A 43553-nucleotide genomic window follows, 5' to 3' on the forward strand; every position below is an offset into this window, starting at 1 on the left:
TCACTTTTTATGAATATTCACATATTTATATTTCTATCCATTTCTATGCCTTGTCCCCTAATAATGGCTGTAGTATTTTAAAAAAGTATTCGCCATTATTATAAAAAACAATTAATAATCAAAAAATTAAAACACAATATCAATATATACCGCTTAAAATTCTTCTTAATAATTCTGTATTAAAATTAAAGTATAGAAATAAAAAAATCCCGCTTATAGCAGGATTTTACTTCATTATTATTTTACTTAGCTTTGATTTCATTCCAGCGATTTAAACGACGGAATGTTCCAATATCATTAAAGCGCACACCTACTTCTTTCATGACTTTATGTGCGGTCTTGGCAGTCATATGACGGATATAAAATGGCTCTTTTACGACAAAATGATGGATCGCATGTGTTGCACCAAAGTTAAAGCAGAATAGCTGAAATGGCATCATCCACCATGGGTTCAAGACTTGGGTTTGTTTGATTACATCACGCGGGTCAATATCGCCGTAATAATGCATATTTGAACTGACAAACTGTAAACTAAAAGAACGGATAAAGTTGGGAAGCACCCAAATGACTGCCATTAAATTAACCCATGGCATGGCCTCGATTATGCTTTGTGACCACAGCATTTCATAACCAAACATGGGTACGATCGCATTGGAAATATGAAATACTGCAAATACATAACACAAACCGTAGTAAACAATACTTAAAGGCAAAAAGCCAAGCAGCTGTGAAATTTGTGCAATTTTACGTTCTTTTTCAGGCTGCTTTTCCAGAAACAGGTGGATCATTTTGAACATCTGAAATGGCCGCAGATAGACTGACATCAACTGGTCACTGATCACTAAAATACGTCGAGTCCCCCACGGCATACCATTACTGATACCACGTTCTTCCAAGTCACTTTCAGTCCCTGAATATTTATGATGATGTAGATGCAGGCGACGACGTGCCCACGGACTGATCGTATTCGGACGTGCCAACCATACCAAAGCCAGCATTAAATGATGTGCCCATGGCATTTTTTTGAAATACATGTAATGGATCAAATCATGTTCCAATTCATGTGTTAAGGATGCAAATATGGCAATCAGTGGAATGGTGATCCATGCGGTCAGATATCCATAATAAAAGGCCAACGCAGATATAATCATGCCTGACCAGGCAAAAGTCAGAATACTCGCACCAATGAAATTTTGATGTTTCAGGATGGGATATCGTGCTCGCAGGTCCTCGCCAGCCTGCATGACCACAGTTCTGACTTTGGCAATCCGCTGCTGACTGGTCATATCCGAGGATGAAGACATATGTACAACCTTTAATTTATGGACAGGTGTACATTAAAGGAAAATACGGAAAATAAAAGTTAATATTTCTGGTTTTAAAAGCAAGATGTTTAGAAAAAAAGCAGTTGTTACAAAATAAATTTTAATTCAATAAAATTGTATTTTATTTAAGCATTCTATTTTTTAAAATTGAGTAAATATACTAATCTTTAAGGAGATATCTATTTTATAAACTATGATTTCAAAGATCAGATAGCCTGCCAAAAGAGTTAAAGCTTTATAATTTCTCACTACTATTGTAAGGCTTCGGTCAAAAAAATAAGCGTTTAACATATAGAACAAAAAGTTTTCTACTATAATCCTTTAAGCTATCAGAAAGAATTTAACAATATATTGATATTTAAAGAAAAATATAGAAAATTTCATATAGCATACATAATATTAATTTTAGAAGGACGGAGAGAACCTTTATAAATATGTTGTACAAAAAACATTATTTTCTTAACATACCTGTCGGTTGGTATGTTGAATATGAAGGTGTTGAAATGAATGCTCTTCTTTTAGCCTATGGCTTATTAGGATTGGCTATAATTACAGAAGTCATAGGTAGTACTTTTTTAGTTAAATCAGAAGGTTTCTCAAAACTATTTCCAAGTATTATGGTGGTAGTTTTATTTAGTATAGCTTTCTACCTGTTATCGCAAGTAATCAAGACGATTCCATTAGGCATTGCATATGCAATATGGGGAGGAGTAGGTATTGTTTTAACAGCAATAGTTGGCTACGTTCTATTCAAGCAGACTTTAGATGGTCCAGCATTACTTGGTATTGCTTTGATCGTATCTGGAGTCGCCATTATCAACCTATTCTCTCAATCCACAGGTCATTAAGTGAAAAAAATGCAACAACCTAAGAAACAACCTGAACTTATTCGAAAACGTATTATTGAACAAGCCATTATATTAGCTTCTGAAAATGGTACTCAGGCTGTTTCTATTCAGAATGTTGCAAATGGTGTGGGAGTTACAAAAGGCGGAGTTTTTCATCATTTCGCCAATAAAAATATTTTAGTTGACGCAATGATTTCTGAAATTATCCTGCACCTTGATCAAGCGGTAGAAAGCTTAATTGCAGAAGATGATACTGAATATGGAAAGTTTACCCGCGCATATATACAGAGTGCTTTCATGACATGTATAGATGGCTTGGTGTCTCCTTGGACAGCTTTAACTAAAACAATGATCAGTGATCCAACATTCAATAAAAAGTTTGGGATATGGTTTAAAGAAAAATTAAAGCAATATTCAGAGACTGATAATTATATAGAACTGGAGTTTATTCGCTTAGCAACTGATGGTTTATGGCTTCAAACCGTAACAGACATAATCGATGAACAAAACTCATTACATTACAAGGATGAACTAATAAAAAGAACCTATTTAATATAAGGGCGGCTATACAAAATTCAAAATAAATGCAGCAAAAACTACGGTTTTAATCTTATTTTTTTGATTTCTTATAAGAGTGTTAGATTGATTCTATATACAGACCTTTCATAACTTCCCAAGTTTGATCATTTGCAGGAATAAAATGATCAATTCTTAAAGAATCTTCTGTACTCCCATTTGGTATTCCAAATGTTGTGAAGGTTGAAAAAAACTTCAAATCATTTTGTTTAGCTTTAATGTGAATTAAGACCAAGGACGGCATTGATGGCATGAGGTATTTAAAATCTTTTGAATAATGATATTTTTTTAAACGTTCAGCTAATGCTAAATTGCTAATCGCCTCCTTCGAAGCTCTATGCCAGATAATACTTTTTACTTCATTTACATTTATAATTTGAGCAGTAAATTGATCAGTTTCAAAAACTAGATCCAATAAATTTATGGAGTTAGCCTGTAGTTGTGGAAGCTCCATAAAGTCTAATAGTGCATCCACACTTTCATTTATTTCTACAATATCCCAGTTCCTATTTAACACAAATGCTGGAGCTGGATTCTGATTGTGTAAAATATGATGAAGTGCCTTAGCAAGCATATTTTGATCTTGCATCTGAATCACTGGCTTATATCTTGGTGCATATCCTGAGGCTAAAAATATAAGATTGGATTGTTCAATTGGAGCATTCAGGGCACAAAGAATAATATGCAGTGTATTAGCACTGGGTATAACTTTATCCGTTTCTATACAGCTCAAATAGCGTTGAGATATACCTGTCATCATAGACAAATCTAATTGACTTAACTTTTCATTTTTTCGAAGCATACGTAATTGCTGTCCAGCACTTTGATCTAAGGGTAAGACGGTATGCATCATATTGTTCTCATTAAAAAATTGATTTTATGACCTTATTGGTTATTGAGTTCAAATTGTCCTTTTTATAAGTTCATTGCATGAATAGCTATTTTTAATGAAATGAACTTTTAAAATGAATCCAATAATTTCAAAAATTATCACCCAATTGATTACAAATCCGGTATTACAAAATATTCGTTTCAATCTACACGAAGTAAAACGTAATTTAACTTTTTCTAAAGCGACAATACATTACTTTCATCAACCTGATGATCCATATAGCCAGTTAAGTGCTTCATTAATTGCGCAATTACAACAGCGTTATAAAGTTCAAATTCAGACGTATTTACTTGACCAGCCTTCAAAACAAATTAACCCCGATCAAGAACGATTAAATGAATGGGCAAAACGGGATGCGGCTGAGCTGACGAAAAAATTTAATTTAGCACCTGTGCATCAAGTTTCGGCCCCCAATGGAACCACGCTATTGCATCAATTAGGTCACTATTCAGGTGCAATGTTCTATTTTGAGGGAGAATGGTATTGGGGAATTGATCGTTTACATTATCTAGAAAGAAGATTAATGAAAATAGGATTATCAAATGATTCTGATTTAGAACCTTTAACCTCGCCACCCCCACTCCTTTATAAGGAAATGCCAGAAAAAAGGATAAAGCCTATAATTCACTTTTTCTGTTCTTTACGTAGTCCTTATACTTGGCTTGCCTTGGACCGTATTTTTCAATTGGCTGAACATTATCAAGCAGAATTGAAACTTCGTTTTGTCCTGCCTATGGTAATGAGAGGATTGCCCGTTCCAATTGAGAAGCGTTTGTATATTTTATTAGACTCAAAACGAGAAGCTAACCGGTTAAATTTACCCTTTGGTTGTGTAGTTGATCCTGTAGGATTAGCAACGAAGCAAGGTTTAGCCGTGTTGCATCATGCGATTCAACAGGGAAAAGGTAATGCTTTTTTACATTCCTTTTTAAAAGGTGTTTTTGCAGATGGAGTTGATGCAGCATCAATGAAAGGACTTCATTTTTTAGCAGATAGAGCTGGTATTTCAGAATCGGAAGTTACTGCATTACTGAATGATGAAAGCTGGAAAATCATAGCTGAAGAAAATCGAAAAGAATTACTAGATAAAGGTTTATGGGGAGTTCCATCATTTTATGTGGAAGGATACTCCGCCTTATGGGGGCAAGATCGGATTTGGATGCTTGAAAGAGATTTAATTCAAAGCCTGTCTATCTGAATATTACTAAATGCTTAATTCATTTTTAATGAAAATATTTTGAATATCGATTTCCAAAATTAGGAAAAAATAAACTTATTCAAGAAATAAATCCCGAATTTAACATAATTTCGATTATACAAAGTCAAATTGTAACTCCAAAATAGAAATGTCCGGTTTCTCCAAAGTAAAAATGTCCGCTTTTAGAATATGCGCTTTTGCGATTATCGAAGCGGACGGTTTGATATGTTGGTGTCTATGTCGGATAAAGAACTTAAACGATTGTCGGTCTTGCAGGAAATCTGCGATCAACGCATAACTCAATCCCAGGCTGCTCAGCTACTTCATATCTCAGAACGTCAGATCAGACGCTTACTGCAGAAATACAAAGCTCAAGGTCCAGCTGCATTAGCCCATGCCGGTCGTGGCCAAACCAGCAATTCCAAACTTCCTGAAGAACTCAGACTCAAGTGCCTCAATATTGTTTCTGACCAACTCCATGGTTTCGGACCCACTTTAGCGCATGAAAAGCTCACCACCGTACATGGATTCGATCTTTCAGTAGAAACCCTGCGTTCTTGGATGATTGCAGCCGACTTGTGGATTCCTCGCGCCAAGCGCCTGAAACGCCCATATCAGCCTCGATATAACCGGGATTGCTATGGTGAACTGATCCAGATTGATGGCTCTCACCATGACTGGTTCGAAGGGCGTGCTGCTAAATGCTGTCTGCTGGTGTTTATTGATGATGCCACAGGCAAATTACAGCATTTACGCTTCTGTGAGTCAGAATCAACCTTTGACTATATGATTTCGACACGTTTGTATGTTGAACAGCACGGTAAGCCCTTAGCGTTTTACAGCGACAAACATTCAGTCTTTAGGGTAAATCAAAGCAGCAAGAAAGACACCAAGATTACCCAATTTGGGCGAGTACTCAGTACGCTCAATATCGATATCATCTTCGCCAATTCACCACAGGCCAAAGGACGTGTAGAACGAGCCAATAGAACGCTTCAGGATCGTCTGATTAAGGAGATGCGCTTAGAAGCTATCAGTTCGATTGCAGATGCCAATGCCTGGCTGCCCTGCTTTATTGAGCAATTTAATCGTAAATTTGCCAAGATGGCCTTTAATCCTAAGGATCTCCACCGGACTGTCACTGAAACAGCTGAAGAATTAGATGATATTTTTACTTGGCGTGAACCCCGCAGAGTCACCAATAGCCTGACCATTACTTATGATAAATGTGTATATATTCTGGATAATATCCAAGAAAATCAGAAGCTGATCGGTAAATATCTTGAGTTTCTAGAATATCCGGATGGTACTGTAGCGATCATGCATGAAGGACGGAAGATCAATTACAGCATCTTCGATAAATTAAGTCAGCTTAACCAGCGAGAGATTGTTGAGAATAAACGTTTAAGTTCTGTATTGCTGCATATTCAACAACAGCATGAAGAACTGGAACAGCAAAACAAACGTAATCGTTCTCAAAAGATGCCAAGCAGACGTGCACAGAAAACAGCAATTCAACAACGAAATCTGAATCCTGTGCTTGACTTGGAAATGTCCATATAGGACATTTCTATTTGGTTATTAGGTAGGACATTTCTAATTGGGAATAACACAAATAAGAAATAGTTAAATATATTTTTAACGATGATTTCTTTTAAAGACCAGGTCACATTTACCCGGTATCTGTTCACCATTTACATTCATGACAAGAGTCGAACCACGTGCTTTGCTCTTACATGCATTTTGCACAGCGGGAGCGCGTATTGCTTCATAGTCCAAGGCATTTACTTGAGCAGGTTTAAAGCCGATCTGACATGAGCCTTTTATGGTATGACCCTCAATTTTAACCGTAAGCTTTACATGAGGTCCTTTTCCCTCACACAATCGGGTCGTATCCGGATTTTTTCCTTCATCAGATGCTGCTTGAGCATATGGCATTGCTGTCAATACCAGAATAATTATAAAAGCTAATTTTTTCATTTGGTTATAAGCCCATATACATATATTCACCAACCCTTAGCTATGCTAAACCATAATGTATAATCATATTTATAAAAAATAATTTCCAGACATTATTTTCTTAATTTTTAAAGTCAAAATGTTTCAATTCCAAAAATAAAAAAGCCCCGTTAGGAGCTTTTTGATCATCCAAACAAGAATTATCCTAGTTTATTCACCAGTTTTAGTGGTAATACTTTCATAGCCAAGCCCAACGGTAACCAAGGCCATTTCGGTACATACGCTTTAACCGGTGCTTTTTCAATTTCAGCAGCCAATAAACGCGAACCCGTTTTTTCGTCTACCTCAAATGGCAGTTTTTTCGCACCTTCATTAATTTCAGTACGAATATAACCCGGGAAAATCGTCGTCACTTTAATAGGTGTATCAATCAGCTCTGCACGAATTCCTTCTGCCAGATGCGCGACTCCTGCCTTACTAGCCCCGTAGGCGGTCAGGTGTTTTGGCATACCACGCATTGCGCTCATGGATGAAATCATGACCAAATGACCTGAGTTTTGCGCACGAAAAATCTCGACTGCAGCTTCACACTGGGCTAAGGCAGAAATAAAATTGGTTTCCACCGTAGCTTTGTTAATAGCAAAGTTGCCTTTTCCAATACGACGACCTTCACCAACGCCAGCATTCACGATAATTCGGTCAATGCTACTAAACTCTTCCTTAAAGGCACGGAATACTTCAAAGACCTGATCATAGTTGGTCACATCCAGGGTTTTGGCAATCACTTTGATCCCGTACTGGTTTTCCAGTTCCTGCTTTAAATCTTCCAGACGTTCCATACGACGCGCACAGATTGCCAGGTTATAACCTTTTTGTGCAAATTCACGTGCCATACCTGCACCAATTCCGGAACTTGCCCCGGTAATTAGAATTGTTTTAGCCATTTTTTATTCCTTTAAAATCATTTTGTTCCAGATCTTTTAGATCCAGGTGAGTAATTCTGGTTGATTTGCCTTAATAAAATGATGTTCATTCAGACTAAGTAACTGCGGTTCATTACCCACCAAACGCAAAGTCGTCATGCTGGTATTGGCAATGGCCCAGTTTAAGGCAAAAGTTTTGCTCGGACTCAAGCCTAGAATTTTCCCTGCTGCCACAGAGATAACGCCACCCGAAGTAAACACTACAGCATAGCGCGGTCTTTTCTCAGCCAGTTCATTGCATAGATCTTGCAATGCAGATTCAACACGGTTTTTAAAGTCTGGCCAAGATTCTTCATATTCATGGTGATAATCTCCCCCCGTCCAGCGTTCAATTGCCCCTTCAAAGATTTTGCTTAAATACGCTCGAGGATTGGCATGTTGTGCCACATCTTCTTTTAATAATTCCGGCTGATTAAATCGCGGCTCATACCTGGCAAAGACTTGGGTATGATTAAACTCATTCCAGGCAGGATTGGTAATCAATTCACTTTCAGGAAAACATTCATCCAGGCAAAGTTGCGCCGTTTGCTGATGACGTTGCATTGATCCCGCAATCACCACAGGTGCTTCTTTAAGAATAGAGTCGAAATAACGTCCAAGTAACTTGGCTTGCAGTTCACCGTTGGGAGAAAGCTGATCATAGCTTTCTGCTCCAAATGATGCCTGGCCATGTCGAATCAGGTAAATGGTGGTCATTTTGGCATTAACTCTTTAAATTTATTCATATACTTCTGGGCAAGATCATTGGCTTCGATCTTTTGTTTGCCAATCAGCTTTAAGGCACGGATATGCAATGCATGAATCACCACCCAAAAATCTTTAAACGCCGGGTTATTGGTTTGTTTATGGTAGTAACGATAATAAATCTGCTGGGCAATTACCGCTAAACGGAAAATGCCAAATACTTCATAGAAGGTCCAATTCTCTGGCTGTAATCCAGTTTTTTCCAAGTAGTAATCCACAACCTCCTTACGGGTAAACATCCCTTTTAGATTGGTCGGCTGACGGCGGGTTGCCTTGAAAATTGCATTGTCAGTCTCTTCCACCCAATAGGCTAAGGCAGAACCCAGGTCCATCAGTGGATCGCCTAGAGTCGCCATTTCCCAGTCCAGTACCCCAATCACCTGTGTTGGATTGTCAGGATCCAGAATAACATTATCAAAACGCCAGTCATTGTGAATCACACAGGTTTTAGAATCGGCAGGAATATTATCTTTTAGCCAGTTACGTACATATTTAAATGAAGGTACGTTAATCGTTTTAGCTTTGTCATAACGGCTATCCCAACCTTCTACCTGACGTCGGCAGTAACCCTCACCTTTGCCTAACTTTTCCAGTTCAGTACCATGATAAGGAACCTGATGCAACTCGATCAGTTTATCAATGACATTGACACAGAGTTCGCGTACCTGAGCTTCATTGAAGTCCAGCTCTTTGGGCAAGTTCGCTCGTGGAATAATGCCTTCAATGCGTTTCATCACATAGAAATCACAGCCAATCACTGATTCATCCTGACATAGCAACAACATTTCCGGAACAACTGGATAGTGATCAGCCAGTGCCCGTTGTACATGATATTCACGCGCCATGTCATGTGCAGATTTGGCCTTGGTGCCTTTAGGTGGACGACGCAGAATTAAATCGGCATTGCTATATTTCAGGCGATAAGTCCAGTTCGACGCACCACCAGAATATTGGGTGACTTCAACTGGACCCTCAATATTTTCACCGTGTTCAATCAGCCAGTTTCCTATAGCGCGGACATCCAGTTCTTCACCCTCACGAACTTTTCCACCGACATCAATGACTGCCATAATATTTCCTTAAAATCTTTTTACTATCTAAATATCTTTAAACTTAAGACTTATTTTTTACGACGCGTACTATAACCACGTTTTGCCAACTCTAATTTTGCAATCATGCCCTTATGTACTTCATCCGGGCCATCTGCCAAACGTAGTGCACGTGCCTGGGCAAAGAATCCGGTCAATGGTGTATCACGTGAAACACCAGCGCCACCATGAATCTGGATTGCCATATCCACGACTTTTTCCAGCACACTTGGTGCCACGACTTTAATGGCCGAGATTTCTGTCAAAGCCGCCATGTTCCCTAAAGTATCCATTTTATAGGCAGCATACAAGGTTAATAAGCGCGCCTGATCAATTGCAACCCGTGCTTCTGCGACCCGTTCCAAATTGCCACCCAGTTTCAAAATCTCTTTACCAAACGCCGTGCGGCTCATGCCACGATCAATCATCAGTTCCAGAGATTTTTCTGCTGCACCAATACAACGCATGCAGTGATGAATACGACCTGGGCCTAAACGACCTTGGGCAATTTCAAAGCCCTGACCAGCGCCCCCAATAAAATTGCATACTGGTACCCGCACATTATCAAAACTAACTTCGCCGTGGCCATGTGGAGCATCATAATCACCAAAGACGGGCAACATACGCTCGATTTTCACGCCCGCAGTATCGACTGGAACTAAAACCATGGAATGCTGATGATGACGGTCTTTAGTTTCATCGGGAGTATGTGCCATAAAGATAATGATTTTGGCATTTGGATCACCCAGACCAGATGACCACCATTTACGGCCATTTAATACAATTTCATCACCTTCAATGACCGCCGTTGCCTGCATATTGGTGGCATCACTGGAGGCCACTGCGGGTTCAGTCATACAGAATACCGAGCGGATTTTTCCCTCTAATAACGGCATGAGCCATTGCTGTTTTTGTTGTTCAGATCCATAACGCCATAATACTTCCATATTGCCGCTATCTGGAGCATTACAGTTAAATACCGTTGGTGCAATCAGACTACGTCCAGACAGTTCAGCAATATGCGCATATTCATTGACCGACAATGCTTGACCCAATTCAGCACATGGCAGGAACATATTCCATAACCCTGCTGCTTTGGCTTTGGCTTTTAAATTTTCCAGTTCAGCCGGCCATTGCCATTTGGTCCAGTCACCGCCCTGATTCAGCTCATGCACCTGATGCCAGAAATCTGCCTCAATTGGCTCGATCTCATCTCTAATAAATTTTCTGGTGCGTTCAACGTAGTCCTGTGCACGTGCTGATAGCTCAAACATGGCAACTTTCCTCTGGATATGATTATTCTGCTTTACAAGACCTTAACCTAAAACCTATTATGAATAAAATGATTTTATTCCATAGTTTAATATGCAACAGATTCATAATGAAAACAGTATCGATCTTCGCAGTTTCCATCGGATCGATATCAATTTATATCCACTTTTTGTTGCTGTCTTTGAACAGAAAAGTATTTCCCGGGCTGCACAAATCCTGTCAATTACCCAGTCTGCTGCCAGTCATGCCTTACAACGTTTAAGGCAGCATCTGCAGGATGATTTGTTTGTACGGACTGGCAGTAAAATGCAGCCAACGCCGTTTGCGGAACAGATTTATTCAGAAATTAAACATGCTCTCATCACCATCCAGAATATTTCCATCCAGAACCAACAATTTGAGCCCACCTTGGTACAAAATCTAAAGATTGCTGTACATGATGAAATTGAACCGATGATCTTGCCAAAACTGGTCGCACATTTTCAGCGTTTTAATCTGGATATTCAGTTTGTCAGTATTAAACTGGACCGAAAGAATATTGTTTCTGATTTAGCAACCCAGCAAGTTGATTTTGTGATCGATCTGGAACAGCCTTTGGGCGACAAAATCCAGTTTGAATTACTGGATCAGGATGAGTTTGTCGTCTGTACTCAACAGCAACAAGTCACGGAAAAAAGTTATCTCGCCTCCCCACATATTGGTGTGTCTTCGCGCCGGACCGGTGTATTGGTTGAAGATCTGTATTTAAGCCGTAATCACCTATCTCGGCAAATTTTCCTGCGTTGTCAGCATTACTCGACGGCGTTACAGATTTTGCAGCAGCATCCCTCAGCGATGCTCACCATTCCCCGAAATGTTTTAAATCATTTGCATATTGATAAAAGCCTGAAAATTTTTGAAGTCCCTGTAAAACTGCAAAAAATTAATATGGGGATGTATTGGTATAAGGATTTACAAAAGAATAAGAGACATCAATTTTTACGGAGTGAGATTAATAAAATTTTTGCTTAGGCTATTTTTATAAGTGAATTTTAAAAATGCTTAGGCTATTTTTATAAGTGAATTTTAAAAATGCTTAGGCTATTTATGGAGCTTTAAAAGTTTATTCCTAAGAATCGCAGCTTGGTTTTTTGTTATTTGCTTAGGCTATTTTGTTTGCTTAAAAAATCCTCGTATAAACGGTTACAAAGCCTTAAGACGTGAGGCTTTGATCTAGAATGAACACTTTATAAGTCAGCTATTTCTTCACCTGACTGCGCTTGTTCTGGATTTTAATTTTGTTGCATCTCTCAACTTCTTGGCAAATTGTACTTGGCCTTGTGGCTCTATGTTTCTCCTATTATTTGCTGCACAAACTTGTGGTGTTTTTACAAGAACTGTTCCGCCCCTTCAAAAAAGGCAAAAAATACTGGTGTCGAGTTAAGGCCGTCAGTGATGGCGACACCCTCACCTGCTATCGTTTCAATATCCGTCGTTCAGAAACCCGCTTACGCTTTGCCTATGTGGATGCACCTGAATCCAGTCAGGCCTATGGCAAGGAATCCCAGCAGCTGGTCGCAAAAATGATCAAGAATAGACTGGTCCGTGTGCAAATTACCGATATTGACCGTTATGGACGCTGTGTTGGAGTCATTTTCCGACGTCGTAAAAATGTCAATGAAGAACTCATCAAGCGTGGTGCAGCTTGGGTTTATGAAGAATATATCCGTGACAAGAAACACCTCTCCTATCTGATGAGCCTGCAAAGCAATGCCAAGAAAAATAAGAAAGGTCTCTGGCGCGGCACACACCCGGTACGACCAAGTATTTACCGTAAACAGAAAAAATCCTGAGCAGAATAAAGAGCCTTTTGGCTCACTACCGTCCCACAATTTTAATCAGGATATATATTAGGTCATCATAGCAACTCAATAATGTTTTAAATTTATGATATTCATAAATATTTATAATTATGTATTGCACAGCTTTATCTTCTCTTTAAAAGTCTAAGTGGCTGTGTGCAGGCAGAACCTTACTTTGGAAAAACTCAAAGTAGGCAAAAGTCTTTTATTCCCCCATTACGACGTCGTGTCGTGATCGGGAATGTGTTGCATTCCTGCCACCCGCGCGTATCTAAAATCTAATCACTGCAACTCTGGGACATGCCTTTCCGCTATCTTTTATTTTAGCTGATGCTTATAAATAGTTTCGGTAAATTCGCCAAAGACTGAGACTTTTTCGAACAGATGCTCGCCATACATCAAGTCATCAATTAGACGCTCGGCATCGGCATGCTGTATTCCGCTAAGTTGAGTAACTAATTCAATATTAGCTGACGTGATCTCTTCACAAGTGACGGCAACTGAATCTGTCTTCCTTTTCCATAACAGTTTTTTAAATTCGATTTCAGTTAAATCAAAATTCTGTTGTATCAATTTGTGCTGGATAACCTGTATACCGGATGATTCGAGTAATATTTTCAACCCAGCATCCAGTTCATTTCCAATGACAATCAGGCTCTTACAATTGGGGTCAAGTAAGGCCTTGAATACGGCATAGCGCTGTAAATCTGGCATGGAACAACCATCGGTTACCAAATCAAAGCAAATATCCATTTCCTGTAAGGCTTGGGTATGGTTTAGTTTCAGCGCTTCTACCCGGAAATATTCTCCCAGTATCTGTTGCAGTTCAGTATTGGCTGGAGCGATAAAGATGGTTTTATGTTTTAGCACGGACAGAATAAGCGGACTAAAGACATAACTCAGTCGAGAAGCATCAAATTGATCCAGCAACATTACATGATGAATTGTTTCAGTATATGCGCGTGTCTGTGCTGCCTCTTTAACTGCGTGGATCAGCTGTTCAGGTAAGGTAATTGCTGGTTGATGTAAATCCATCATTAAATTAGAACTGCTTTTAAAACATTCACTGATAATTGTTGTTAGGTCTAAATCCTGCATAAATCCACCTTAGCCACTGCTCGCATCTAGGTTTGCATGTTAAAGAAAACTAAAGATTTTTCCCACCAGATTAGCTCATTTACTCCTTGAAATATCTGTTAAGCCATATCGAAGCAACTGATACATCACTTGAATTTTCATATTTATAAGCGTAAATTAAGCATATTTAGTTAACCAGGTTAACATTATTCCTTATGGATACTACCTCCCGCTTTAGATTTGCATTATTACGCTGTGCAAGATTGCTCGGGGATGAAATGAATGCGGTGTTAATTGAACACGGCTTAAATTATTCCTTATGGCAAAGTCTGGTCATTATCAAAATGAATGGTCAATGTACGGCGCTGGATATCGCTCAGGAACTCAGGATTTCAAAACCTGCTGTAACCAAGCGTTTAAATACTTTGATGGAAATGAACTTTATTGAATCACAACCCATGACAGATAAACGCCAGAAATTACTGCAGCTATCTGAAATGGGTGAACAACAGTTCCAGCAATGTTGCGGCAAGATTGATGTTCTGGAAGCAGAATTACTGCAAGACTTCAATAAAGATGAGCTGAAACGTGCTCATGCTTTTGTTTTAGAGTTTATGCATTCCCTTCAGGCGAGAAAGGAGCTTCAACATGACTGAGGCTCAATCCAAGCTTTGGACGAAAAATTTTATTTTTCTTAGTACAATGAACTTCCAGCTGGTTCTGGTGTTCTATCTCCTGGTCATTGTCAGTGTTGGTTATGCCTTAGCTGAACTGGATGCCACTACTGCACAAGCAGGGTTAATCTCCGGTGTATTCGTGGTTGGGACTTTAGTCGGTCGATTGCTGATAGGAAAATTCCTGCCCAATTTGGGTGCCAAAGCCAGTCTGGTTGCCGGAGCCTTGGGCTTTTTCCTGTTCTCTGGTCTGTATTTTATTCCAGTGGATGTACCTTATCTGATTGCGATCCGCTTTGCTCACGGCTTTATGATGGGTGTCGCAGGGACTGTTATTGGAACTGTCATTGCCCAGACCATTCCAGCAACCCGACGTGCTGAAGGCATTGGCTACTTCAGTACCAGTAGTACGCTAGCCACTGCAGTTGGTCCATTCCTGGCGATCTGGCTAATGTCACAATATGACTATAAGGTGATTTTCACTTTTACTTCTATTGTGGCTTTCACCTGTCTGCTCTTCAGTTTTGGTGTTGATACTTCAAAAGTAAAACTGGCTGCAAAAGCTGGTACGCAGCAGTCTGCTCAGCCTACTTCACGTCTGGCGCAGTTTGTTGAGCCTAAAGCTTTTCCTATTGCGGTTATTATCCTGATTGCTGGTGCATGTTATTCCGGCGTACTGTCTTTCCTTAACCTGTATGCTAAGGAAATTGACCTGTTGCAGGCGGCTTCATTCTTCTTCCTGATGTATGCAGCCGCAATTTTGATTTCTCGCCCATTTACCGGCCCATTGATGGATCGCAAAGGCGAAAATATCATCATGTATCCAGCGATTGTGCTTATGGCAATCGGTATTGGTTTGCTCAGTCAGGCACATAATTCATGGATGCTCCTTACCAGTGCAGCGTTATTAGGTTTTGGTTATGGCAATATTCAATCCATTTGCCAGACCATTGCGGTAAAAAGTACCACAATAGAGCGTATGGGACTGGCAACATCAACTTTCTTTATTGCTCTTGATGCTGCACTTGGTTTTGGACCGTATTTTATTGGCCAGTTTCTGGATCAGATCGGTTATCAGCATTTGTATTTGTATAGTGCGGTCATTACACTCAGCTGTCTGCTTTGGTATTACCTGCTGCATGGACGTAAAGTTAAAGCTGCTGCAACTTGATGACATGCTAAAAGCGCCGGCTAAATCGACGGCGATATTCTAACGGGGTTAACCCCGTTTTTTTATGGAATAATCGCCTGAAAGAGCTTGGATCATGATAACCGACATGTTGCATGACTAGATCCACAGCCTGTTCGGTTTCTTCCAGCCGTTTACGGGCTGCTTCAATCCGGATGGCTTGCAGATACTGATTCGGTGGCACATCCAGTGCCTGTTTAAAACGCCTAATCAAAGTACGTGTGGTGAGGTTAAAACGTGTTGCCAGTTGTTCCAGATTAAGCGCTTCATGAAAATGCTGTTCCAGCCAATCCTGTACTTTTTGTACCAGCTCGTCATGATGCGGCTTGCCAATTTTTAGTAAGGAATAAGACAGCTGGCTGTCACGCCGATAATCAATCACAAAGGATTTGGCTGACTGCATCGCCAGCTCAAAACCATAGTAGCGTTCAATCAGGTGCAGTCCTAAGTCAAACCAGGCCAGACCACCACCTGCACAGTAGATATGCTGATCCCGGCTAATCAGCTGATCGGCATGAAGTTTTACTTTAGGGTAAAGAGTCTGAAACATATCCTGAAAGCCCCAATGCGTGGTCGCCTGGCGATCATTCAAAATACCGGCTTCAGCCAAGAAGAAATTCCCCGTACAGTTTCCTGCAATCACTTTCTGCTGCCGGTCTGCTTCTTTTAAATAACGGATCAGTTCCGGATTCTGTTGCAAGGTTTCGATAATCGGCCCGGCAATTGTAGGGACAATGGCAATATCTACATCCTTGATATCTGCATAAGCTAAATGTGCCTGGATCAATATCCCATTAATACAACGGATCGCCTGCCCTTGGGCACTGGCAATTTCTACCTGAAACAGACGATGAATTTCCTGCTGCTGAATCCGGTTCCAGCTCACGCCCGCCATGGCAAATAAATCCACGACTCCAGTAATAGCCGATGCTAAAGCCCCATCAAAACCTAAAACCACCACCTTTTTCATCTGAATATCATTGTCACTTTTCACATCTTAAGTGTCATTATTGACAATTCTAAAAAATAAAAGCAACTACTAGTCTTAAACACATCATATGAATACTCGATTTAAAACTAAATATGACTCAACTTATCAATGACAAAGACCTGAATTTCCTGCTGTATGACGTTTTTAAACTGGAACAGCTGACCGAGCTTGAACGTTATCAGGAACATGATAAAACCACCTTTGACAGTATTTTAGATACGGCCAAAGGCATCGCTACCGATTATTTTGCATCGCACAATGCCAAAGCAGATCAGCACGAACCAACTTTTGACGGCAAAAAAGTCGAAACCATTGCTGAAGTCAAAACCGCATGGAAACAGTTTGCCGATGCCGGGTTACTCTGCGCTCAACATGATTATGATGCCGGCGGTATGCAGTTACCAATTCTGGTCAATATGGCGTGTAATGCCTTTTTTATGTCTGCCAATCCATCAACGGTGGCTTATTCTTTCTTGACCGCTGCCGCAGCCAATGTGATTCAGGCTTTCGGCACCGAGGAACTGAAACACACGTTTGTACCCCATATGTTCAGCGGCCGTTTTTCTGGCACCATGGCACTGACAGAACCGGATGTCGGTTCATCCCTTGGTGATCTGACCACGAAGGCCATTCCTCAGGCAGATGGATCCTATCGGATTAAAGGTCATAAGATGTTTATCTCTGGGGGTGACCAGGACATTACTGAAAATATTGTGCATCTTGTGCTTGCCCGGATTCAGGATGCACCTCAAGGCGTGAAGGGTATTTCCCTGTTTATTGTGCCAAAATTCAAGACCCGTGCCGATGGTTCACTTGATGAGTCTAATGATGTTCAATTGGCCGGCCTACTGCATAAAATGGGCTATCGCGGGACTACCTCGACGGTGCTGAGCTTTGGGGAAAATGACAATTGCTTAGGCTATTTACTTGGTGAAGCAGGTCATGGTTTAAAATATATGTTCAAGATGATGAATGAAGCACGTGTCGGTGTGGGACTTGGTGCGGCAATGATTGGCTATCGTGGTTATCTGGAGTCTCTGAATTATGCCAAAAACCGTCCACAAGGACGTCCGGTAGCCGATAAAGATCCAAATAGTAAACCAGTGAATATCATTGAGCATAGCGATGTTAAACGTATGCTGTTGACCCAGAAGTCCTATGTTGAAGCATCACTGGCACTGTGTCTGTTTGCAGCCCGCCTGATTGATGAACATCAGGCAGCTCAGGATGAAGAGAGTGCTATTTTGCTGGATCTGATTACGCCAGTGGTCAAATCCTTCCCTTCTGCCTATGGCCCCAAAGCCAATGACCTGGCAATTCAGGTCTTGGGTGGTGCAGGCTATACCCGTGAATATCCGATTGAACAGTGCTACCGGGACAACCGTCTGAATCCAATCCATGAAGGCACTTATGGCATTCAGTCTCTAGACCTACTCGGTCGTAAACTGTGGCAACACAACGGTAAAGGTTTAAGCCTGCTCATGCAGCGTATCCAGAAAACTTTATCCGAGATTCAGGATCCCAAGTTAGCTGAACTGGCAGAAACTTTTAAAAAGCATCTTGCGACTGTGCAAAAAACCACGCAGGTTTTAGGTCAGGCTTTGCATCAAGGTCGAGTTGATGCAGCATTGGCGAATTCAGGTTTATATCTGGATATGATGGGTAAAACCATTATTGCCTGGTTATGGCTGGAAATGGCGAATCAGGCACAGTTAAAATTTGCCTCGTCTGACTATGCAGAAGATCAACAATTCCTGACAGGAAAAATGCAGGCAGCTCAATACTTTATCCGCTGGGAACTGCCTGAAGTTGAACATCAGGCACAATTACTGATGAACTTTGATGATACCTGCCTGAATATGCAGCCAGAATGGTTTTAAGATTTAACGAAAATGAATAAAAAATGCGCCCTGAAAGGCACATTTTTTATTCAAAACTGGAAAATATTAAAAACTGAAAATAGTTAAGCTGCATTATCTTGTATACCAAATTTTCTGAAAATCTGCTTGCGTTTAGCTGGCAAGATATTGGCTTTGTTCAGGTCGCCTTGATAATGTTGATACACACGCTTATCCATCATTTTATACCACAATGGTGGTATCAAAGCTGGAATCAGCATGGTCGCATAACCGCTTGGCAAGACAGGTGCTTCCTCAAAATTTCGCAATGCCTGAAACGGCCGGCTTGGGAACGCATGATGATCAGAATGGCGTTGTAACTGATACAGAAACAGGTTGGTAACAATATTATTATTGTTCCAGCTGTGTTCAGGCAAAGTACGCTCGTATTTACCTTTCTCGGTTTCAGCACGCTTCAAACCATAATGTTCAATATAATTGACAATTTCAAACAGGCTGATGCCATAAAATGCCTGTGTTAACGTATATGGAATAATCTTCTTGCCAAAGGTTTTCAGCATCACACCATGATAAGCAGCACTCATCCCCCAGCCATGAAACAATTCATTTTCCTTGCTAAAGAAACTTAAGCCTTTACGCTGTAAACGGCGTTTTTCAATTTCAATTGCAGATTTAAGTCCACCAAATACCGTACGTGGCCAGAATTTATAAAATGACTCTCCCATTTTTGATGAGGCAGGATCTTCAGGCGTCGCGACCCGTTTATGATGTCCATAAGGATGTTCAATCCGGAAATGGTTATAAGCCAATGGCATCAGGCTGGCATGTGACCAGTAGTGATCAGATTTATTCGGGCGGTGACTCAATTCATGGGCGGTGTTTACGCCAACCCCATTAATTGCACCCATCGAGATCCCGAGTAGAACCTGATCGGTCAATGAGACATTGGGGCGTGATACCACATAGCCTGCAAAAGTATTAGCAGCCATTTGCAAAGGAATAAACAATTTTACGATACGGTCATAATAAGGATCTTTGATCAAAGCTTTGATCTGATCATCGCTGGGATTATTTTCATCTTCGCCAATCAGAGCATCTAGTGTCGGAATGATGACATGCAGTAATAATGGCCCACCCAAGGCAAAAACTTTCTTGGTGGCTTTCGGTCCAAAATGGTAGCCGGCCAAAATACCCATACCGATGACTGGTAGGCCCGGACTCAACAGCCATCCGAAACGTTTTTTATCTAGCTGACGGCCCTTCAGCAACTGAGCGTCCTGCTCCAGGTGAATATTTGTGATTTTTGCAGGGGCATTCATTGCGACCCTCCTGTTTTATGTTACCCTGCCCTTATAGTTGAATAATTCAGCGCATGTGCACAGTTGTCAGCGTCCAGAAAAGCTATGTCAGCGTCTTTGTCCTGATCAGCCGATTTCTGACCTCAATTCACATGCAGACTTAAATAAAAATATCTTTTTAATTCAGAATAGAACACGCATGGATGCGCTTAGTAAAATTTTTGATGACATACATTTAGCCAAATCAGAATATATCTATCTGAATGTTCATCATCCTTATCGGCTGTTATACAGACATGAACCGTCCATGCTGGCCTATGTGATTTTGCATGGACAGGCACAGCTTAGCTTTGAAGATTCAGACCATGTCATTGTCTTACAGCAGGGTGATCTGATTCTGCTTCCATCTGCCAAAGCGCACCAGCTGCATTGTCCAAATGATCAAGAACTAACACAAAGTAGTCCCATTAACAGCTTCTTTGCTTCGCATTCACAGCAAAGTATTGATTTCGGTCAGGTCCAGCCACAACGCAGCTTTATTCTGGCGATTCGTTCAAAAATGGATATCCAGATGGCGCGACCGCTAATTACCTCTTTGCCGGATTATCTGCATATCCAGCATATTTTGAGTGATTCAGCCCCGGAATGGTTACAGATCGGATTACAGTTCCTGGCTTTAGAAACCCAGAATACACGTCCGGGCCGTGACCGTATTCTCGATCATCTGGTCAGTATTTTACTTATTGAATGTGTGCGGGATTATATTTTGAATGCCCGGCATGCCTCCAGCTGGTTAAATGCCTTAAGCCATCCTGAACTTTCCAGTGCCTTAGCTGCCATTCATGGCCAGCCAGAACAGAGCTGGACCGTTGAAAGTCTGGCTGAACAATGCCATATGTCACGTTCCAAATTTGCACAATTGTTTACGCAAGTGGTCGGTGAAACGCCTTTGGCTTATCTGCAACAGCACAGGATGCGTCTGGCAGCACGTTATTTAAGAGATGGCTTAATGACCGTGCAACAGATTGCGCATCGCGTAGGTTATTCTTCAGAAACTGCATTTAGTCAGAGTTTTAAAAAGCAGTTTGAACTGACCCCGAGCCAGTATCGTCAGCAGCATCAGGGTCAATAATAGCTGAGAAGATTATTTTACCAGTTCTAAAATGGCAGTCACAGGATCTTCACTATTCCCTGAAAGTAGTTGCTTATGCATGGTCAGATGCTGCATCGCCTGAATCTGTGCTGCTTCAACATTCATTAATGCTTCAATTTCGGCAGCAAGATTCTCAGGGGTTGCTTCAGATTGAATCAGCTCTTGAATCATTTTCTTGCCAGCAATAATATTTGGCAATGAATAGTACTGAATTTTCACCAGAAGTTTAACAATACGATAAGTCAACCAATGCAGCTTATAGAAAGTCACCATTGGACGATGTAACAACATTGCTTCCAGAGTTGCTGTTCCCGATGCCAAAGCAACAATATCTGCTGCATTCATGACCTGACGACCGATTTTAGAATCGCTACCGGTATTTTCCATCAGACGAATTCGGGTCTGTAAGCTTTCTGGATAAGTTTGCAGCAAGGCTTGAATTTGCTGCTTACGTGCATCATTGATGGCAGGAATCAGGAAGATATATTCAGGATGTTTTTGTTGCAGAATTTGCGCAGTATCCAGCACCAATGGCCCAAGACGTTCAATTTCTCCACGGCGGCTACCTGGCAGCAAGGCAATATATTTCTGCGTAGGATCAAGTCCCAGTTCCTGCTTTGCTTCAGCCAGTGGATTCTGTATCGGCAATTGACTCGCTAATGGATGACCGACAAATGCAGCGGGTACCTGCCATTTTTGATAAAAGACTTTTTCAAATGGAAATAAACACAGTACCAGATCGATACTGGCTTTAATGCCATGTACACGTCCCTGACGCCACGCCCAGACGGATGGGCTGACATATTGAACGGTTTTGATCGGCAACTGTCGTTGCTTGATGCTCTTGGACAAACGCAGGTTAAAATCTGGTGCATCAATGCCGATAAATACATCGACTGGATCTTTCGTCCAGGCCTCCACCAGTCCATCACGTACAGCAAACAGCTTACGGATATCTTTTAAGACTTCAACAATACCCATCACTGACAGAATATCCATTGGATAATAGCTTTTAAAACCTTCTGCCATCATCTGTGGACCACCAATGCCCTCAAATTCAGCATCAATCCCCTGCTCACGAAAACGACGAATCAGACTGGCACCTAAGGTATCTCCCGATACTTCACCCACGACGATTCCAATTTTAAGCTTCCGTTTTTGCAAGATGTGATCCTCAAAGAATTGCTGTCAGCATATTAGCATAAGACGAAAAATTTAAGGCTGAACTTGATTCTGATCTGTATGAAATGATTTAAAAATGATGAATCTAAGAATTTAAAGCGCTATATCTACAAATATAATGATGACTACAGGGATTTTCTGAATTCACTTTAGATAAGAATGACCAGGATCACCATGACTACAAATATGCTCAATTGAAAAATGATATAAAGAATGATCTACCAAACTTCTAATTTCCCTTATCACGACCAGCCTATTTTTAAATCAAATAAATTTGCTTATTTTAATAAAGAAGAAATTTTATACTATTAATTATATTTCATGAATTCAATTCCATTTATCTTCCTCGTATTTCCTAACTATAAGAAAATTCTTTAGAAAGCTTACCGGACTTATCCTTTAGACCAGTTTTTTCGATAATAAAACACCTCATTAATCACTTGCTTTATCTTATTTTGGAATAAGCAAATCATTAATCAAGACAACTACTTATCTTTAATAGTCATAAGATATGCTCGTTTTTTGATATTGGCATATATAGATGTTTGGTCCGATTGAGTTTATTTTAGCAGGTGTGTTAGTTGGTTTCTGTGTAGGGATTACTGGTGTCGGCGGTGGTTCACTGATGACCCCTATTTTGATCAGCCTATTCCGGATTGAACCGCACATTGCAATCGGTACTGACCTTCTATATGCCGCAATCTCTAAATTCTGCGGTTCTTTTGTCCATGCAAAAAAAATGAATATTATCTGGCCCATTGTGATCTGGCTGGCGATCGGCAGTATTCCAGCATCTTTGGCCACGCATTGGGTACTTGAGAACTATCTCAGTCAATCTACCCACTATAAAGCAGTACTCACCATGGTACTCGGTTTTATGCTAACGCTGACCGGTATTTCTATTGTATTCCGCGCTTCAATTGAGAAGTTCTTTAATAAATACCGTAAACAAGAACTGCCAGATATGACCCAGGATCTGGAAAAAGTCGATTTTAAATCTGGCAAAAAACGCGCTCTGATTATCATCATGGGAATCGTGCTTGGTGTTTTTGTGACCTTGTCTTCAGTGGGCGCAGGGGCATTCGGTATTATGGCATTGATTCTGATGTTCCCGAATTTGCCGATGATTCGTATTATCGGTTCTGACGTGGTGCATGCCGTACTTCTAACTTTAGTCGCAGGCTTGGGCCATATGAGCGCAGGTAATGTAGACTTTGCTTTGTTAGGCTGGTTACTGGTGGGTTCTATTCCTGCAATCGTGATCGGCACATTGATCAGTTCACGTATGCCTGAGAAAATTATCCGTAAAATTCTGGGTGTTACCCTGTTCTGTCTGGGTGTGAACTTTATGCTCAATCCAGTCAAATCCAAACCTGCTCAACCAGCTCAACCCGAGTTGGTAACCGAAGCAGAAAAATCTCAGGCCGTTTAAACTAAACCTCAGATTCATCACTTTTTTTTCAAAGATTTATTCATCTTTTTTATAACAAAGTGACGCATCATTCATGTTATATTCGGGCTATTAAACAACCTTTTGTATGATCGAACCAGTGACGGCAATGAATACACTACAGTCAAATCCTATTTCACAATCAGATATTGATGATGTGAATATCCAAAGCATGATTCCTCTTGTAACTCCAGCACAATTAAAGACTGAGTTGCCTTTGACTGAGAATGCTTATCAAACCGTACTGAAAGGTCGTGAAACGATTCGCAATATTCTTGATGGTAACGATAAACGTCTTTTTGTCGTGATTGGTCCATGTTCAATTCATGACCCTGAAGCTGCCAAAGAATATGCCGAGCGCCTGAAGGTGCTGAGCGAAAAAGTAAAAGACAGCCTGTATCTGGTAATGCGTGTGTATTTTGAAAAACCACGTACTACCATTGGCTGGAAAGGTCTGATCAATGACCCGGACATGAATGACTCGTTCAATATTGAAAAAGGTCTACGCATTGGCCGTAAGCTTTTACTGGAGCTGAATGAAAAAGGTCTGCCATGTGCAACCGAAGCACTTGATCCAAACTCGCCACAGTATTATCAGGATTTAATTTCATGGTCAGCGATTGGTGCACGTACTACCGAAAGCCAGACTCACCGTGAAATGTCATCTGGCCTGTCTTCACCAGTAGGTTTCAAAAACGGTACTGATGGCGGCCTGACTGTTGCAACCAATGCTATGCAATCTGTAAAGCACGGTCATAGCTTCCTTGGTCTGAATGATCAAGGTCAGGTGGCGGTGATTCGTACTTCTGGCAATCCATATGCTCACGTAGTACTTCGTGGTGGTAATGGCAAACCTAACTATGATGCAGGTTCTGTTGCAGAAGCTGAGACTGCTTTGGCAAAAGCGAAAGTTAGTACCAAGATCATGATTGACACCAGTCATGCAAACTCAAACAAAGACCCGTACTTACAACCATTAGTGCTAAAAAACATCACTGAACAAATTATTGATGGAAATAAATCAATTGTTGGTATTATGGTAGAAAGTCATCTTAAAGGTGGTCGTCAGGATATCCCGGCTAACCTTTGTGATCTGGAATACGGTAAATCAGTGACTGATGGCTGTATTGACTGGGAAACGACTGAAAAGGCATTACTTGATATGCATGAGGCGTTAAAGGACGTTTTACCGAATCGCTAAGCGATTGATCAAAGCGCCATCGTAAGATGGCGTTTGCATTTCTACATAAGGAAAATGATCTGATGAATGAAATTGAAACTGCACTCTGTCAAATCAATAATTTTCAATTCATCCATGAGCACCTGTTTACTTCAGGCCAGCCAACAGCAGAACAGCTCAAGCTGATAAAGGAATACGGGATCTCGACCGTTATCAATGTAGCTTTGAGCGATGCAGAGCCTCACCTGGACCATGAAGATAAAATCTGTCTGGAGCTTGGACTCAACTATATCCAGCTGCCAATTTCCTGGGAAATGCCATCCGATGATCAATGCCTGCTAGTGCTGGACATGATTGATCATCTAGTCAAGCAACAAGCCGTTTGGGTACATTGCAACCAGAACTTCCATGTCAGCAGCCTGATGTATTTATATCGCCAATACTATATGGATATGGATCTACCGACGGCGCAAGCAAGTCTGCATCAGGTCTGGGAACCGAATGACACCTGGACGGGTCTATTGCATGCTGTTGCCTTACAGCTACAAGGCCGTAAAGCAACTGAAGAACTTAAACTGGCAATGATTAATCCTGATCACTTTGCATGAGCGATCAGGACCGTCGCCATAGACAGAATGCCTTCCTGACGCCCGGTAAAGCCCAGCTTTTCTGTTGTCGTTGCCTTAACGCTAATCTGGGTTACATCTACTTCTAGTACATCTGCAATGCTTTGACGCATTTCCAGATTATGCTTTGCCAGTTTTGGACGTTCACAGGCCACAGTAATATCTGCATTATTCAATACATAACCACGATCCAAGATTAGCTGATACACGTGCTTCAACAATACACGACTGTCAGCACCTTTAAAGTTAGGATCCGTATCTGGAAAATGCTGACCGATATCTCCCAGCGCCAATGCACCTAATAAAGCATCACATAATGCATGTAATACAACGTCACCATCCGAGTGTGCTTTGAGGCCATGGGTATGTGGAATTTTCACGCCTGCCAGTGTGACAAAATCACCTTCTTCGAATGCATGCACATCCAGCCCCTGACCAATTCGAATTTGTGCAACCACTGTTTTCATCCTTAGAAATAACCAATTGAAATCTTGTACACTTCGTTTCTATTTCGCTATAGTTAGACCAAGCGTAACACAGTGAAAGTATAAGCGATCATGCTGCTGAAAACTGATATAAAAATGATGAAACTTCTGGGTCTCATGCTGGGTTTGAGCACTTTGGCAACAAGTTCTACAGCATCCGCACATCCGCTAGAATGTTCAGATAGCTCACAAGCCAGTAAAGCAACTTCGACGCTGTGTTCCGTGCCTCTGGCTGAATTTAGAAAAAATCTGGCGAGCCAGTATCTCACGGCCTACCTGATTACTGATGCACCTTTAAGTATTATTCAGGATACGCATCAACTATGGCTAAACCGCTTACAACAGTGCAAAACACTAGGCTGTTATAAACAGCAGTTTGATGTGCGTTTAGATGATCTGAATATCTTTATTTCTTTGAATCAAAGCCTGACCCAGCATTATTTAAAATTTGAACAGGGCCAGATTGCCAAACAGCCGGTACACCTAAAAATCCATCAGCTCAGTAAAGACCGCATCAAGATCGAAGGTATTGCCTATCGCAGTCCTAAAAACCGTATAGATACTCAAACTATCCCTTTTTTAGCTTATACCACTCCTGAAGCTAAAACTGAAATCACTGATAACGAAAACGACTGTAAGTATGAATTCCACTATACCAAGGCCATTCTTTCGGTAAAAACCCAGCAGAAAGGCTGTGAACGCTTTAGCGGTGTCTATCGCCTATATGACTAAAACTCATTCAATTAAGAAAAGATCATCCGAGGATGATCTTTTTTGTTTTAGGCTACAGGATAGTTTTGAGCCACCTGCTGGCTGATCATTGCTGCTGTCGCAGCAGAGAGCGTCCAGCCTAAATGCCCATGTCCGGTATTATAAAATACTCGCTTGTGTTTTCCCTGACGCACGACTGGCATCATATCCGGCATCATTGGCCTTAATCCGGTCCAGGGAATCACATATTCAGTGGAAATATCAAAATTACGATGCGTCCAGTCAATTAAAGGCTGAATTCGGTCAGCACGAATGTCACGGTTATAACCATTAAACTCTGCTGTACCCGCAATACGCAGTCGGTCTTTACCCAATCGGGAAAGGACAATTTTAGCGCTTTCATCCAGCAAGCTGACCCACGGCGCATTTTGCTGACTTTGTTCATCGTTAAGCTGTACGGTAATTGAATATCCTTTCACCGGATAGACATTGACCCTGTCACCCAACAGATAAGAGAGTTGATAACTACCCACACCGGCACAGACCACGATGGCATCAGCTTTCAGTTCCAGTCGTTCTTGCGGATTGGTATTGGAATTTTCACTGCTCGGCATACAGGTGATCCGGGTATAGTCATCCTTCTGCTCTACTACCTGTACATTCTGACCAAACAGGAACAGTACACCTTTGTCTGCACAAGCCTTGGCCAGACCTGTAGTAAATTTATGAATATCCCCGGTAGCATCACTACGGCTAAAGAAGCCGGCATAATAATCACCGGTTAAAGTGGGTTCAATCTGTTTAATTTCTTCATTGGAAATCGCATTGCGTTCCAGCCCGCCACTGCAAAGCAGATCATTGACCTTCATCGCGACCTTATAATCCTGCTCGGTATGATAAAAATGCAGGATTCCCCTCTTTTCCAGATCAAACTCAATCTGTTCTGTTTCAGCAATTTCAAATAAACGTTTACGGGCCAATAACGCCATTTTTACTGTTTCCCGGGTATTGGTTTCGTAATGACGAATATTCCCCATAAATTCCATTAGCCAGCTGTATTTATGCATACTAAAAGACGGGTTGAGCAGTAATGGGGCAGTTTTTTGCGACATCCATTTCAGGCCTTTCAGTACCGTCGCTTTTTGGTTCCAGACTTCTGCATTACAGGCGGAAAGTTGCCCGCCATTGGCATACGAGGTTTCCATGGCAGGGTAAAGATGCTGGTCGACAACAGTGACCTGATAACCTAATAAAGCCAGTTCATAAGCTGTGGTTACGCCGGTAATTCCGGCGCCAATGACAATTACATGACGCATAGACATCTCCTTTTTTATTATGATGTCTGCCCCATCTGTCATTTTTACCTGAGAGCTTTGATTTCAGTATTGGAGATCAATACCTTAACCTTCCCCTTCGGTGAGTGATTCAACACTTCTCTCCAGAGTTTTGCATTATTACAGTCCTTCTGCCTGAGAGTTTCCGGGGTCGTTGCTCCTTCGGCGAATGCGGGTGCATTTCTCTCCTGCAATAATGTGCATATGTATTGTTTTGCAATTTATATACCATGCTATAGAGCTTAATAAAAAATTACTGTGCAAAGTTGTAAAGACACAGTAATTAGTAAAGCTACGTTATCCTCGCTTAGCTATAAAATCAAATCTAAATGAAGGTGCAGATATTTGATTAGATTTTTGAAACAGGATTATAGGTTAATTAAAAATTTTAATTTGCTTAGGCTATTTTGAGTGAAAAATTTCTCTATTGGATTCTTTTAACTAGATGATAAAAGTTAAGAATAATGGCAAGGTTAATCCTGCAACCAGGGTTTGCACACTAATAACTTTCGCCATAAGTTCACTGTCTCCACCCAGAACTTTGGTCAATACATACGAAGCAGAAGCTGTGGGTAATGCGAAAAACAGTACCAGCACTTGAGTGGTCAGCGTGGAAATTCCCATTATCTTGCATACCCCCAAGCCAAGCAATGGCATGCAAATCATACGCCCAGTTGTGTTCCAGACGATGCGCCATAAATCCAGATTAATTTGCCCAAACTTTAATGCTGCCCCGACACACATCAAACCTAAAGGCAAACTGCATGCTGCCATCTGTTTCAATAACTGGTTCATACCCTGCCATATTCCCAATCCGGACAGATTATAAAGCCCACCTACCAGACAGCCTAAAATCAGTGGATTTTTCGCGAGGGATATGAAAATTTTTCCAAACTGCATATCGGCCGGTTTAGTAAATGCCAGCACAGAAACGGTATTTACCACTGGAATAAAGAATACCATAATGACGGCAAATACTGTCATCCCTGCCTGCCCAAATAAGGTGCTGACCGCAGCAATGCCAATATAGGTATTAAAGCGCAGTATGCTTTGTATATAGACCCCAAATCGGGCAAAGTTAATCCGGTATATCGCTTTTAGACTGTACAGCACTGCACAAACCAGTACAGTAATGATTGAAATAACCAGCACCACATCCTGGATAATATCTATATGAATCTGAGCAGTAGCCAGATTCAGGAATAGCATGATTGGAAATAGTACATAATAGTTTAGCTTTTCTGCCCCCCGCCAAAATCCGTCTTCTAACCATTTCCTTTGTTTTAATGTATAACCCAGGGTAATTAGGGCAATCAGTGGAAACAGGACGCTGAAGATAGTATGAAGCATTGAGCCACTCGTAACATGCAATTTTGTGGCAATCGAACCCAACTGCCTGTCAATGATTAAGGATACAACAACCGAAGAGTTTTAGGAGAAAAAGTAGTGGAAAAATCAACGGATAATAAGTAAGAGAAAGTCTCTTATGCATTTTAATGAATAATAAACCAATTAAGTCCAGCTTTCTTCTTTTGCAATATTTAATACCTCAACTTTTAAACCTTCTAACTCATTAAAAATTTTTGAATCATTTTTTGGATGAGTTTTCAAATTTCGTTTTTAATCAACCTAAACTTCTTAAAAGCATAGGAAAAATAAGTTTCTCTCCACCTAAATCATCTATTGCCTTTGCAAATATAAAAAAAGCCAGACCGAAGTCTGACTTTTTGGATTCACTTCAGATCAGAAGCGAATTATTTTGGTTCAATTGGTGCAAACGGCGCAACCACATCGGCATTTTGTGCACGATGGCGCATAAAGTGATCCATCAATACAATCGCCAGCATTGCTTCAGCAATTGGCGTCGCACGCACACCCACACAAGGATCATGACGGCCTTTGGTCAACACGTCAGTATCTTCACGATTGATGGTGATGGTTTTACCCGGCGTGGTGATTGAAGCGGTTGGTTTTAGTGCAATCGATACGCGAATGTCCTGACCGCTAGAAATCCCACCCAAAATACCGCCGGCATGATTTGCCAGGAAACCATCCGTTGTTAATTCATCACGCGTTTCGTGACCAAACTGTTCAGCTACGCCAAAACCATCACCAATCTCAACACCTTTAACGGCATTAATCGACATCATCGCATGCGCGATGTCAGCATCCAGACGATCGAATACTGGCTCACCCCAACCCACTGGAACTTTGGAAGCAATAATTTCCAGTTTTGCACCACAACTTGTACCTTGTTCACGCAACGACGTGACCAGTGCCTCAAAACGTGGAACGGCATCAATATCACCACAGAAGAACGGATTATTTGGAACTTCATTCCAGTCCAGTTTCTCGGCTTTTTCAGTGCCAATCTGGGTGACATGACCGCGAATTTCAATACCGAACTTCTCAAACAGGAATTTCTTGGCAATCGCACCCGCTGCCACACGCATTGCAGTTTCACGTGCACTTGAACGGCCACCGCCACGATAATCACGGAAACCATACTTCTGGGTATAGGTATAGTCTGCATGACCCGGGCGGAAAGTCTGCGCGATATTGCCATAGTCTTTTGATTTCTGGTCGGTATTGCGGATTAAAAGACCGATTGAAGTGCCGGTGGTTTTACCCTCAAACACACCGGAAATAATTTCCACTTCATCCGGCTCTTTACGCTGCGTTGCAAATTTCGATGTACCCGGCTTGCGGCGGTCCAGATCCTTTTGCAAGTCTGCTTCAGACAGCTCAATTCCTGGTGGAACCCCATCAACGATCGCCATCAGGCCAACACCATGAGATTCACCACAAGTCGTTACACGGAAGAGTTGCCCTATACTATTACCTGCCATGTGAACGACTCCTTATGCATTAACAGATTGAATAAATAAATCGCGGTATTGACGGCATTGGGCTGCAGTCAATGCGAAGATACCTGAACCACCACGCTGGAACTGCAACCAGTGGAAATCAACTTTATTGAAGTTTTGCTTCATTGCCCATTCAGAGTTGCCGACTTCAATTACAATCAGACCATCTTCAGTCAGGTAATCAGCCGCTTGAGCCAGCATTTTACGTACTAGATCCAGACCATCCTGACCTGCAGCCAAAGCCATTTCAGGTTCGTGGTGGAATTCGTCTGGTAGATCTGCCATGTCTTCTGCATCCACATACGGTGGATTCGACACGATTAGATCATACTGATTTTCAGCAGGAATTTTTGCGAACAGGTCCGATTCAAGCAATGCCACTTGATACTGCTTGTTATGGTGTTCACAGTTGATCTGCGCTACTTCTAAAGCCTCTTTAGACAGATCGGTTGCATCCACTTCAGAATCTGGAAAAGCGTATGCCAATGCAATCGCAATACAGCCTGAACCGGTGCACATGTCCAGAATACGTTGTGGTGTTTTTGGATTCGGATTTTCTGGCAGGTTATTTACCGCTGCACCCATTTCACCATTTTCGCCCAGGCAATATGGTGCAAAACGGTTTTCAATCAGCTCAACGATTGGTGAACGTGGAATCAGTACACGCTCATCTACATAGAATGGCTTACCAAAGAAATAAGCCAGATTTAATAGATAAGATGTCGGCATTCTTTCATTGATACGACGTCCTAACAGATTCAAAAACTCTTCTTTTTCGCTTGGAAGCAGTTTTGAATCCAGAATTTCTGGATCAGCATTCCAGTCCAGAGAAAGGGTTTGTAAAACCAGTGCTGAACTTTCAGCAAAATAATCTTCTGTGCCTTGGCCCAAGTGCGCATCGTATTGACGTAATGCTGTAACACCAAAACGGATAAAATCACGAATGGTGGTTAGATTTTCAGCGGCTTCCTGCAAATGTTCAGGGCTAATAGTCGGTCGATCCACTTAAGGCGTCTCCAGAGGTCATATTTTAAAACGCCTTATGATACCTTGTTTCGCCTGCTTTTATAATGCTAAAACCATGAAAAATACGAAAACAGCACGACTCCACTCTGGCTGAATCCGGTTTTAGAAGCCTGTTATTTGATGATGAGAATGGTCAACAATAGATCGCTTTAATCCGGATTTGAATGCTTTAAAGTATGAGAGATAAATCGAACGTTTTATGAAGTAGGTGATAAATAATACTGACTCACCTATTCAGCGCTTCTGTCCAGTTTTAATAAATCTCAAATTCTCGCCATAATTTAAAAAGTATAACAAACTTACATGTCCGTTATGCTTTTGAGTACCGATCAGATCCTCAGCGTTTTCCGACAAAAGAACGTGATTGATAATAATTGGACTGCTCAATTACCATGGCCAGGGCACATTGTCCTTGCTGGATTTTGGTGTAGTTTCCAGCACGGATACGACCACATTGCTTGTCCAGTCTGGATTCAAACAAAGCATAATGGTTTTTTACTACAGCAGCATTATTTGCGTTTAATTTAAGATAATTTTTATAGCTTTTTTTCAAGATTTTAGTCTGCCCTTTTAATTCCTTGGCAATACATTTTTCAGTCTTGGTACGGTCACCATAGGTGAACTTCATACACTGTGAATATTCCCTTGAATAATCCTGAGCTGCTTGTGTATATACAGCTGTACCTGCCAGAATAGCAGTTAATAACCATGCAAAACGCATACATTCCCCTTTGCCAAATTGGCATGATGCTTACAATCGCACTCATCAATTTTGTTTTAAGTTATATTCCGATACTACCTGAGTCCAGTGAAAATTCCTATTCCTTTATAAGCATCGATTTTATGCAAATGAGCAATTGAAACTCTCAGAATTGTCTCCATTATATAGCGAAGATATACAAGTAAACGAGTTGAATGTTATGAGCTACAAGCATAACAACCTGATGGCCATGCGCCTGAATTATTGGGATGATGTACAGTCTCATAACGTGCAGCAGGAAAAGGCATTTTTGCAAGACATGTTAATTCAGCAAGGTGTTTTTCAGCAGGCAACGCTAGAAGATGCACGCTACCTGTTTTTTAGTTTGCCCAGTATCGTGATTGTTAAAGGTTATGCTCTGGGCTTTCAGCATGAGTCCGTGATTACATTGATTCAACAGCACATTCAAACAAATATCCAACAGTTGCAACAAAGAACTGAATTAAAAATTCAATTTCAGATGCCATAATGCCTTGGCTAATATAAATACAGGTCATCGAGCCTGATCATGTTTAGCGTAAATTCAATCTGTTAAAACTTTTTTAATACGTGAAGACAGGTTAATATCCGCTACAATGATTTATTCTGCTATATGCTGGGAAAGGATTTATTCTACATGTCAGATCAGAACGATAAGCTCAAACAACTGAAAACCTCATCCATGGATCGACGCTTATCGATCGCCAAGGCATCCCTACTTGCAGGCACCCGCTGGGCAGCATCAAATGCCACTTCAATGTTCTCGAGTGAAGAAGAGAAAGAGAAAAAACGCAAAAAAGCCATGAAAGAACAGGCAGATTATCTGGTTGCAGAAATCGGCAAGCTAAAAGGTTCTATCGTCAAGATTGGCCAGATGATGGCGCTCTATGGTGAACATTTTCTACCTGAAGAAATCACTCAGGCATTAAATACATTAAATAATAAGACTGTAGCCTTGGCCTGGCCTGCGATTAAAGCGCAGTTACAAGCGCAGCTTGGTTCAAAACTTGATGATTTAACCATTGATCATGAACCTTTAGGAACAGCCTCACTGGCTCAGGTACATCGCGCCAAACGCAAATCTGACGGGCTGGAACTGGTACTGAAAATCCAGTATCCAGGCGTTGCAGAAGCGATTGACTCAGATATGAGCCTGTTTAAAAACATGCTCAAATTGACCCGTATGGTGCCGCAAACCCGTGAATTTGATCAGTGGTTTGATGAAGTTCGTGAAATGATGCATCGTGAAGTGGACTACAAAATTGAAGCTGCGACAACCCGCCGTTTCCGTCAACGTCTGCAAAATGATCCACGTTATATCGTACCGACCATTATTGAAGATTACTCGACCGATCGCGTGCTCTGTATGACCTATGAGCGTGGTGTACCAATCAATAGTCCGGTCATGCTGTCTCTGCCACAGGAACGTCGTAATAAACTCGGTGAAGCTTCCCTAGAAATCGCAGTACGCGAGATTTTCGAATGGGGCGAAATGCAGACTGACCCGAACTTCGGGAATTATCTGGTACGTTTGGGCAATGGTGACGATGCACAGGATAAAATTGTCCTGCTCGACTTCGGTGCAATCCGTCAGTTTGACCAGCATCTGCTCAATGTGGCACGTAATCTGATTCAAGCGGGTTATCATCATGATTCAGATATGATGGTCAAAGCCATGACTGGTTATGAATTCTTTGACTCGATTCCGCAAAGTATCAAACCGGATATGGCCAAGGTTTTCTTGCTGGCCACTGAAGCATTTAGCTCGCCAATGAACAATAAAGACCTGCCAGCTGGCGTAATGGATGCTCAGGATCGCTATGACTGGAAAAAGAGTCAGTTGCATAGTCGTGTCATGCAACAAGCCTCTAAATCAATGGCATCACGTTATTTCAGCGTCCCACCGAAAGAGTTTATGTTCATCAGCCGTAAATTTATCGGGGCTTATACCTTTATGACCGTGATTGATGCCAAAACTAATGTGCGTGCCATGATCAAGAAACATCTCTAAAGAGAATCAAATGATATTTTAAGTTGACCCGGTTGATTTCTGTCATCCGGGTCAATTTCTTGCATTCTAATATTTTTAAATAATATAATTTTATTAATAATTTCATAAACTTGTTAGTAAACTTAATAAAATAAATTTACTTCATTATTGTCAATCAATCATGTCATTCCTGACATGGTTTTTTATCAGGCAACCTGTCAGCATAATTCTGAAAATACCTAAAACATTTATAACAGGATAATGATAATGAGCAATATGGTAAATAAGGCCCAAGGAGTTGGCTTATCCATACTGACTAAAATTGCAGGCAGTGAGCTACTGGATCAGTTTAAGCTACGAAAATTCGTTGAAAAGTCCCTGTATCAAAGCTCTAAGGCAAGTTTTAAAACCCTAAGCCAGACACAAAAGCTGCTGAAATCAGGACAAAAAATTAAAAAACAGCGCCTGCCAAATCAGAATAAATCCCTGTTTGATCTTAGCCTGACTGAAGAGCAGCAGATGACCGTAGATGCAATGGAGCAGTTCTCAGCCGAAGTGCTTTATCCGCTTGCTCACGATGCAGATCATGCTGAAACCTTTCCAGAGGTTCTATGGCAACATGGTACCGACTTAGGACTTAACTTGTATGCCTTGCCTGAGTCCTTAGGTGGTGTAGCGACTGAAAAGAATATTGTGAGCAATGTGCTGATTGCCGAACATCTGGCTAAAGGAGACTTTAGCCTGACTGCTGGCCTGCTCTCAACCTTTAGTGTGATCAATGCTCTAACTCAATGGGGCTCAGAACAGATTCAATCCGACTATCTGGCTTCTTTCGCAAATGATACAGGTATTCGAGCCACATTTGCCACGCAGGAAAATATACCGGCTTTCAATCCTTTTAGGCTTACAACCCAAGCAACGCCACACCAAGATCATTATCTGATTCAGGGTGAAAAAACACTGGTCTTACTCGCAGCCACTGCAGACATCTATCTGGTCAGTGCCATGCTCAATGGTCAGCCGGATGTATTTGTGGTGCAACGTGATCCGAGCATCAGTATTCAAAAGTCAGCTGCGATGGGTCTAAAAGCAAATGAAACTACCACACTGCATTTCGACAATACACCAGCACAACGTCTCGGTGATGAAGATTTTGATTACACCGCCTTTATCGATCTGGGTAATCTGATGTGGTGTGCCATGGCTGTCGGTACCTGCGAGGCTGTCAGGAAATACTGTATTCAATATGCCAATGAACGTACAGCGTTTGGTGAACCCATTTCCCATCGTCAAGGGGTTGCTTTCATGATTGCCGATATGGCAATTGAAACAGATGCTATGCGTATGCTGGTGCTGAACGCTGCCAGTCTTGCAGAAGCAGGTAAGCCTTTCCATCGTGAGGCATATTTGACCCGTATTCTCTGCGCAGAAAAATCAATGAAGATTGGCACAGATGGCGTGCAAATCCTGGGTGGACATGGTTATACCCGTGAACATCCTGTGGAACGCTGGTATCGTGACTTACGCGCGACTGCTGTCATTCAAAGTGGGCTGCATGCCTGATCATTGACATGAATATGGAATAATTATAATGAATCTGCAAAATCCAAAAAAATTTAAATTACTGATTGATCAGGCCCATGAAGTTGCGCTGAATGTATTACGTCCAATTTCCCGTAAATATGACAAGGCTGAACATGCCTATCCTAAAGAGCTGGATATGCTGGCTTCTGTTGTAGATGGCATGAATGCTGGTAGCGAAGGTATGAATGCTGGTGCCGCAGTCAATAAACGTTGTGATACGGATACGTCTAATAAAAATGGCGTCAACATGTCAACTGCACTGAGTATTATTGAGATGTGTTATGGCGATACAGGTCTGCTCCTGTCCATGCCACGCCAAGGTCTGGGTAACTCGGCAATTGCAGCGGTGGCAAATGAGGAACAATTGACACGTTTTGAAGGCACTTGGGCAGCAATGGCGATTACCGAGCCAGGTTGTGGTTCAGACTCTGCTGCAATCCGTACTACGGCAACCAAAGATGGTGATGACTATATCCTGAATGGCGAAAAAATCTTTGTCACCTCAGGTGAACGTGCAGATTCTGTAGTGGTGTGGGCAACTTTGGATAAAAGCCTGGGGCGTGCTGCAATCAAATCCTTTGTGGTACTCAAAGGTACGCCTGGGATGAAAGTCGAGCGTCTGGAACATAAACTTGGTATCAAAGCTTCGGATACCGCCGCAATCAGCTTTGTAGACTGTCGTGTGCCTGCGGCAAATCTGTTGGGTAATGCCGATATTGATGTTGCCAAAGGTTTTGCTGGCGTAATGGAAACCTTTGATAATACCCGCCCACTGGTTGCTGCAATGGCAATTGGCTGTTCCAAAGCATCTCTAGAACGAATCAAAGAGATATTCAAAGACCAGCTAGATACGGATTACGGTACACCCTATTTACAGACCTCTCATATTGCAGCGCAGATTTACCGGATGGAAGCAGAATGGGAAGCAGCTAGACTGCTGATGCTCAAAGCAGCCTGGATGGCAGACAATCGCAAACCCAACTCTCGCGAAGCTTCAATTGCCAAAGCCAAGGCTGGTCGTATTTCTAATGAAATCACTTTAAAGTGCGTCGAGTTGGCATCTTCTGCAGGTTATAGCGAGACTGAGCTACTCGAAAAATGGGCTCGTGACTCAAAAATCCTCGATATCTTTGAAGGTACCCAGCAAATCCAACAGCTGATTATTGCTCGTCGTGAGCTGGGGAAATCATCTAGTGAGCTGAAGTAGGTTGCAGAATCTCGAACATGCTGACTCGTTGATGGATTTATAAGCTATAAAGATGGATTTTTTACAGTTTTAGGACTATAAAATTTCCATCTTTTTTTATGTTTCATGATTTATGTATTCTATTCGACCGATCCAGCCTAAGGATAATCCCCAAATTGCCAAAATTATTCGTGAAGTTTCTATTGAATTTGGTCTTGCTGCTGAATCCGGTTTTGCAGTAGGTGATTCTATTCTGGACAGCTTATATCAGGTTTATCAACAACCAAACGCTGCTTACTGGGTTATTGTCAATGAAGATGATCAAGTTTATGGTGGTGGTGGCATTGCTTCCTTACAAGATGATAATAGCATTCTAGAAATCCAGAAAATGTATTTCCTCCCAGCCATTCGTCAACATGGGTTTGCCAAGCAGATTTTAAATCTGGCTTTTGATTTCGCACAGCAACAGAAATTTCATAAGATTTATTTGGAAACGACAAAATCCCTTTGGCAAGCTGTCAAACTCTATGAAAAACTGGGCTTTGAACATCTGGCATATCCTGAAGGAAATACGGGGCATAGTGAAGCGTGTGAAATCTGGATGCTGAAAACTATATAAAATATGCCTCAAGTAAAGATCAAGCCAAAAAGCTGCAAAAATTATTGTAGCTCAGGTTTAAAAGGCTAATCAGCTTGACGCTGAACAGTTCATTTTTTAGTATCAAATTAATTTTATAATGCGGATATTTAATTTTGACCTACTTTAAGTCCTTTCCCTTAAAACGTCTTTTATCTCATTTTTTTACACCCTCGCATTTCAAACAACTCATCCTCCTAGGCAGTGCAATTACTTTAACTGCATGTTCTTCTTTAGGTGGAGGTTCCATAGAAAAACGCTCAGCTAAACTTTCCAAAGGGATACAAAATGCATATTCTATCTCTCCAGAAACAGCAAATCGCGTATCGCCACTGATTATTAAAAGTGCCGAACAGCACAATTTAGATCCACTCTTAGTCGCAGCAGTAATCCGACAAGAATCTACCTATCGTCCGTATGTCAGCTCATCCGCTGGTGCTGTAGGTTTAATGCAAATTATTCCACGTTCTTGGCAAAGTAGTTGTGGAGCTGATTTATTCCATGAAGCCACCAATGTCCAATGTGGCTCCTATATATTAGCGCGTTATCAACAATCTGCAGGCGACTTAAAAAAGGGACTAGGATATTATAATGTCGGTCCATCTGGTTTTGAAAATAATCGCAAGATGCGTAAGCAAGGTAAAAAATACGCTAAACAGGTACTTAATCATAAAAAAACGTTAAAAAATTCAATTTAGTTTTTCTAATAGATGTAATTAAGCATAATTATAGATTATGCTTAATTATTCATCTAAACCATGATTTTCCACTTTTATAATATTATTTGACCCACGTCACTATTAAATTTTTATATACCATTTAAATCACATTTTGATTCAAATATATCAAAACCTATATTGTTTATTAATACAACATTTAAAATTCTTGGTTATATTTTTTTTATATTATTTACAATTTACAATATTAATACATAATGAATCAGTTTATACATACAATTAGTTATTCAAATATGATGTTAATATTTAAAATTAATAAGAATTAAGTCACATAAAATCATTTTTAAATTAATTTTAAATAATACTATATTTCAATTAATAGTTTTCATATAAGCTAATTTCTAAATATTTTCAATTTATTCTAACTTGTATTCTTGGTTCTTTTATATAAACATTCTTGCGATAATTTTTTTATCTTCATTATTTAAAATTTTCCAGGGGATAGTATGGCCAAGCTTACTTTAGATGCACTTACAGATATTGATGGTTTCGTTGCAGCAGCACTCGTAGACAGCGAAAGTGGTCTTGCATTAGCAACTCTTGGCAATAATACAATTGATCTTGAGCTCGCAGCTGCAGGCAACACAGAAGTTGTACGTGCTAAACGTCGTGTAGCAGCGAGCCTGAATCTGAATGATTCTATCGAAGACATTCTAATCACTTTAGGCAAACAATATCACTTGCTACGCCCACTTGATTCAAATGAAAATTTATTCCTTTATCTGGTTCTTGACCGTAGTCGTTCAAACCTCGCTATGGCACGTCATGAATTGAAACACTTTGAAAAAGGTTTAGATTTTGCTTAATTAAGCTATTTGAGGGTTACTTTTTCCGGTAACCCTTAAATTGAGCACATCCTCATGAAAGATACTCTCTATATTTCCATTTTTGGACTCAGCCTATCTTTAATAAATGTATTTAAAAGTACAATGGTTGATGTTTTAAGTGAAAAATATAATCTGGTATGGACCAATCTTACTGACCAGAAACTACAGCTTTTATTAGTAAATGCTGATTTTGTCGATTTACCCCATATTCAAAAAATTAAAAATAATAATCTTACACTTCTACAAGTTGAGAAAAACCCTGCATTGTCATCTCAGGTGATTGAAAATACCTTGTTCTTACCCTTTGAGCACCCCCATGCTTTAATTGAATGGTTACAACGTGAGTTTTTATCAGGCACTCAATCGCCTCATTCAATTGAACAATCCATATTAATAGTACCCTCTTGTAGCGCCAAAATAGCATATCAGTCATTTAAATTAATACTAGATGAGCTATTTCAGCCATCAGGTCATAGCAAATACATAATCAAAAATAGTGATAAACATGTAGCTCTTATCGATCTGGAACAACATTGCTTCTATCCAGCAATCGACTGGTATCCGCAACCTGATTCAGAATTCAGCATTGAACCTGCCGATCTAAATAGTATTGTGCAATTTCGCACTCAAGTGCGCCCAGAAGATCTTAACCAAGGGATCTGGAATTTTGTATGGCATCATCTGCAATTTGCTGAACTTGAATATCCAGACTATTACCGCTTAGCTAAATGGCCACAAATTAAAGATTTCGACCAGCGCAAAGATCTATTCAAATTAGCTGCCCTTTTCAGTGAAGGTGCATCAGTTGCCTATGCACAACAACAGTTGAAATTAGGTGAAAAATATATTCATCAATTTCTATGTGCTTCACAACTAGCCAATATGCTTGAACCGATCTCATCAGATCAAGCCAAATTCACACAGCATGCAACCACCGCTGTTCAAAAGGAAGCTAATAAAATGATGGGTTTCTTTAGCAAATTACGTAAGAAGCTCGGTATCTAGGAGTAATTTAGTTTGATCTTGCACCAATTTAAATTGGTATTTGCCGGTAGCATGGGTGCTGGCAAGACTACAGCCATTCGCACCATTTCTAATATTGATGTATTAAGTACCGAAGCAATTAATACCGACCTTGAAGCACACCAAAAATCACTAACAACAGTCGGTATCGATTATGGTGAACTAGTCCTGGAAGATGGGGTCAAAGTCGGCTTATATGGCACACCAGGTCAGCAACGCTTTAATTTTATCTGGAACGTGATTACACAAGGTGCTATTGGAGTAATATTACTGATTGATGACAGTATTGACGAGCCACTAGAAGAGCTAGAATTTTATCTCAATTACTTCAAAGATAAAGTTAAAAACGTTGTGATTGGCATTACGCATATTGATAAGAAAGCTAAAAATAATGCTGCTCTCTATCATGGCTGGGCTGAAAAGCAAGACAGTACTTATCCAATGTTCTTTATTGATGCCCGTGAAAAAAATGATGTTTTAATGCTGGTTGATGCCTTGATCGCTACAGCTGAAGTCCAACTTACTGTCTGAAGAAAATTCCATGTCCTTAAATGATCTTGCAAAACGTACTGCTCCCCAAGAATTAACTGAATTTGCAGCCAAGCAGATTCAAGAACTCTTATTCAATGTACAAGGTATAGAACTTACCATGCTGTGCTCTTCAGATGGATTTGAATTAGCCTCATTTGAAAAAATTAAAACTAACGGTAAAGGAAAACTTGCTGCCGTAAGTAGTTCCATTGTAGCTATGGTCCAAGCATTTATGCAGGAATTACAACTGGAAGGCTGTCAAAGCATTACACTGGATGCTAATAATGGTAAAGCGATCCTAACTGCAATTCCGCATCCCAAGTTTCCTATGCTGATCCTAGCCATGACCACTAATGATGTACTTTTAGGTCAACTGTTATATTGCACGAAAAAAATTGCTCAGGATATTTCTAACTTTTAAATCTGATTCCATATGAATATTACAAGCTTGAGCCAGGCTTGTAATATTACATAATCAAGATTCATAATAACTACTCATAATTCCAGTCGAGATTCCTACGAGAAAAGCATATTTAAATATATGGTCGACTATAGCTGAACTAATTAAAAGTAAGACAAATAAAATGGCAGAGCCCAAACTAGCCATCACGGGAGCAGCTGTTACTTCTGCCTGATTTATAGGATGTTACTTAATCACAATTTTAATTTAAATAATCCTGAATAAAGAACCAGTAATTTAATGATCTAAGTTTCTATATAAACGTACAGCATATAACTAAAAATAATATTTATATGTAAATCTTTCATCCTTTATGAAATATACACCGTAGATATCAATACCCTTCATATAAGGCATTTGAGTCCATCTAGCTACAAGTCTATCTACCGATAGCTCGCAAAACGTTTTATTATCACCAGGGTGGTAGGTAAAACAAAGTTATTTGCCTTCTACCCGCCCCCTATGCACTGTTGAGCGAAATATTTAATAGCAATGCAGCACAACACTTAGTATCAGCTAAAAACTACTAAAATCGATTACAGGGAATCCATCCTAGAAGATAGCAATCACTATAAATGTATATAGTATGCAGATTTTCTGCTATGGGTTTAGATTAAAAATCAATATTTAGATACTTTCTTAAATCCTTCCCATAAAAAAACACCCCCTTTCTATTGAAGGGGGTGTTTAGAATAATGAGCTGGCGATGACTTACTCTCACATGGGAAACCCCACACTACCATCAGCGCTAAGAGGTTTCACTTCTGAGTTCGGGAAGGGATCAGGTGGTTCACTCTTGCTATGGTCGCCAGCACAACTGTTTATGGATACTTGCTTAGTCTTACGTTTATGCTAAGTGTTTTTCCAAATGAGTTATTAACAGATAATATCTGAGTTGCTGTAGTTTGTTCTTTAGCGTTCACTAAATCAAGTTTTTGTTTGATCATTAGATCAATATGAAATCAATTGAGCGTTATACAACAACTGTTTGGGTGTTGTATAGTCAAGCCTCACGAGCAATTAGTATTGGTCAGCTTCACATATCGCTATGCTTCCACATCCAACCTATCAACGTCGTAGTCTTCAACGGCTCTTTAGGAGACATAAAGTCACAGGGAAATCTTATCTTGAGGTAGGCTTCCCGCTTAGATGCTTTCAGCGGTTATCCCTTCCGAACATAGCTACCCGGCGATGCGACTGGCGTCACAACCGGTACACCAGAGGTTCGTCCACTCTGGTCCTCTCGTACTAGGAGCAGATCCTCTCAAATTTCCAGCGCCCACGGTAGATAGGGACCGAACTGTCTCACGACGTTCTAAACCCAGCTCGCGTACCTCTTTAAATGGCGAACAGCCATACCCTTGGGACCTGCTTCAGCCCCAGGATGAGATGAGCCGACATCGAGGTGCCAAACACCGCCGTCGATATGAACTCTTGGGCGGTATCAGCCTGTTATCCCCAGAGTACCTTTTATCCGTTGAGCGATGGCCCTTCCATACAGAACCACCGGATCACTAAGACCTACTTTCGTACCTGCTCGACTTGTGGGTCTCGCAGTTAAGCGCGCTTTTGCCTTTATACTCTACGCGTGATTTCCGACCACGCTGAGCGCACCTTCGTACTCCTCCGTTACTCTTTAGGAGGAGACCGCCCCAGTCAAACTACCCACCAGACATGGTCCTCGTCCCGGATAACGGGACAGAGTTAGAACCTCAATATTACCAGGGTGGTATTTCAAGGACGGCTCCATCGCAACTAGCGTCGCCACTTCAAAGCCTCCCACCTATCCTACACAAGTAAGATCAAAGTTCAATGTCAAGCTGCAGTAAAGGTTCACGGGGTCTTTCCGTCTAGCCGCGGGTACACCGCATCTTCACGGCGATTTCGATTTCACTGAGCCTCTGCTGGAGACAGCGCCCCCATCATTATGCCATTCGTGCAGGTCGGAACTTACCCGACAAGGAATTTCGCTACCTTAGGACCGTTATAGTTACGGCCGCCGTTTACTGGG

Annotated in this window: 41 protein-coding genes, 2 rRNA genes and 1 riboswitch; of the genes, 24 read left to right on the forward strand and 19 right to left on the reverse strand. The window is 40.9% G+C overall.

What is annotated here, in order from left to right; translation table 11 throughout:
* Positions 1 to 242: 242 nt before the first annotated feature.
* Positions 243 to 1304, reverse strand: coding sequence for a fatty acid desaturase (locus tag F955_RS12305; protein ID WP_004895036.1), 1062 nt, complete (start codon positions 1302 to 1304; stop codon positions 243 to 245).
* Positions 1305 to 1828: 524 nt separating this feature from the next.
* Between F955_RS12305 and F955_RS12310 the strand changes: the two genes are divergently transcribed.
* The gene (locus tag F955_RS12310) at positions 1829 to 2173 is read left to right on the forward strand and encodes a DMT family transporter (protein ID WP_026056812.1); all 345 of its coding nucleotides are present in this window, start codon (positions 1829 to 1831) and stop codon (positions 2171 to 2173) included.
* A gap of 9 nt (positions 2174 to 2182) precedes the next feature.
* Entirely contained in the window at positions 2183 to 2731 is a 549-nt protein-coding gene (locus F955_RS12315) for a TetR/AcrR family transcriptional regulator (RefSeq protein WP_004895040.1), read from the forward strand.
* A gap of 79 nt (positions 2732 to 2810) precedes the next feature.
* Here F955_RS12315 and F955_RS12320 read toward each other — a convergent pair whose 3' ends face one another.
* Positions 2811 to 3602 carry a helix-turn-helix domain-containing protein gene (locus F955_RS12320; protein ID WP_004895041.1) on the reverse strand — a complete coding sequence of 264 codons (792 nt, stop codon included), beginning with the start codon at positions 3600 to 3602 and terminating at the stop codon, positions 2811 to 2813.
* A 112-nt stretch (positions 3603 to 3714) separates the two neighbouring features.
* Here F955_RS12320 and F955_RS12325 point away from each other — a divergent pair, with 112 nt between their 5' ends.
* Positions 3715 to 4839, forward strand: coding sequence for a DsbA family protein (locus F955_RS12325; protein WP_004895044.1), 1125 nt, complete (start codon positions 3715 to 3717; stop codon positions 4837 to 4839).
* A 237-nt stretch (positions 4840 to 5076) separates the two neighbouring features.
* Positions 5077 to 6402, forward strand: a complete 1326-nt coding sequence (locus F955_RS12330) for an ISNCY family transposase (protein WP_081400761.1) — start codon at positions 5077 to 5079, stop codon at positions 6400 to 6402.
* Positions 6403 to 6477: 75 nt separating this feature from the next.
* On the opposite strand, the gene F955_RS12335 is transcribed toward F955_RS12330, so the two are convergent.
* The 5 genes from F955_RS12335 to F955_RS12355 all read right to left on the reverse strand — a co-directional run bounded on the left by F955_RS12335 (position 6478) and on the right by F955_RS12355 (position 10887).
* Complete coding sequence (locus F955_RS12335; RefSeq protein ID WP_004895049.1) at positions 6478 to 6819, reverse strand: hypothetical protein; 342 nt, start codon at positions 6817 to 6819, stop codon at positions 6478 to 6480.
* 179 nt (positions 6820 to 6998) lie between these two features.
* Complete coding sequence (locus F955_RS12340) at positions 6999 to 7742, reverse strand: SDR family oxidoreductase (protein WP_004895051.1); 744 nt, start codon at positions 7740 to 7742, stop codon at positions 6999 to 7001.
* 36 nt (positions 7743 to 7778) lie between these two features.
* A complete protein-coding gene (locus F955_RS12345; RefSeq protein ID WP_004895053.1) occupies positions 7779 to 8477 on the reverse strand; it encodes a histidine phosphatase family protein in 699 nt (232 codons plus the stop codon).
* Positions 8474 to 9595 carry a phosphotransferase family protein gene (locus F955_RS12350; protein WP_004895055.1) on the reverse strand — a complete coding sequence of 374 codons (1122 nt, stop codon included), beginning with the start codon at positions 9593 to 9595 and terminating at the stop codon, positions 8474 to 8476. The genes F955_RS12345 and F955_RS12350 overlap by 4 nt, the downstream gene beginning before the upstream one ends.
* 50 nt (positions 9596 to 9645) lie before the next feature.
* Positions 9646 to 10887, reverse strand: a complete 1242-nt coding sequence (locus F955_RS12355; RefSeq protein ID WP_004895058.1) for an acyl-CoA dehydrogenase family protein — start codon at positions 10885 to 10887, stop codon at positions 9646 to 9648.
* Between the two features lie 91 nt (positions 10888 to 10978).
* Between F955_RS12355 and F955_RS12360 the strand changes: the two genes are divergently transcribed.
* Positions 10979 to 11896 carry a LysR family transcriptional regulator gene (locus F955_RS12360; protein ID WP_004895060.1) on the forward strand — a complete coding sequence of 306 codons (918 nt, stop codon included), beginning with the start codon at positions 10979 to 10981 and terminating at the stop codon, positions 11894 to 11896.
* Between the two features lie 266 nt (positions 11897 to 12162).
* Positions 12163 to 12717 carry a thermonuclease family protein gene (locus tag F955_RS12365; protein WP_004895062.1) on the forward strand — a complete coding sequence of 185 codons (555 nt, stop codon included), beginning with the start codon at positions 12163 to 12165 and terminating at the stop codon, positions 12715 to 12717.
* Between the two features lie 327 nt (positions 12718 to 13044).
* Here F955_RS12365 and F955_RS12370 read toward each other — a convergent pair whose 3' ends face one another.
* The gene (locus F955_RS12370) at positions 13045 to 13764 is read right to left on the reverse strand and encodes a hypothetical protein (RefSeq protein WP_228127688.1); all 720 of its coding nucleotides are present in this window, start codon (positions 13762 to 13764) and stop codon (positions 13045 to 13047) included.
* Between the two features lie 254 nt (positions 13765 to 14018).
* Between F955_RS12370 and F955_RS12375 the strand changes: the two genes are divergently transcribed.
* Positions 14019 to 14459, forward strand: a complete 441-nt coding sequence (locus tag F955_RS12375; protein ID WP_004809559.1) for a MarR family winged helix-turn-helix transcriptional regulator — start codon at positions 14019 to 14021, stop codon at positions 14457 to 14459.
* Positions 14452 to 15648 (forward strand): MFS transporter, encoded by a 1197-nt coding sequence (locus tag F955_RS12380; RefSeq protein WP_004895066.1) that lies wholly within the window; start codon positions 14452 to 14454, stop codon positions 15646 to 15648. Before F955_RS12375 ends, F955_RS12380 begins: the two co-directional genes overlap by 8 nt.
* A gap of 7 nt (positions 15649 to 15655) precedes the next feature.
* On the opposite strand, the gene F955_RS12385 is transcribed toward F955_RS12380, so the two are convergent.
* Complete coding sequence (locus F955_RS12385; RefSeq protein ID WP_004895070.1) at positions 15656 to 16636, reverse strand: GlxA family transcriptional regulator; 981 nt, start codon at positions 16634 to 16636, stop codon at positions 15656 to 15658.
* Positions 16637 to 16749: 113 nt separating this feature from the next.
* Here F955_RS12385 and F955_RS12390 point away from each other — a divergent pair, with 113 nt between their 5' ends.
* Positions 16750 to 18537 carry an acyl-CoA dehydrogenase gene (locus tag F955_RS12390; protein WP_004895072.1) on the forward strand — a complete coding sequence of 596 codons (1788 nt, stop codon included), beginning with the start codon at positions 16750 to 16752 and terminating at the stop codon, positions 18535 to 18537.
* Positions 18538 to 18620: 83 nt separating this feature from the next.
* On the opposite strand, the gene F955_RS12395 is transcribed toward F955_RS12390, so the two are convergent.
* Positions 18621 to 19835, reverse strand: a complete 1215-nt coding sequence (locus F955_RS12395) for an alkane 1-monooxygenase (RefSeq protein WP_004895075.1) — start codon at positions 19833 to 19835, stop codon at positions 18621 to 18623.
* Positions 19836 to 20013: 178 nt separating this feature from the next.
* On the opposite strand from F955_RS12395, the gene F955_RS12400 reads away from it, so the two are divergent.
* Entirely contained in the window at positions 20014 to 20946 is a 933-nt protein-coding gene (locus F955_RS12400) for an AraC family transcriptional regulator (protein WP_026056811.1), read from the forward strand.
* Between the two features lie 12 nt (positions 20947 to 20958).
* On the opposite strand, the gene lpxB is transcribed toward F955_RS12400, so the two are convergent.
* Positions 20959 to 22131, reverse strand: a complete 1173-nt coding sequence (gene lpxB, locus F955_RS12405; protein WP_004895079.1) for a lipid-A-disaccharide synthase — start codon at positions 22129 to 22131, stop codon at positions 20959 to 20961.
* Between the two features lie 559 nt (positions 22132 to 22690).
* Between lpxB and F955_RS12410 the strand changes: the two genes are divergently transcribed.
* From F955_RS12410 to F955_RS12420, 3 genes are all read left to right on the forward strand, one after another.
* The gene (locus F955_RS12410) at positions 22691 to 23581 is read left to right on the forward strand and encodes a sulfite exporter TauE/SafE family protein (RefSeq protein WP_004895081.1); all 891 of its coding nucleotides are present in this window, start codon (positions 22691 to 22693) and stop codon (positions 23579 to 23581) included.
* A 127-nt stretch (positions 23582 to 23708) separates the two neighbouring features.
* A complete protein-coding gene (locus F955_RS12415) occupies positions 23709 to 24800 on the forward strand; it encodes a 3-deoxy-7-phosphoheptulonate synthase (RefSeq protein ID WP_111810749.1) in 1092 nt (363 codons plus the stop codon).
* Between the two features lie 62 nt (positions 24801 to 24862).
* Entirely contained in the window at positions 24863 to 25387 is a 525-nt protein-coding gene (locus F955_RS12420) for a protein tyrosine phosphatase family protein (protein ID WP_004809577.1), read from the forward strand.
* Here the strand turns inward: F955_RS12420 and ispF are convergent.
* A complete protein-coding gene (gene ispF, locus F955_RS12425; RefSeq protein WP_004895085.1) occupies positions 25375 to 25863 on the reverse strand; it encodes a 2-C-methyl-D-erythritol 2,4-cyclodiphosphate synthase in 489 nt (162 codons plus the stop codon). The two genes, F955_RS12420 and ispF, sit on opposite strands and share 13 nt — an antisense overlap.
* A 99-nt stretch (positions 25864 to 25962) precedes the next feature.
* On the opposite strand from ispF, the gene F955_RS12430 reads away from it, so the two are divergent.
* Positions 25963 to 26622, forward strand: coding sequence for an A1S_1983 family putative colistin resistance protein (locus tag F955_RS12430; RefSeq protein WP_004895087.1), 660 nt, complete (start codon positions 25963 to 25965; stop codon positions 26620 to 26622).
* A 47-nt stretch (positions 26623 to 26669) separates the two neighbouring features.
* On the opposite strand, the gene F955_RS12435 is transcribed toward F955_RS12430, so the two are convergent.
* The 5 genes from F955_RS12435 to F955_RS12455 form a co-directional block, all read right to left on the reverse strand.
* The gene (locus F955_RS12435) at positions 26670 to 27917 is read right to left on the reverse strand and encodes a D-amino acid dehydrogenase (protein ID WP_004895088.1); all 1248 of its coding nucleotides are present in this window, start codon (positions 27915 to 27917) and stop codon (positions 26670 to 26672) included.
* A gap of 131 nt (positions 27918 to 28048) precedes the next feature.
* Positions 28049 to 28136, reverse strand: a riboswitch (glycine riboswitch).
* Positions 28137 to 28376: 240 nt separating this feature from the next.
* The gene (locus F955_RS12440) at positions 28377 to 29285 is read right to left on the reverse strand and encodes an AEC family transporter (protein WP_004809584.1); all 909 of its coding nucleotides are present in this window, start codon (positions 29283 to 29285) and stop codon (positions 28377 to 28379) included.
* Positions 29286 to 29689: 404 nt separating this feature from the next.
* Positions 29690 to 30784, reverse strand: a complete 1095-nt coding sequence (aroC, locus tag F955_RS12445; protein WP_004895090.1) for a chorismate synthase — start codon at positions 30782 to 30784, stop codon at positions 29690 to 29692.
* Positions 30785 to 30796: 12 nt separating this feature from the next.
* Complete coding sequence (gene prmB / locus F955_RS12450; protein WP_004809587.1) at positions 30797 to 31807, reverse strand: 50S ribosomal protein L3 N(5)-glutamine methyltransferase; 1011 nt, start codon at positions 31805 to 31807, stop codon at positions 30797 to 30799.
* 358 nt (positions 31808 to 32165) lie between these two features.
* Entirely contained in the window at positions 32166 to 32549 is a 384-nt protein-coding gene (locus F955_RS12455) for a hypothetical protein (RefSeq protein ID WP_004895092.1), read from the reverse strand.
* Between the two features lie 199 nt (positions 32550 to 32748).
* On the opposite strand from F955_RS12455, the gene F955_RS12460 reads away from it, so the two are divergent.
* The 10 genes from F955_RS12460 to F955_RS12505 all read left to right on the forward strand — a co-directional run bounded on the left by F955_RS12460 (position 32749) and on the right by F955_RS12505 (position 41503).
* Positions 32749 to 33057: a hypothetical protein gene (locus tag F955_RS12460; protein ID WP_004809591.1), complete on the forward strand. Its 309-nt coding sequence runs from the start codon at positions 32749 to 32751 to the stop codon at positions 33055 to 33057.
* 147 nt (positions 33058 to 33204) lie between these two features.
* Positions 33205 to 34578 carry an ABC1 kinase family protein gene (locus F955_RS12465; protein ID WP_004809593.1) on the forward strand — a complete coding sequence of 458 codons (1374 nt, stop codon included), beginning with the start codon at positions 33205 to 33207 and terminating at the stop codon, positions 34576 to 34578.
* 246 nt (positions 34579 to 34824) lie between these two features.
* Positions 34825 to 36120, forward strand: coding sequence for an acyl-CoA dehydrogenase family protein (locus F955_RS12470; RefSeq protein WP_004895095.1), 1296 nt, complete (start codon positions 34825 to 34827; stop codon positions 36118 to 36120).
* Positions 36121 to 36148: 28 nt separating this feature from the next.
* Positions 36149 to 37348: an acyl-CoA dehydrogenase family protein gene (locus F955_RS12475; protein WP_004895096.1), complete on the forward strand. Its 1200-nt coding sequence runs from the start codon at positions 36149 to 36151 to the stop codon at positions 37346 to 37348.
* Between the two features lie 112 nt (positions 37349 to 37460).
* A complete protein-coding gene (locus F955_RS12480) occupies positions 37461 to 37946 on the forward strand; it encodes a GNAT family N-acetyltransferase (protein WP_004895099.1) in 486 nt (161 codons plus the stop codon).
* A gap of 134 nt (positions 37947 to 38080) precedes the next feature.
* Positions 38081 to 38662 carry a lytic transglycosylase domain-containing protein gene (locus tag F955_RS12485; protein ID WP_004895101.1) on the forward strand — a complete coding sequence of 194 codons (582 nt, stop codon included), beginning with the start codon at positions 38081 to 38083 and terminating at the stop codon, positions 38660 to 38662.
* Between the two features lie 485 nt (positions 38663 to 39147).
* Complete coding sequence (locus F955_RS12490) at positions 39148 to 39507, forward strand: hypothetical protein (RefSeq protein ID WP_004895102.1); 360 nt, start codon at positions 39148 to 39150, stop codon at positions 39505 to 39507.
* 54 nt (positions 39508 to 39561) lie between these two features.
* Positions 39562 to 40533, forward strand: a complete 972-nt coding sequence (locus F955_RS12495; protein ID WP_004895105.1) for a hypothetical protein — start codon at positions 39562 to 39564, stop codon at positions 40531 to 40533.
* A 12-nt stretch (positions 40534 to 40545) separates the two neighbouring features.
* Positions 40546 to 41082, forward strand: coding sequence for a GTP-binding protein (locus F955_RS12500; protein WP_004895107.1), 537 nt, complete (start codon positions 40546 to 40548; stop codon positions 41080 to 41082).
* 10 nt (positions 41083 to 41092) lie between these two features.
* The gene (locus F955_RS12505) at positions 41093 to 41503 is read left to right on the forward strand and encodes a roadblock/LC7 domain-containing protein (RefSeq protein ID WP_004895109.1); all 411 of its coding nucleotides are present in this window, start codon (positions 41093 to 41095) and stop codon (positions 41501 to 41503) included.
* Positions 41504 to 42240: 737 nt separating this feature from the next.
* On the opposite strand, the gene rrf is transcribed toward F955_RS12505, so the two are convergent.
* Positions 42241 to 42355, reverse strand: a 5S ribosomal RNA gene (rrf, locus tag F955_RS12510).
* 186 nt (positions 42356 to 42541) lie between these two features.
* A 23S ribosomal RNA gene (locus F955_RS12515) occupies positions 42542 to 43553 on the reverse strand; the annotation flags it as partial.

It is taken from the genome of Acinetobacter schindleri CIP 107287 (assembly GCF_000368625.1).
Taxonomy (GTDB): Bacteria; Pseudomonadota; Gammaproteobacteria; order Pseudomonadales; family Moraxellaceae; genus Acinetobacter; species Acinetobacter schindleri.

Coding starts and splice junctions, on each gene's coding strand:
- F955_RS12305 (WP_004895036.1), bottom strand. CDS start 1,304: ATGTCTTCATCCTCGGATATGACCAGTCAGCAGCGGATTGCCAAAGTC.
- F955_RS12310 (WP_026056812.1), top strand. CDS start 1,829: ATGAATGCTCTTCTTTTAGCCTATGGCTTATTAGGATTGGCTATAATT.
- F955_RS12315 (WP_004895040.1), top strand. CDS start 2,183: ATGCAACAACCTAAGAAACAACCTGAACTTATTCGAAAACGTATTATT.
- F955_RS12320 (WP_004895041.1), bottom strand. CDS start 3,602: ATGATGCATACCGTCTTACCCTTAGATCAAAGTGCTGGACAGCAATTA.
- F955_RS12325 (WP_004895044.1), top strand. CDS start 3,715: ATGAATCCAATAATTTCAAAAATTATCACCCAATTGATTACAAATCCG.
- F955_RS12330 (WP_081400761.1), top strand. CDS start 5,077: ATGTCGGATAAAGAACTTAAACGATTGTCGGTCTTGCAGGAAATCTGC.
- F955_RS12335 (WP_004895049.1), bottom strand. CDS start 6,819: ATGAAAAAATTAGCTTTTATAATTATTCTGGTATTGACAGCAATGCCA.
- F955_RS12340 (WP_004895051.1), bottom strand. CDS start 7,742: ATGGCTAAAACAATTCTAATTACCGGGGCAAGTTCCGGAATTGGTGCA.
- F955_RS12345 (WP_004895053.1), bottom strand. CDS start 8,477: ATGACCACCATTTACCTGATTCGACATGGCCAGGCATCATTTGGAGCA.
- F955_RS12350 (WP_004895055.1), bottom strand. CDS start 9,595: ATGGCAGTCATTGATGTCGGTGGAAAAGTTCGTGAGGGTGAAGAACTG.
- F955_RS12355 (WP_004895058.1), bottom strand. CDS start 10,887: ATGTTTGAGCTATCAGCACGTGCACAGGACTACGTTGAACGCACCAGA.
- F955_RS12360 (WP_004895060.1), top strand. CDS start 10,979: ATGCAACAGATTCATAATGAAAACAGTATCGATCTTCGCAGTTTCCAT.
- F955_RS12370 (WP_228127688.1), bottom strand. CDS start 13,764: ATGATGGATTTACATCAACCAGCAATTACCTTACCTGAACAGCTGATC.
- F955_RS12375 (WP_004809559.1), top strand. CDS start 14,019: ATGGATACTACCTCCCGCTTTAGATTTGCATTATTACGCTGTGCAAGA.
- F955_RS12380 (WP_004895066.1), top strand. CDS start 14,452: ATGACTGAGGCTCAATCCAAGCTTTGGACGAAAAATTTTATTTTTCTT.
- F955_RS12385 (WP_004895070.1), bottom strand. CDS start 16,636: ATGAAAAAGGTGGTGGTTTTAGGTTTTGATGGGGCTTTAGCATCGGCT.
- F955_RS12390 (WP_004895072.1), top strand. CDS start 16,750: ATGACTCAACTTATCAATGACAAAGACCTGAATTTCCTGCTGTATGAC.
- F955_RS12395 (WP_004895075.1), bottom strand. CDS start 19,835: ATGAATGCCCCTGCAAAAATCACAAATATTCACCTGGAGCAGGACGCT.
- F955_RS12400 (WP_026056811.1), top strand. CDS start 20,014: ATGGATGCGCTTAGTAAAATTTTTGATGACATACATTTAGCCAAATCA.
- F955_RS12410 (WP_004895081.1), top strand. CDS start 22,691: ATGTTTGGTCCGATTGAGTTTATTTTAGCAGGTGTGTTAGTTGGTTTC.
- F955_RS12415 (WP_111810749.1), top strand. CDS start 23,709: ATGAATACACTACAGTCAAATCCTATTTCACAATCAGATATTGATGAT.
- F955_RS12420 (WP_004809577.1), top strand. CDS start 24,863: ATGAATGAAATTGAAACTGCACTCTGTCAAATCAATAATTTTCAATTC.
- F955_RS12430 (WP_004895087.1), top strand. CDS start 25,963: ATGCTGCTGAAAACTGATATAAAAATGATGAAACTTCTGGGTCTCATG.
- F955_RS12435 (WP_004895088.1), bottom strand. CDS start 27,917: ATGCGTCATGTAATTGTCATTGGCGCCGGAATTACCGGCGTAACCACA.
- F955_RS12440 (WP_004809584.1), bottom strand. CDS start 29,285: ATGCTTCATACTATCTTCAGCGTCCTGTTTCCACTGATTGCCCTAATT.
- aroC (WP_004895090.1), bottom strand. CDS start 30,784: ATGGCAGGTAATAGTATAGGGCAACTCTTCCGTGTAACGACTTGTGGT.
- F955_RS12455 (WP_004895092.1), bottom strand. CDS start 32,549: ATGCGTTTTGCATGGTTATTAACTGCTATTCTGGCAGGTACAGCTGTA.
- F955_RS12460 (WP_004809591.1), top strand. CDS start 32,749: ATGAGCTACAAGCATAACAACCTGATGGCCATGCGCCTGAATTATTGG.
- F955_RS12465 (WP_004809593.1), top strand. CDS start 33,205: ATGTCAGATCAGAACGATAAGCTCAAACAACTGAAAACCTCATCCATG.
- F955_RS12470 (WP_004895095.1), top strand. CDS start 34,825: ATGAGCAATATGGTAAATAAGGCCCAAGGAGTTGGCTTATCCATACTG.
- F955_RS12475 (WP_004895096.1), top strand. CDS start 36,149: ATGAATCTGCAAAATCCAAAAAAATTTAAATTACTGATTGATCAGGCC.
- F955_RS12480 (WP_004895099.1), top strand. CDS start 37,461: ATGTATTCTATTCGACCGATCCAGCCTAAGGATAATCCCCAAATTGCC.
- F955_RS12490 (WP_004895102.1), top strand. CDS start 39,148: ATGGCCAAGCTTACTTTAGATGCACTTACAGATATTGATGGTTTCGTT.
- F955_RS12495 (WP_004895105.1), top strand. CDS start 39,562: ATGAAAGATACTCTCTATATTTCCATTTTTGGACTCAGCCTATCTTTA.
- F955_RS12505 (WP_004895109.1), top strand. CDS start 41,093: ATGTCCTTAAATGATCTTGCAAAACGTACTGCTCCCCAAGAATTAACT.